Annotated in this window: 50 protein-coding genes and 11 pseudogenes (1 of these 61 running past the window's edge); 39 read left to right on the top strand and 22 right to left on the bottom strand. The window is 44.1% G+C overall.

Going from position 1 to position 57671, the window contains the following annotated elements; translation table 11 throughout:
• The coding region (locus VIB_RS00585) for a group II intron maturase-specific domain-containing protein (protein ID WP_040903630.1) at positions 1-457 on the top strand (457 nt) is incomplete at its 5' end.
• 159 nt (positions 458-616) lie between these two features.
• Here VIB_RS00585 and VIB_RS00590 read toward each other — a convergent pair.
• The 4 genes from VIB_RS00590 to VIB_RS17010 all read right to left on the bottom strand — a co-directional run bounded on the left by VIB_RS00590 (position 617) and on the right by VIB_RS17010 (position 2600).
• On the bottom strand, positions 617-937 hold the full coding sequence (locus VIB_RS00590) for a hypothetical protein (RefSeq protein ID WP_004393959.1): 321 nt from the start codon (positions 935-937) through the stop codon (positions 617-619).
• Between the two features lie 115 nt (positions 938-1052).
• The gene (gene tnpB, locus VIB_RS00595) at positions 1053-1379 is read right to left on the bottom strand and encodes an IS66 family insertion sequence element accessory protein TnpB (RefSeq protein ID WP_004393962.1); all 327 of its coding nucleotides are present in this window, start codon (positions 1377-1379) and stop codon (positions 1053-1055) included.
• Positions 1376-1750 (bottom strand): hypothetical protein, encoded by a 375-nt coding sequence (locus VIB_RS00600; protein WP_020433901.1) that lies wholly within the window; start codon positions 1748-1750, stop codon positions 1376-1378. Before VIB_RS00600 ends, tnpB begins: the two co-directional genes overlap by 4 nt.
• 433 nt (positions 1751-2183) lie before the next feature.
• Entirely contained in the window at positions 2184-2600 is a 417-nt protein-coding gene (locus tag VIB_RS17010; RefSeq protein WP_004393965.1) for a hypothetical protein, read from the bottom strand.
• Between the two features lie 151 nt (positions 2601-2751).
• Here VIB_RS17010 and VIB_RS00610 point away from each other — a divergent pair, with 151 nt between their 5' ends.
• The gene (locus VIB_RS00610; protein ID WP_004393905.1) at positions 2752-3672 is read left to right on the top strand and encodes an IS5 family transposase; all 921 of its coding nucleotides are present in this window, start codon (positions 2752-2754) and stop codon (positions 3670-3672) included.
• Positions 3673-3759: 87 nt separating this feature from the next.
• Here the strand turns inward: VIB_RS00610 and VIB_RS00615 are convergent, their stop codons facing one another.
• The 3 genes from VIB_RS00615 to VIB_RS00625 all read right to left on the bottom strand — a co-directional run bounded on the left by VIB_RS00615 (position 3760) and on the right by VIB_RS00625 (position 8941).
• Entirely contained in the window at positions 3760-6057 is a 2298-nt protein-coding gene (locus tag VIB_RS00615) for a starch-binding protein (protein ID WP_004393967.1), read from the bottom strand.
• Positions 6058-6665: 608 nt separating this feature from the next.
• The gene (locus tag VIB_RS00620) at positions 6666-7745 is read right to left on the bottom strand and encodes a ParB family protein (RefSeq protein ID WP_004393969.1); all 1080 of its coding nucleotides are present in this window, start codon (positions 7743-7745) and stop codon (positions 6666-6668) included.
• Positions 7745-8941 carry a ParA family protein gene (locus tag VIB_RS00625; protein ID WP_004393970.1) on the bottom strand — a complete coding sequence of 399 codons (1197 nt, stop codon included), beginning with the start codon at positions 8939-8941 and terminating at the stop codon, positions 7745-7747. The genes VIB_RS00620 and VIB_RS00625 overlap by 1 nt, the downstream gene beginning before the upstream one ends.
• Positions 8942-9342: 401 nt before the next feature.
• Here VIB_RS00625 and VIB_RS00630 point away from each other — a divergent pair, with 401 nt between their 5' ends.
• The 22 genes and pseudogenes from VIB_RS00630 (at position 9343) to VIB_RS17740 (ending at position 29516) form a co-directional block, all read left to right on the top strand.
• On the top strand, positions 9343-10296 hold the full coding sequence (locus tag VIB_RS00630; RefSeq protein ID WP_004393971.1) for a WYL domain-containing protein: 954 nt from the start codon (positions 9343-9345) through the stop codon (positions 10294-10296).
• 70 nt (positions 10297-10366) lie between these two features.
• The gene (locus VIB_RS00635) at positions 10367-10681 is read left to right on the top strand and encodes a type I restriction-modification system subunit M N-terminal domain-containing protein (protein ID WP_040903636.1); all 315 of its coding nucleotides are present in this window, start codon (positions 10367-10369) and stop codon (positions 10679-10681) included.
• A 50-nt stretch (positions 10682-10731) separates the two neighbouring features.
• Positions 10732-11652: an IS5-like element ISVpa3 family transposase gene (locus VIB_RS00640; RefSeq protein ID WP_004393974.1), complete on the top strand. Its 921-nt coding sequence runs from the start codon at positions 10732-10734 to the stop codon at positions 11650-11652.
• 30 nt (positions 11653-11682) lie between these two features.
• A pseudogene (locus tag VIB_RS00645) lies at positions 11683-12216 on the top strand (CatB-related O-acetyltransferase); the annotation flags it as partial.
• A 7-nt stretch (positions 12217-12223) separates the two neighbouring features.
• A pseudogene (gene tnpC / locus VIB_RS00650) lies at positions 12224-13240 on the top strand (IS66 family transposase); the annotation flags it as partial.
• Positions 13241-13283: 43 nt separating this feature from the next.
• On the top strand, positions 13284-13538 hold the full coding sequence (locus VIB_RS00655; protein ID WP_040903641.1) for a hypothetical protein: 255 nt from the start codon (positions 13284-13286) through the stop codon (positions 13536-13538).
• A gap of 386 nt (positions 13539-13924) precedes the next feature.
• The gene (locus VIB_RS00660; RefSeq protein ID WP_004393981.1) at positions 13925-14890 is read left to right on the top strand and encodes a LacI family DNA-binding transcriptional regulator; all 966 of its coding nucleotides are present in this window, start codon (positions 13925-13927) and stop codon (positions 14888-14890) included.
• A 68-nt stretch (positions 14891-14958) separates the two neighbouring features.
• Positions 14959-16692, top strand: a complete 1734-nt coding sequence (locus VIB_RS00665) for a glycoside hydrolase family 13 protein (protein WP_004393982.1) — start codon at positions 14959-14961, stop codon at positions 16690-16692.
• Positions 16693-16751: 59 nt separating this feature from the next.
• A complete protein-coding gene (locus tag VIB_RS00670; RefSeq protein ID WP_004393983.1) occupies positions 16752-18380 on the top strand; it encodes a PTS transporter subunit IIBC in 1629 nt (542 codons plus the stop codon).
• A gap of 86 nt (positions 18381-18466) precedes the next feature.
• Positions 18467-19273: an endonuclease/exonuclease/phosphatase family protein gene (locus VIB_RS00675; RefSeq protein ID WP_040903644.1), complete on the top strand. Its 807-nt coding sequence runs from the start codon at positions 18467-18469 to the stop codon at positions 19271-19273.
• A 442-nt stretch (positions 19274-19715) separates the two neighbouring features.
• On the top strand, positions 19716-20717 hold the full coding sequence (locus tag VIB_RS00680; RefSeq protein ID WP_040903647.1) for an IS110 family RNA-guided transposase: 1002 nt from the start codon (positions 19716-19718) through the stop codon (positions 20715-20717).
• A 662-nt stretch (positions 20718-21379) separates the two neighbouring features.
• Positions 21380-22852 carry a group II intron reverse transcriptase/maturase gene (ltrA, locus tag VIB_RS00685; protein ID WP_004393986.1) on the top strand — a complete coding sequence of 491 codons (1473 nt, stop codon included), beginning with the start codon at positions 21380-21382 and terminating at the stop codon, positions 22850-22852.
• Between the two features lie 339 nt (positions 22853-23191).
• Entirely contained in the window at positions 23192-23446 is a 255-nt protein-coding gene (locus VIB_RS00690; protein ID WP_244262416.1) for a hypothetical protein, read from the top strand.
• Positions 23447-23687: 241 nt separating this feature from the next.
• A pseudogene (locus tag VIB_RS00695) lies at positions 23688-24281 on the top strand (tyrosine-type recombinase/integrase).
• 188 nt (positions 24282-24469) lie between these two features.
• Complete coding sequence (locus tag VIB_RS00700) at positions 24470-24895, top strand: DUF6088 family protein (protein WP_040903653.1); 426 nt, start codon at positions 24470-24472, stop codon at positions 24893-24895.
• A gap of 105 nt (positions 24896-25000) precedes the next feature.
• The gene (locus VIB_RS00705) at positions 25001-25609 is read left to right on the top strand and encodes a TetR/AcrR family transcriptional regulator (protein WP_004393990.1); all 609 of its coding nucleotides are present in this window, start codon (positions 25001-25003) and stop codon (positions 25607-25609) included.
• Positions 25606-26757: an efflux RND transporter periplasmic adaptor subunit gene (locus tag VIB_RS00710; RefSeq protein WP_004393991.1), complete on the top strand. Its 1152-nt coding sequence runs from the start codon at positions 25606-25608 to the stop codon at positions 26755-26757. The genes VIB_RS00705 and VIB_RS00710 overlap by 4 nt, the downstream gene beginning before the upstream one ends.
• Positions 26754-27959, top strand: coding sequence for an ABC transporter permease (locus VIB_RS00715; protein ID WP_004393995.1), 1206 nt, complete (start codon positions 26754-26756; stop codon positions 27957-27959). Before VIB_RS00710 ends, VIB_RS00715 begins: the two co-directional genes overlap by 4 nt.
• Before the next feature lies 1 nt (position 27960).
• Positions 27961-28671, top strand: a complete 711-nt coding sequence (locus VIB_RS00720) for an ABC transporter ATP-binding protein (protein ID WP_004393997.1) — start codon at positions 27961-27963, stop codon at positions 28669-28671.
• A gap of 108 nt (positions 28672-28779) precedes the next feature.
• Positions 28780-29166, top strand: a complete 387-nt coding sequence (locus tag VIB_RS00725; protein ID WP_050782698.1) for a cytochrome c — start codon at positions 28780-28782, stop codon at positions 29164-29166.
• Positions 29147-29332 (top strand): annotated as a pseudogene (locus VIB_RS17155) (M48 metallopeptidase family protein); the annotation flags it as partial. The gene VIB_RS00725 and the pseudogene VIB_RS17155, both read left to right, overlap by 20 nt.
• Positions 29333-29342: 10 nt before the next feature.
• Positions 29343-29516 carry a hypothetical protein gene (locus VIB_RS17740; RefSeq protein WP_004394002.1) on the top strand — a complete coding sequence of 58 codons (174 nt, stop codon included), beginning with the start codon at positions 29343-29345 and terminating at the stop codon, positions 29514-29516.
• Positions 29517-29838: 322 nt separating this feature from the next.
• Here the strand turns inward: VIB_RS17740 and eutC are convergent, their stop codons facing one another.
• On the bottom strand, positions 29839-30681 hold the full coding sequence (gene eutC / locus VIB_RS00730) for an ethanolamine ammonia-lyase subunit EutC (RefSeq protein WP_004394004.1): 843 nt from the start codon (positions 30679-30681) through the stop codon (positions 29839-29841).
• Complete coding sequence (locus VIB_RS00735) at positions 30678-32090, bottom strand: ethanolamine ammonia-lyase subunit EutB (RefSeq protein ID WP_004394006.1); 1413 nt, start codon at positions 32088-32090, stop codon at positions 30678-30680. The genes eutC and VIB_RS00735 overlap by 4 nt, the downstream gene beginning before the upstream one ends.
• A gap of 641 nt (positions 32091-32731) precedes the next feature.
• Between VIB_RS00735 and VIB_RS00745 the strand changes: the two genes are divergently transcribed.
• Both VIB_RS00745 and VIB_RS00750 read left to right on the top strand, forming a co-directional pair.
• Positions 32732-32992 (top strand): H-NS family histone-like protein, encoded by a 261-nt coding sequence (locus tag VIB_RS00745; protein WP_040903659.1) that lies wholly within the window; start codon positions 32732-32734, stop codon positions 32990-32992.
• Positions 32993-33048: 56 nt separating this feature from the next.
• Positions 33049-33705, top strand: coding sequence for a hypothetical protein (locus VIB_RS00750; RefSeq protein ID WP_004394008.1), 657 nt, complete (start codon positions 33049-33051; stop codon positions 33703-33705).
• A 242-nt stretch (positions 33706-33947) separates the two neighbouring features.
• On the opposite strand, the pseudogene VIB_RS00755 reads toward VIB_RS00750, so the two are convergent.
• Positions 33948-34244: pseudogene (locus VIB_RS00755) on the bottom strand (IS4 family transposase); the annotation flags it as partial.
• Between the two features lie 291 nt (positions 34245-34535).
• On the opposite strand from VIB_RS00755, the gene tnpA reads away from it, so the two are divergent.
• Entirely contained in the window at positions 34536-34997 is a 462-nt protein-coding gene (gene tnpA / locus VIB_RS00760) for an IS200/IS605 family transposase (RefSeq protein ID WP_033007073.1), read from the top strand.
• Between the two features lie 86 nt (positions 34998-35083).
• Complete coding sequence (locus VIB_RS00765; protein ID WP_004394018.1) at positions 35084-36613, top strand: IS1182 family transposase; 1530 nt, start codon at positions 35084-35086, stop codon at positions 36611-36613.
• Positions 36614-36634: 21 nt separating this feature from the next.
• Here the strand turns inward: VIB_RS00765 and VIB_RS00770 are convergent.
• A pseudogene (locus VIB_RS00770) lies at positions 36635-37549 on the bottom strand (IS4 family transposase); the annotation flags it as partial.
• Positions 37550-37715: 166 nt separating this feature from the next.
• Between VIB_RS00770 and VIB_RS17160 the strand changes: the two are divergent.
• Positions 37716-38664, top strand: a pseudogene (locus VIB_RS17160) (DUF6444 domain-containing protein).
• Positions 38665-38723: 59 nt separating this feature from the next.
• On the opposite strand, the pseudogene VIB_RS18265 reads toward VIB_RS17160, so the two are convergent.
• From VIB_RS18265 to istA, 9 genes and pseudogenes are all read right to left on the bottom strand, one after another.
• Positions 38724-39096, bottom strand: a pseudogene (locus VIB_RS18265) (transposase); the annotation flags it as partial.
• A 193-nt stretch (positions 39097-39289) separates the two neighbouring features.
• The gene (locus VIB_RS18300; RefSeq protein WP_040903668.1) at positions 39290-39496 is read right to left on the bottom strand and encodes a DUF2859 domain-containing protein; all 207 of its coding nucleotides are present in this window, start codon (positions 39494-39496) and stop codon (positions 39290-39292) included.
• 220 nt (positions 39497-39716) lie between these two features.
• Positions 39717-40079 carry a hypothetical protein gene (locus VIB_RS00790; protein ID WP_040903671.1) on the bottom strand — a complete coding sequence of 121 codons (363 nt, stop codon included), beginning with the start codon at positions 40077-40079 and terminating at the stop codon, positions 39717-39719.
• 30 nt (positions 40080-40109) lie between these two features.
• Positions 40110-40382, bottom strand: coding sequence for a hypothetical protein (locus VIB_RS00795; RefSeq protein ID WP_040903674.1), 273 nt, complete (start codon positions 40380-40382; stop codon positions 40110-40112).
• 86 nt (positions 40383-40468) lie between these two features.
• Positions 40469-40750: a hypothetical protein gene (locus tag VIB_RS00800; RefSeq protein ID WP_004394024.1), complete on the bottom strand. Its 282-nt coding sequence runs from the start codon at positions 40748-40750 to the stop codon at positions 40469-40471.
• Complete coding sequence (locus VIB_RS00805) at positions 40750-41058, bottom strand: hypothetical protein (protein WP_040903677.1); 309 nt, start codon at positions 41056-41058, stop codon at positions 40750-40752. Before VIB_RS00805 ends, VIB_RS00800 begins: the two co-directional genes overlap by 1 nt.
• Before the next feature lie 769 nt (positions 41059-41827).
• Positions 41828-42544, bottom strand: a complete 717-nt coding sequence (locus VIB_RS00810; RefSeq protein ID WP_004394029.1) for an AcaB family transcriptional regulator — start codon at positions 42542-42544, stop codon at positions 41828-41830.
• 90 nt (positions 42545-42634) lie between these two features.
• A complete protein-coding gene (gene istB / locus VIB_RS00815) occupies positions 42635-43375 on the bottom strand; it encodes an IS21-like element ISVch3 family helper ATPase IstB (protein WP_004394030.1) in 741 nt (246 codons plus the stop codon).
• Between the two features lie 10 nt (positions 43376-43385).
• Positions 43386-44902: pseudogene (gene istA / locus VIB_RS00820) on the bottom strand (IS21 family transposase).
• Positions 44903-45078: 176 nt separating this feature from the next.
• On the opposite strand from istA, the pseudogene VIB_RS17165 reads away from it, so the two are divergent.
• Positions 45079-45675, top strand: a pseudogene (locus VIB_RS17165) (IS4 family transposase); the annotation flags it as partial.
• Positions 45676-45689: 14 nt separating this feature from the next.
• Here the strand turns inward: VIB_RS17165 and VIB_RS17170 are convergent.
• Positions 45690-45863, bottom strand: a pseudogene (locus VIB_RS17170) (ISAs1 family transposase); the annotation flags it as partial.
• Positions 45864-46337: 474 nt separating this feature from the next.
• Between VIB_RS17170 and VIB_RS00830 the strand changes: the two are divergent.
• Genes VIB_RS00830 through VIB_RS00840 form a run of 3 tightly spaced genes read left to right on the top strand, consistent with a single transcriptional unit; the run spans position 46338 to position 49881 of the window.
• On the top strand, positions 46338-48089 hold the full coding sequence (locus VIB_RS00830) for a MotA/TolQ/ExbB proton channel family protein (protein WP_004394033.1): 1752 nt from the start codon (positions 46338-46340) through the stop codon (positions 48087-48089).
• 2 nt (positions 48090-48091) lie between these two features.
• Positions 48092-48799 carry an OmpA family protein gene (locus VIB_RS00835; protein WP_004394034.1) on the top strand — a complete coding sequence of 236 codons (708 nt, stop codon included), beginning with the start codon at positions 48092-48094 and terminating at the stop codon, positions 48797-48799.
• Positions 48796-49881 carry an HNH endonuclease gene (locus VIB_RS00840; RefSeq protein WP_004394036.1) on the top strand — a complete coding sequence of 362 codons (1086 nt, stop codon included), beginning with the start codon at positions 48796-48798 and terminating at the stop codon, positions 49879-49881. The genes VIB_RS00835 and VIB_RS00840 overlap by 4 nt, the downstream gene beginning before the upstream one ends.
• A 155-nt stretch (positions 49882-50036) precedes the next feature.
• Here the strand turns inward: VIB_RS00840 and VIB_RS00845 are convergent, their stop codons facing one another.
• On the bottom strand, positions 50037-50897 hold the full coding sequence (locus VIB_RS00845; protein ID WP_004394037.1) for a helix-turn-helix transcriptional regulator: 861 nt from the start codon (positions 50895-50897) through the stop codon (positions 50037-50039).
• Between the two features lie 116 nt (positions 50898-51013).
• Here VIB_RS00845 and VIB_RS00850 point away from each other — a divergent pair, with 116 nt between their 5' ends.
• The 6 genes from VIB_RS00850 to VIB_RS00870 form a co-directional block, all read left to right on the top strand.
• Entirely contained in the window at positions 51014-52630 is a 1617-nt protein-coding gene (locus VIB_RS00850; protein ID WP_004394038.1) for a competence protein CoiA family protein, read from the top strand.
• Between the two features lie 162 nt (positions 52631-52792).
• Positions 52793-52969 carry a helix-turn-helix domain-containing protein gene (locus VIB_RS00855; protein WP_004394039.1) on the top strand — a complete coding sequence of 59 codons (177 nt, stop codon included), beginning with the start codon at positions 52793-52795 and terminating at the stop codon, positions 52967-52969.
• Between the two features lie 82 nt (positions 52970-53051).
• On the top strand, positions 53052-53192 hold the full coding sequence (locus VIB_RS17550; protein WP_004394040.1) for a type I restriction-modification system subunit M N-terminal domain-containing protein: 141 nt from the start codon (positions 53052-53054) through the stop codon (positions 53190-53192).
• A 206-nt stretch (positions 53193-53398) separates the two neighbouring features.
• Positions 53399-55405, top strand: a complete 2007-nt coding sequence (locus tag VIB_RS00860) for a dynamin family protein (RefSeq protein WP_004394041.1) — start codon at positions 53399-53401, stop codon at positions 55403-55405.
• Positions 55402-56058: a hypothetical protein gene (locus VIB_RS00865; RefSeq protein ID WP_115152542.1), complete on the top strand. Its 657-nt coding sequence runs from the start codon at positions 55402-55404 to the stop codon at positions 56056-56058. Before VIB_RS00860 ends, VIB_RS00865 begins: the two co-directional genes overlap by 4 nt.
• Positions 56055-57671, top strand: partial view of a helicase HerA domain-containing protein gene (locus tag VIB_RS00870; protein WP_004394043.1) — the 5' portion only. It continues 1560 nt past the right edge of the window; 1617 of the gene's 3177 nt are visible here — the first part of the coding sequence; it begins with the start codon at positions 56055-56057; its stop codon lies beyond the right edge, outside the window. The genes VIB_RS00865 and VIB_RS00870 overlap by 4 nt, the downstream gene beginning before the upstream one ends.

Genomic DNA, 57671 nt, shown 5'->3' on the forward strand with positions numbered 1-57671 from the left:
AGGTATCAGTGATGACGCCATGCATCAAATGAAGAAACGAGTGCGACAAGTCACCAAACGAAATAGAGGACGAACGTTCCCGGCAATCATCAAGGAACTATCGACGTATCTACGAGGTTGGCAGAACTACTTTAAACTGGGCTTAAGGCCGTCATCGATGAGTCACCTAGACAGTTGGATAAGACGCCGACTGCGGTGCTACCGTCTAAAACAGAAAAAGCGGAAATACAGCATAGCGATGTGGCTGATTAGTTTAGGAGTCGCCAAACCTAATGCATGGAAAGTCGCAGGTTCAGATAAAGGATGGTGGAAACTCTCACGGACGCCCCAAGTCAATCAGGCTTTACCCAACAAACGGTTGGAAGAGTTGGGGTTATACTCATTGTTGGAAGGGTATGAAACATTGAAAATCTATTCGGAACCGCCGTATGCGATCCACGCTTGTACGGTGGTGTGAGAGGACGGCGGGAGTGATCCCGCCTCCTACTCGATTATCGCCTTTAGCGGCATCGAGAGCCACCTTAGCTTTAAACTCAGGAGAGTGGTTTCTACGTTTTCTAGTCATAATCTGTCCCTGTATTGTTGGGTACTATCAAAACAGATCGACCACTTAAAGTCATGTCCGAAAATTGGGGGCCACTTCTTTTTTAGGCTTAGGACGTTTTTGACCGCGGTTTTTGTTTTTCTTATTTTTCTGGCCGAGTAGAGTGTCCATCGTTTCAGATGACTTGACCATGCCAACCAACTTACGCAATTTATGCAGGGTGATATCGTTGTCAGACAGACGCTCTTGCAAGGCAGCCAGCGTCTTTAATGCCTTCAACAAGATGTGGCAATCTTCCGCACTCAGTGCTAAGTCGTGCTCCTTTGCCTCGTGCACTCGCTGGATAAGCCTGTCCAGCTCTTCGCTGTCAATATCGGTAAAGTCTTGCGCCATTTAAGTTCCTGTCGGCTGGCTTGCAGTGCTGATGTGCTCAATTATTCCAGCATTGTGGGATCGGTCAACATGATCGTGAGGATCGATAACTTAAAGGGGAATAGTGTGCGTACGGTCATACTTTTTGCCAGCCAGGCAGCCCCACCAACAGAGCTTTAAGCTGCTTCGCGGCGACAGGGGTCACCCCATCTTGGTGATGACGGGGCCAATCTTGAAAGCGGCCTTTGCTCAGGCGTTTATTGATTAACCAGAAGCCAGAGCCGTCATAACATAATGCTCTAAGCATGGTTTGACGGCGGTTGGTAAACACAAACAGGGTTCCGCTACGAGGCGACTGTTTTAGCTGATGACGACACAGGGCGGCGAGTCCATCAATACCACAGCGAAAATCGGCTGGTTGAGTCGCAAGCAGGATTTTACTCTCAGCAGTCAGGTGGATCATTTTACTTCTCCTGCTTCTTGTATCAGAGCTCGCAATAAGTCAGGAGAGACAAGGCCGCTGATACGGATCTGACTTGAATTAGGAAGAGTGAGCTGAAGGCTCAGGTCTGATTTAGGTAGTAAATCAGGCTCTATCTGTAACGGAACAAAATCAGGAGCGGACGACTTAACGGGAAGTTGCTTGCGCCAGTCATTGAGCTGGGTGGTGCAGATCCGTAGTGCTTTGGTCACGTGACTGATCGGATATTCTTCAAGCAGCTTGAGTGCTAAGCAGCGTAGTTCATCGGGGATACTGGCATGTTTATTAATGCGGGTTTGTCGCCAGTGCTCAAAGTCAGCAGTGGCCTGAATCAGGTTTTTCTGGTTTTGCATGGTGCCTTCCTTATATTGGATAAGCACTTAGTAAACCAGAGCTGGCGAGTTAAGTTGAGCTATGCTGCCGTAAGCTCACGATAAACCCGCGCTAAAACCTATTTCTAAACAACGATACCTCTACAGTCACCGATTATGAACAACTAATTTGAATTCGATAGATAGCAAGCATATACTTCTAATGCTTGCTATAAGAAACGCGGCTTCGGCTCCACTTGTAGATAGATGAATTCAAATAGCCCTGTTCTCTTACGCTCATAGAGTATTGACCGCAGGTAGCGCGTAATAGAGCCACTTCTAGTGGCTCTTGTCGTATCTTAATGTTAGAAAAGCTAAGATATCTTCCTTCAAATTTTCTACGTTCATAGTGAGTCGCAACAAATTGCTCTAAGAAACTTTAGGGCAAAGATGAGTCAGCAGAGGGCTAACTAGCTTAAAATGGGTAGTGCTCTTCTTCATACGCTTCCACCCAGGTCACTAGCTTTTCAAGTTCGTCACCTTCGGGTGTGCCTGGTTCAGCATCGAATATGGTTTCAATCCTCTTTAAAACCATCCTGTACTCGTTTTCTGACAGTATTTCCGATTCAGTAAGTCCTTTAACTTTCATGAGAGTTTCCCTATCGACACTCCCGCTTTTGTTAAAGCGTTCAGCCATTTTTAGCATTTTTTCCATTCGGGTGTTGTTAAGAGCATCGTCTCTTTGAACAAGAAAATCGCTTTCTGCTTTATCCGTATCTTCAGAATAAGATCCCCAATCTTTTTCATTTGTAGTCGCGAGTTCATCAGCGTGTGTTGTTTTGGGTGTAATACCCTCAAGCAGTTCTTTTTCTGAAAGTGGTTTACGGCCCATGGCTCGCTCCTCGATTGAAAGTAACATTAGATGATTTATAGCATAGTGAGTTACCGGCTGTAAGGTATGAGCGGCTTTGTTGCTTAAATCGATGGAACTAAATCAAGAAGCTACGATCTGATCGGCTACATCCATTAATCGTCGTAGCCTAATGCCTAAACCTCGTTACAAAACAACCAACTGGAAGCAGTACAATAAAGCCTTAATTAATCGTGGTTCACTGACCTTTTGGGTTGATGAGGAAGCGATAGCTGAGTGGAAGCAAAGCAAACAAGGCAAGCGTGGTAGACCACGCCAATTCAGTGATTTAGCCATTACGACTGCATTAATGGTGAAACGAGTATTCTCTATGCCATTGAGAGCGCTGCAAGGATTTATAGACTCAGTATTTAAACTGGCTAATATCCCGCTATTTTGTCCGCATTACACCTGCATAAGTCGTCGAGCTAAGGAAGTTGATGTTTCATTTAAAACTAAAACCAGAGGAGCGATACAACATCTAGCCATTGATTCCACTGGTCTCAAGGTTTATGGCGAAGGTGAATGGAAGGTTAAGAAGCATGGTACTGACGGGAAGCGTAGAGTTTGGCGTAAACTGCATATTGCAGTAGATGCCAGCACTCACGAAATAGTCGCAGCAGAACTGAGTTTCTCTAACGTAACCGATGCTGAAGTGCTTCCCAACTTACTTAAGCAGACACGTCGTAAAATCATTGAAGTATCAGGTGATGGAGCTTATGACACAAGAAGCTGCCATGAAGCTATACGAATCAAGCGAGCAGTTCCGCTCATCCCGCCACGAGAAGGGGCAGCTTTCTGGGAGCAAGGACATCCTCGCAATTTGGCGGTAGGTTGTCAGAAGCTCTACGGCTCAAACAAAAAGTGGAAAAAGCGGTATGGTTATCATAAGCGCTCTCTATCAGAGACAGCCATGCATCGAGTGAAACAGTTGTTAGGTGGGAAATTAAGCCTAAGAAATTACAACGCTCAGGTTGGCGAGACTTACGCAATGATCAAAGCGCTGAACAAGCTTACGGGGCTAGGTATGCCTGAAACTCAGTATGTTGTTTAAAAATGAAGCATTATGGGCTGGTATGCCTTTTCTCTGAATTAAGCAACAAAGCCTCGGTACAGCCTCAAGACTGTACCGATAAGGTGATTAGTGCTGTGTCACACTGACGGCTTTTGTACTGCTATTGAAATGAATCTGATAGGTGGCGTAGTCGCCGACTTGATAATCCATACTTGGGTAGGATTCTGTCCACGAACCATCATCAATTTTAAACCTTGCGGGTGACTCTTCACCACTGAAGGTTTGGGTTGTTGTGTAAAGGCCAGTTTGCTCATTGTAATCCAGCAGTGTTAATCCCCACCCGTTTGCTGTACCTCGGAAGTACCAAGTTTCATTTCCACCATTCGTGTTGCTGGTGCACTGAGACAGCTCTTTCCATTCACCATTGGCATAGCAAAGGTTTGGTGCTGACACCTCCATATCGAGGGTTTGGCGGCTGCCTTGATCACTGAAAATGACTTTCAAACTATTGAGGTTAGTACCAAAGTCATAACAGTATTGACCATTTTGTTGGGTCATTGCTTGCCCAGGCCAAGTTGCGTTAGCAATGGGGGTTGCGGCCGCCACATTCCAGAAATAGAGGTAAGGCTGAGAGAATCCTTGCTCATTGCCATAACAGATTTGGGTGGCGTTACCTTCATCCTCATCGTTCTCTGTGATTAGGGTAAACCCACAGTCGGCTAAAGATTTCCAGCTACCATCGCTATAACACGTTCCAGTAGTGGTGGTGAGATCGTTACTCTTATTGGCACCTTGATTTGAAAAAATCACATTCACACTTGAAAGCTCAGTTTCAACATCATGGCAATAGAAATCACCATTTGCCGTCATGGTAACGCCAGGCCAAGTGGCGTTTGTGAGTGAGCCTGCTGGTTGTGCTCCCCAGTAGTGGAGTGTTGGTGAAGTGTGATTAGCGGCATTGTCGTAGCAGAGGTTGGTTGCCGTAACAGGCGTAGCCGGTTTTTTCTCACCATCATCACAATCGGTGCAGGTTTGTCCTACTTTTGCTCCGACATGAATGGCCGCCGCATTATGAGAAGCCACGGTGAAATGGGCATAACCTGAACTGTCTACACTGATGGTGGTGCCACTACATGTTCCCGTTTGTGAGTTAAAGTCACCACTGATGATGTCGCAATATTCACCCGCTGGCATTCCGGTAGCAAAACCTTGGTTGATGCCTTTGTTGTCGTCTCGGTTAATGACAACAAAACCTAGCCCACCACGGCCAAAGGCGACTTGGTTATAGCCATCATCCCACCAGTTGGTTACGCGCCATTCTGCTGCGGTGTGATTACGAAAAGCCACCATATTGGCTACGCCGCGCCAGCGGTGTTCACAAACCCAGTCTCCTCCATCAAAACCACAGGCGTTCCCCGTATGTATACCTGTTGCGGGAGGGCCTGCATCAAAATCATTGAAGTAGTAGCCTGACATGACTTTGGGATACCCATAAGGATAGGCCAAAGTAAAAACGTTACCGAGGAAGTAGAGGTTACCAAAGTCTTGATGGCTGAGTACTTGCCCTGGGTTATGGCGTTCTTCATCATGGTTGGTTACAAAAGTCACGGCATCGCTGCTGCTTAGCCAACCATTCCAAGAACCAATACCTTGTAAGTCTTTAATTCCCCCGTGCTTAAACTTAGGTCCTAGGGTGCGAGCAAAGAAGAACTCAGTAACATCACCAATATAGGTATATTCCGCAGGCTTAACGGGTTCATTCTCGGCACCGATCACTTCTTGGAAAATATAAGGGGTGCCATGTAACTTACTCTTTATTGCCGCGATATCTTCGGCTGGCATATGTTTCGCCGCATCAATACGAAACCCAGCGACCCCCATACTGATCGCATCATTCATGTAGTCTGCAATTTTTTGGCGAACATACTCAGAACTGGTTTTGAGATCGTTAAGTCCGACAAGATCACAATTTTGTACTGACCAGCGATTAGAATAGTTGATGTCACTGGTGCAGCTATTAAAGTCATTAACTCCATATGGAACTTCAGGGAAGTTGCGATTCCATGCCGCCATATGGTTAATGACGGCATCCACATAAATGTCTACCCCTACGTTTTTACAACGTTGCACCATATCCGCAAATTGTGCACGGTTACCACTACGGCCTTCAAAAGCATAACTAACGGGTTGGTAGCGAGACCACCAAGCCGGGTTATCGACACTTTTCTGAGGAGGGGAGACTTGTACCGCAGCAAACCCTTTAGGCCCTAGGAACTCTTCACATTCCTGAGCAATATCTTGCCAACTCCATTCAAATAAGTGGACGAATGTTGTCTTTGGAACGGTTTGAGCATAGCTTTGCGTTCCCCCGATTAAGCTCCCGAATAACATGAGTCCGGCAGACAAACTCTTGTTGAATTTCATGTTCTTCCCTTAAGTTTGAAATCTTAAAATGTAAGAAAAAATGTATTTTGTCTAAAAAGACAGCAAAACTTTAGGAGAGATAAAAAATAATACCTCCTGAAAAAAGAGGGATTGTGAGAATCGTCATTATTTGTACAAGCTTTACTTTTCTAGATTTAAATACAGTCACTAAATGCGCATATTCACGATGAAATAAGAGAATAAAATTGGAATAGAAGTTTGGTTTTGAATTAATGTATTGATTTCATTATATTTATAATGTTCATCTTAATGGTTGATTGACACATAACGTGAGGTATTAGGCAAAATGATAGGTGAAGCGGCTAGTATGTTGAATGGAGAGAGAAAGGCATTCTCTTTGCCTTATGTGATATAAGGTTATGAAAGAAGGCAGGAATATTGCTAAGGTTTTTATTCTATTTGCCGCTAAACTCAATACAGTGTCGGATTTGTTTTTCCTTTCATTCCTCGTTAATCGCCGCTTATCATTTCAACAAACTCACGAGCGATAGTCGTGCGTGAGTTTGTTGGTTGATTATTTTAAGTCAGCCAGTGAGCAATTTCTTATCAATTAGCAACGTCGTCATAAACTTTCGGGTGGTGAAAAGTCATGAATTGTCCACCGCTTCTAATACTTCAGCGATTGCTTTATCTAACTGTCTTTGTATATCGTTGGGTAAACGGCCAAATTCATAAGAGAAGTTTCGTCCTTTAACTCGTTTACGAGCGTAAACGCCTTTACTCTTGAAAGTGGCTAATGGTGTGACTGAAGCACTTTCTTTATCTTGTTTATTTTGGGCAATCTTTAGCTCAGATTTTATTTTGGATAAAAGTAGATTCTTAACGTCATCATGAGTTTGTTCAGGCTGAACATTGACAGTGATTTTTTGTATTTCTTTAATAAAATCTGATAGTTCGGATTTATCTTTCCCGATTAACTTCATCACCTTATCAAGTACCGAGTAATCGGGATGCGATAAAAGGTTTACATCTGGAAATAACGAAATAAGCGCTTGATCAATACTGGCAGCTTTTAGTGCTTTACTGACAGCAGGTCTGCTGATCCCGGTGATCTTAGCTACATCTTCTTGAGTGTAATTACCACTGTCCATAATCGCTTTACATTGCAAACCAATTTCACGCTGATTATGTTCTTTTGCTGTTTGTAATTGTTTAGCCAATGCTTTGGCATCAGCATAGGACAGGGCATCCTGTGTGACTAAGATGCGAAACTCTTTGATGTGACCTTGTTGCAATAGTACCCAAGCGCGGCGGCGTGAACCGTCAAGCACATCTATTTTGCCATCTATTTCCCGACCAACGGCAGGGTAAAATTGCTGAAACTCAAGAGAGGCGAGGTCGGATAATGAATCTTTAGTCAAAAGAGACTGATCACGGCCATTCACTTCAAAGGTGACGCAGGTTTTATCACGAACTTGTTCGTATGACAGAGTTACTTCGTTAAATATTGCCTGAGCGCCTGACTCTAATTGCCATGCTACGCTGTTACCAACAGATTCAATACCGAATATATTTTGAAGGTAATGGGCTGTATTCTCACCAGCTTTAGTTAGCTCAGAGGAAAGTTGGCGAGTAAGGCTTTCAATATTAGCTTTAGCTGCTACAGCTTGCGCTTCAGCTGAACCGGGTGTATTGCCTAGTGGACTTGCGCCTCTTTTTTTTGCCATTATTTTTGCTCCTCACGCCATACATTGACGATATCTCTTAGAATCTGACTGGTAACTTCATAACTGTTTTGTTGAGCGCTTTGGAAAGTCCCCTTACTTTTTGGATATTCACTTTTAGACATATCAAAAACCGTTGAAAGCAGTGAGGATGCTTGGCGGATAGCTTCACTGTGTTTGAACTCTTTAGAATAAAGGTAAGGTGCAAAGTGATCATACAAGCTGTTCATCAATTCACTCGTTGTTGAACCGTCTCGGTGATTAGTAAGAAGAATTTTCATAAAGTCGTAGCCGGAATGATTAGCATTAGCCAATAAAGCCCAAACTTGGGGGATATAACTAAAATAAGAGCATGTCGCATCAATATCGTTTTCCGTGATAGATAAAGGAAAAACGACACTAGTTGCTGCAAAGTAGGCATTGTAAGTGGCATAACCTAACGAGGGGGGAGTATCGATTAAAATAATATCAAACTCATCACGAACAGTATCAATCACTTCACTTAAGATAGAATACGGAGAAGGAAGTTTATGACTAAAAACTTGCTCATGAAACCAGCCTTCAATGGCTCTATCTGATTGTGATGCTGGGAGAATTCTTAAGTTTGGAATTGTCGTTTGCAAAAAGGCTTCAGAAACGACTTGAGGAAAAGTCTCACCTTCCTCTAAGTCATAGTTTTGCATGATTAAATCGCCAACAGACAAACAACCTTCTTTCTCGGCTTCTGGGGCGTAATACATAGATAGGGTAGCTTGACCATCCATATCGATTAAGCCAATACGGTATTCTTGATGAAACTCTGCAGCTAACCCAGAAGCTATTGTCGCTGCTGAAACGGTTTTCCCAACGCCACCTTTTTGATTTTGAATCACTATCACTTGTGTTTTTTGTGACGGTAAGCGATGGAACAAGGGCTCTTTTCTTAAATTTTCAGGTAGTAGTGCACGTACTATATACATTTCCTCAATGTCTATAGACCATTGAGAGTCAGCGTGGCGCCTTGGGTCTATGCCCGCATTAGCGACATATTTATCTAAGGTTTTAGAATCAATATCTAAATATGCTGTCGCTTCAGCACGCGTAAAATTACGAAGCTCTTTACGATGATTAGCCAACAACCGTTGATTTCTACGTTTAATGTAAGCATCAGCACCTAATTTCAAATCTTGAAAAGTTTGTGTGGTTTTTTCCGCGTCCATATCGTTAATCCTAGAGGGTTTTAAAATAATATATACCTTATTTTTTTAGGTGTACACTAAAAAGTGATGGACTATTTAAGGTTTTTGAGTGGTAGAAAGTTTGCTTTGGTTGCTCTCATTTCTAAGGCTTGCTAAAAAACTCATGGGAATGGGGGGCAGGGTTATTTTTTATTCTTCCCTACAAAATAATTTATGATAGGATGATACCTAATAAAATTAATTAGGTTGAAACCTATTCAATGTTTCATGGCCATCTGTCCAGCTTCAGCCATGAGAGGTTGATTAGTCATTGCGGATGAAAAGCAGTATTGAGTGATGCTTTTCAATGTGATTACGCGATGTCGGTCTTTACTTTATAAACAGAGTTTTAAGAATCTGGTGGAATTGGATAAACAAGACGCATGACAAATGATGGTCTGAAACAAACGGTAGTGGCGAGTTCACTAGCTAAAGAAGGCGCGAAAGGAAAGCCAGACAGGCTTTCGCAGATAGCGCAGTTGCCACAAGCAACCAGGGATCGCATTGCCCACATCGATTTCACCTTATTGTTTAAGGGCGAAGCGGTACGGGCGGATTTAGTCGATCGCTTCAGCATCGCCGCCACGCAGGCAACCAAAGACTTCACCCTATACCGAGAGCTTGCGCCAAGCAACATTGAGTATGACCAAAAGCTCAAGTTGCATAAACGCGGTGAAGCTTTTGAGCCCTTGTTCGACTATGACGTCGTTCGAACACTGGCGACGATTAGCCAAGGGTACGGAGATGGCTTTACTGGCAAGGTAAAACCACCTCTTGCTTGTGAAGCGCCTTATCACCTTAACAAGCCGAGTTTATCGATAGTAGCGAAGGTCACTGAGGCCATCCACAAAGGCAAAGCCTTGAGCATTACCTATGTATCGTTATCGAGCGGTGAAACCACGCGTGAAATTGTGCCGCATACGCTGGTGGATAATGGTCTACGTTGGCACATTCGTGGTTTTGACCGCAAGCATAATGAATTCCGAAATTTTGTACTGACCCGAATTAAAGCAGCGGTTGTGCTTGAAGGCTCTACATTATCTGAGACTGAACTAGAAACCCAAGACCGCCAATGGAATCGCTTTGTAGAGCTTGAATTAGTGCCGCACCCACGCATAGAGCACAGCGAAGCGATAGAGCTGGACTATGGCATGAAAGATGGCGTTTTAAGAGTTGAGATTAGAGCGGCAACCGCTGGCTATTTGCTTCGCCAATGGCATGTGGATTGTACCAAAGCGCACAGCCTGCAAGGCCCTGAATGCCAGCTTTGGTTAAAGAATACTCCGGCACTTTATGGGGTGGCAAATTTGAATTTAGTCCCAGGGTTTGAAGAATGATGTTCGACGACAGTGATCATTGCGCAACCCATAAACGAATGATGACGAATTAAAATCAGGAATTTAAATAATGACAAGTTTACAACAACGTGCCGAACTTCAACGCCAAATATGGGCAATAGCCAATGATGTTCGAGGCTCAGTGGATGGCTGGGATTTTAAACAATATGTACTGGGTACGCTGTTCTACCGCTTTATCAGTGAGAACTTTGAACTTTACATTACTGGTGGTGATGAGAGCGTTAATTATGCGGCCATGTCTGACGATGACGAAAACATTCTGGCTGCCAAAGATGATGCCGTTCGCACTAAAGGATATTTTATCCTTCCTAGCCAGTTGTTCAGCAATGTGGCGGGGCTTTGTTGCGTAATTCGAGGGAACTAAATCAGAAGGTTGCGATCTGATCGGCTAAGTAAGTTAATCATCCTAGTCTCATGCCGAAACCTCGCTACAAAACAACGAACTGGAAACAGTACAACAAAGCCTTAATCAACCGCGGTTCACTCACTTTCTGGATTGATGAAGAAGCCATTCGCCAGTGGAAGCAGAGCAAACAAAATAAACGAGGTAGACCTCGTCAGTTCAGCGACTTAGCCATTACTACTGCGCTTATGGTGAAACGAGTTTTCTCAATGCCGTTGAGAGCATTGCAAGGGTTTATCGATTCTGTTTTTTCATTGGCTAACGTCCCTATAGTCTGCCCACATTACAGTTGTATCAGTCGAAGAGCTAAGCAAGTCGAGGTTTCATTTAAACCAAAGAGTAGAGGCGCAATACAGCATCTAGCTATTGATGCAACAGGTCTCAAGGTTTATGGCGAAGGTGAATGGAAGGTCAAGAAGCATGGTACTGACGGGAAGCGTAGAGTCTGGAGAAAGTTGCATTTAGCGGTAGACACCAGCACTCACGAAATCGTCGCGGCAGAACTGAGTTTATCTAATGTTACCGATGCAGAAGTCCTCCCTAACTTGCTCAAGCAAACCCGCCGAAGAATTATCGAGATATCTGGCGATGGCGCTTATGACACAAGGGATTGCTACGATGCCATACGGTTCAAGCGAGCTGTTCCACTCATCCCTCCAAGAGAAGGGGCAGCCTTCTGGGAGAATGGTCACCCTAGGAATTTAGCGGTAGGTTGCCAGAAGCTCTACGGCTCCAACAATAAGTGGAAAAAGCGGTACGGCTATCATCAACGCTCACTATCAGAGACAGCAATGTATCGAGTGAAGCAGTTGTTAGGTGGGCGATTAAGTCTGAGAAACTACAATGCTCAGGTTGGTGAAACTTACGCGATGATTAAAGCGCTGAACAAACTTACAGGGCTTGGTATGCCAGAAACTCAGTGTATTGTATAAGAATCAACCAATTGCAGGCAGTTTGGTTCTCTGACCGAATTACGCAACAAAGCCGGTATTCCGCTCAAACAGCAAGTGACGAACCCGAATATCATTGTCGGCGAACATAGTTATTATTCCGGTTATTACCACAACCATAGCTTTGACGATTGCGCTCGCTATCTGAGTCCAGACAGAGACGATGTTGATAAACTCATCATTGGTCGGTACTGCTCTATTGGTTCTGGCGCTGTTTTTATGATGGCTGGCAACCAAGGGCATCGAAATGACTGGGTCAGTACATTTCCATTTTTTTACATAGACAATGAGAATTTCGCCGATGCTGAAGATGGCTTTCAGCGAGCGGGTGACACTATCGTGGGCAATGATGTATGGATCGGTTCTGAAGCAATGATTATGTTAGGTGTCAAAATCGGAGATGGTGCCATTATCGCTAGCAGGGCAGTAGTGACCAAAGATGTTGCGCCCTATGAGGTTGTCGGTTCAAACCCAGCTAAACATATAAAATTCCGCTTTTCAGAATCAGAAATAGCCATGTTAATTGAAATGAAATGGTGGGATTGGTCTGAATGCGCCGCAAAGCATTATCCCGAAGAGCTTCGCCACAGAAAGCTTGTTGGCCAATATCATCCTCGGCAAATACCAATACGCGATGCCACTTTATCGACAAGAGTCGTTGTTTACCCAGTCGGGTATCGAACTCTCACGAACCACGATGGCAAGGTGGATTATCCAAGTCAGTGAGAAGTTCGCCCCGCTTTACGCGGCCTTGAAAGCGCACCTACTTGAGCAAGTGGTGATTCAGGCGGATGAAACGCCGCTCAATGTCCTCAAAGAAGATAAACAGTGTTACATGTGGCTCTACTGCTCGGGCGCAGACTCGCCAGATGCCGCGCTCCCCAATGTGAAAAATATCGTCTTGTACGACTATCAAAACAGTCGCGCGAGGGCGTGCCCCGTTGCCTTCTTGGGCGACTATGATGGGTATCTGCAAACCGATGGCTATGGTGTTTATGATGGGCTTCATCTCGTCACCAATGTCGGTTGCTTCGCGCATGCTCGGCGCAAGTTCATGGAGGCGAAAAAGCTTCAAGGCAAAGGCAAGTCAGGTAAAGCGGATAAAGCGTTGGCCAAAATCCAGAAGCTTTATGGAATAGAATCACGCTTAAAAGGTGCCAGTGCCGAAAAACGGAAAGCAGAGCGCCAAGAGCATGCTAAGCCGATACTGGATGAGCTTTATGAATGGATGACAACTCAGAAAGTGCTTGAGTCTAGCCCGCTGGGTAAAGCAATAAAATACACGCTCGGTCAGTGGCCGAAGCTCACCCGCTATATCGATGACGGTCACTTATCGATAGACAACAACCGAGCTGAACGCGCAATAAAACCGCTGGTTATTGGGAGAAAGAACTGGCTCTTCTCGACCAATCCCAATGGAGCTGAAGCGAGCGCGATGCTTTACAGTATCGTCGAGACAGCGAAAGCCAACGGCCTTATCGTTTACGACTACATGGTCAAGTGCATGCAGGAGTTAGCGAAAGCGGAACCTGATATCGATGCACTCCTGCCTTGGAACTTCAAACACTAACAATATCGCCCCGTGGGTTCATGGCGCGGATACGGTAAATTTGATGGAAGAATATGATTTTTATTTTAAAAATGGCTGCGATCACTATTATTACACTGAATTGTCAGCGCGACACGCTGGAGGAAATTGCAGAGAAAATGCCCTCATTGTTGTTCAAGTGAATAACAACCAGCCCAAATCAATGGTAGTTATTGTGGACAAATGTCAAACTACCGTTGAAGCAAACAAAGAGAAAATAATTTACGAAACAGAGAGTTGTAACATGGTCACAGCGAAGAACAATTCGTATTCCAGTTAAAGGTCAAGTTACCCGGAGAGCTTGCTGAGGAATGACTGACGGTACGAGGCATCATGTAATGGTACGGCATCAAGTGAAAAATGGTAAAGGCCGTGTAGATACCTCATATTACATAAGCGCTAAGTCGTGAATTACAAATTGTTAGCCCACTATATTCTATTCGTCAGCATTGGGGATAACTTGCTCAAGGTATGCTCGCTCCCTGGTCTTGAGTTCAGGTCTAAATCTTGTGAGTGAAAATTAAACACTCATACGTCCATCCAGTTTTATTTACTGTGTTGTTAGCCAATATATTGGATACTATGCCCAAGTGACTCAACTCTGAATTCTGTATCTTGAAGTCACTTGGAGATATGGCAATAGTGCATTATTGAAGGAAATAGGTAATGAGTAAAAAAATGACCATGGCTGAGATTTCAAGGCAGCTTGGAATTTCAACAATGACTGTGTCGCGTTACTTTAATGGCGGTTATGTCTCGGAAGAGAACCGCCTTAAAATTGATGCCATCGTCAAAGATAGTCATTACACGCCTAATATATTTGCTCGCTCCATTCGTAGCCAATCCAATATTATTGGTTTCATCGCGCCTCGTATTGAGTCATATACGACCAGTTTAGTGATTAAAGGGGCGCTGGCTGCTGCCAATGAATCACAAGTACGAATGCTGTTTCATGCCACAGGGTTTAACCATGAGTCAGAATGCCAAGCTGTGAGAGAGTTTAACGGCTTAAATGCATTGGGCACGATTATTATTGCGTCAAAGCACAGTGTCGAAGAGACTTTTTATCGAACCTTAGACAATGTGGTATTTATTGGCAAAAATACCCCCCACCATTGCTGTTTATATTACCCCGATCATGCAGCGATTAAAGCCCTCGTCTCCCACACCATCACTCAGTTAAAACAGCAGCAGGCACCGCTGGCTGCCGTACATTATATTTATGATGAGCGTATGCTTTCTAGCCGCACTAAGTTGATGCAAGCCACTATTACCGACACCGTCCCTGAGTTGAATTTATCACTACAAGCCCTAGCCAACTCGGAGGACAAAGCTGGCTATCAGGCCGTTCAATTACAGCCTAATCATGTCTACTTTTGTGCCACCGATAATATTGCCATTCGTTTATATCGTCGCGCCAAAGAACAGCAACTCAAGATCGGTCATAACGTATGGATTGTAGGCATGGGTGACTATGACTACAGCGATTTGTTAGTCCCGAGCCTGACGACTGTCGCTTTTAACTACTATCAAGTGGGCTACCAAGCTGTCAAAAAATTGCTCAAGCGCGATTTCAGTTCTGTTGAAGGCACATTCGACATAAAGATGAGAGAAAGCTCACAATTCCTCTGAAATTGCGTTGAGTCCAAATCGGTTCTACTTAACTATATGTGTTAACGATAACGCATATAATATAACCGATGACACTCGCTCCTAATATGCACTCAAAACCACTCGCGTGGTGGAAGAAAGCAACCGCCTACCAAATTTATCCCCGTAGTTTTTATGATACAAACCAGGACGGTATTGGTGACATCAATGGCATCATTGCTAAGCTCGATTATCTTGCTGATTTGGGCATTGATTTAATATGGATTTGCCCATTCTATGCATCACCTAATGATGATAACGGGTACGATATTAGTGACTATCAAGCGATTCATCCTGACTTTGGAACCCTTGAGGATGTGGATGAACTAATCAGTGCTGCTCATAAACGTGGCATTCGCATTATTATGGATTTAGTGATCAACCACACTAGCGACGAGCACCCATGGTTCATTGAATCTCGAGATAACAAAAATAGCCCTAAGCGCGATTGGTATATTTGGCGTGATGGTTGTGAGCCTACCGCTGAAAAACCGACTTGCGACCCAAACAACTGGGAAAGTATTTTTCATGGCAGTGCATGGGAATATGATAAAAAAACTGCACAGTACTACTTGCACCTATTTTCAAAAAAACAACCTGATCTGAATTGGGAAAATCCTGAAGTTAAACAAGCACTATTTAAAATGATTTATTGGTGGTTGGAGCGTGGTATTGATGGCTTCCGTGTGGATGCAATTAGCCATATTCAGAAACAACCAGGTTTACCTTCTTTACCCAATCCAAAGGGTGAAAAGTATGTCTCTTCGTTTGATTATCATATGAATGTGGCAGGGATTGAAAAACATCTGCATGAGTTAAAAGAGCAGGCGTTTGATCCCTTTAACATAGTGACCGTTGGTGAGGCTAATGGGGTGACTGCCGACAATGCATTACTTTGGGTTGCCGAAGCGACCGAGCACGATCAAGGCGGTGTTTTCAACATGATTTTTCAGTTTGAACACATGAAGCTATGGTCGGAAGAACAAAGCAACGTGCCTTTAGATCTAGTGGAGTTCAAACGCATTTTATCGCGTTGGCAAGATGCATTAGAAGGTAAAGGCTGGAATGCGCTTTATTTAGAAAACCACGATCAAGCTCGTAGCATTGATACTTTTGCCGACCCTACCTCTAGGTATGCCAGTGCTACCGCGTTAGCGAGTTGTTATTTCTTGATGAAAGGAACTCCGTTTATTTATCAGGGCCAAGAGATTGGTATGGTAAATCATCAGTTTACTTCTCTTGATGAATTTAATGATGTGTCTGCTAGAAATTTAATTCAAAAGCTATCTCAACAAGGTCAAAGCGATGCAGACATCTTAGCCTTGTTAAATCAAGTATCTCGCGACCACAGTCGCTTGCCAATGCAATGGAATGCGCAGGATTTTGCCGGTTTTTCTGAGGTGCAACCTTGGTTCTCCGTCAATCAACAGTACGCAGATATCAATGTTGAGCAACAACAGAAAGATCCAAATTCGATTTTGAGTTTCTATAAGCAGCTGATTGCTCTGCGTAAGTCAAATGTAAGTTTAGTGGTTGGCCGCTATCAATTGCTGCTACCTAACGACCCTAATATCTATGCTTATCAACGTGTTGCACAAGATATGACATGGACCATTATTACCAATTTAAGTCCACAAGAGAGCATCGTTGATATCGACCGCATGCAATTAGGCGAGTTAATGCTTGATAATCAGAATATCAACAATGAACACGTTCGCTCAGATTTTATAGCGACGCAAATTGCCCCACCTTATGCTGCGTATATATTTGCAAGAAAGCACTAAATTATATTTATCGCAGGGCCTTGATAAGGCTACCCTGCATTTAAACCAAGGAATCATTTATGAGTCAGTTACTATCTTTTGATTTTTGGCAACGATTTGGGAAATCCCTTATCGTTGTTATCGCGGTGATGCCAGCCGCTGGTATCATGATATCACTCGGTAAAGTTGTCGCAATGTATGCCGGTGGTATTGGTGCCATTGAAACACTAGGCGCTATTATGGAAAACATAGGCTGGGGGATCATAGTTAATCTTCACCTATTATTTGCTGTCGCTATTGGTGGATCATGGGCTAAAGAACGTGCAGGAGGAGCATTTGCCGCGCTGATCGCCTTCATCTTAATTAACCGTATCACTGGGGTTATATTAGGCGTGGATAACGCTATGCTCAGTGATCCCGAGGCGGTTGTGATGAGCCTATTTGGTTCTGAGCTACCTGTCTCTCAATTCTTCACTAATATTTTGGGTGCTCCTGCTCTAAATATGGGTGTGTTTATCGGTATTATGTCTGGCTATTTAGGTGCCAACTTATTTAACCGTTATCATGACTTCGCTCGCTTACCTCAGGCATTAGCATTTTTCAACGGTAAGCGTTTTGTACCTTTTGTTGTTATTTTCTATTCGATGATTATTGCGTTTGCTTTATCAATCGTATGGCCTTTAATTCAAGGTGCGCTTAATGATTTTGGTCAATGGATTGCAACCTCTAAAGACACTGCGCCGATCACTGCTCCTTTCTTGTATGGTACGTTAGAGCGCTTATTACTGCCATTTGGTTTACACCACACTTTAACTATTCCAATGAATTACACCGAGTTGGGTGGTACTTATGAGCTTTTAACAGGGGTGAATGCGGGGGCAAGTGTTTATGGTCAAGATCCACTATGGCTTGCTTGGGTTAGCGATTTAAATAATCTTAAATTAAGCGATCCGACAACTTACCAACATCTATTAGATACGGTGCATCCAGCACGTTTTAAAGCGGGCCAAGTTATTATCGCAGCGTCTTCATTGATTGGTATTGGACTTGCGATGTATCACTGTGTTGATAGTGATAAGCGCGCACAATACAAGCCAATGTTTTTATCTGCGTGTCTTGCTGTGTTATTAACCGGTGTGACAGAGCCTATTGAATTCATGTTTATGTTTATTGCTCCTGTTTTGTATGTTGCGCATGCGGTATTAACAGGGATTGCATTTGCGTTGGTCGATGTGATGGACCTACGTATACATGCCTTTGGTTTGATTGAGTTACTCACTCGTATACCTATGATGGTTTCAGCGGGAATCGGTGGTGATTTGGTTCGCTTCGCATTGGTTTCTATTGTTTTCTTTGGTGTTAACTATGGATTATTCCGTGTGCTCATTGTCAAATTTAAATTGCCAACACCGGGCCGTATGGGTAACTACCTCGATGAAAGTTCAGAATCCATGTCAGAAGATGAGAAGATGGACATTATTATTCAGAATTTAGGTGGCCGTGCCAATATTGCTGAGATTGATGCTTGTATGACTCGCTTGCGCATTACAGTTAATGACCCGCAGTTGGTTGCTGAATATGCATTATGGAAGCCGACAGGAGCACTTGGTGCTGTAATTAAAGAACAGGGAGTACAAGTTATTTATGGTCCAGGAGTGGATGTCATTAAATCTAGATTAGTTGAGAAGCTTTCAGCACAACCTGCGTAATTCATTCTCTACCCTAGATAAAATAACCTCGAGAAACGCAGCCTTGAGCTGCGTTTAACTCGCTACAATGAATAAGTGAATAATAAATGAAGTTAATGACGCTAAATACCCATAGTTGGCAAGAAGAGAAACAACTAGAAAAGTTGGATGTGGTAGCGCAAGCCATTATCGAGCAAGGGTGCGATGTCGTTGCATTACAGGAAGTGAATCAACATCAAAATAGCCCGGCTGTTGATTCCAATATATTAACTAATCACACCGTGCTCGCTGATAACTATGGATATTTATTACAGAAAAAACTCATGGAATACGGCTATCACTACCAACTTACATGGGATTTCGTTCATCAAAGTTATGACGTATATCAAGAGGGACTGGCATTCTTGACGCGACTGCCGATTGTCGAGCATGAGGTCATTGACCTAAGTGATAACTATGATGTGAACTTTTGGAAACATAGGCGAGCAGTGCGTATTAAGGTCACTTCTCAACGAGGTGATTTCAATCTTTATAATTGTCATTGCGGCTGGTGGAGTGACTCAGAGAGCTCATTTGAGGACCAGTTCAACAGAATAAAGGCAACATTATCAACAGAGTTGAGCTTTCTATTAGGCGATTTCAACAACCCAAGCCATATACGCAATGAAGGTTATGATTATGTATTACAGTGCGGTTTGATAGATTGTTATGAAATAGCAGAAATAAAAGACTCCGGAACTACTGTAATTAAAAATATTGACGGTTGGGAACAAAATAGCCAAGCGCTACGCATTGATTTGGTTCTTAGTAATCAACCGATGGTGGTAAAGCAGCATCAGGTGATTTTTAATAACGATTTTTATCCGGTTGTATCGGATCACTTTGGGGTTCTGGTGGAAGTAGACATTATTTAATGTTTATTCATAGACTAAACCTTAAGCAATACTGGACTTTTAATTACGTGACTTTGCAATACCTGTAGTTATTCAGGACTTTCTAATTTAGTAAAGGCGCTGACACGTTTTTGTCCGTGCGACGTGAAGTCTCATGAAGCGCTGTTCACCGCGAAAAGAGTGAACCGTTTGTATCACCAGACGACCCTAAGGCTCTGAATAAAGCAGCGAGCCTGACAATGTAACGAAGTTTGGCATTGTGCCAAACGGGAGCAGAACCGTGAGGGGATGCTCCTCCTGATAACCACGAATTGGGTGAGTGCTAGGGAAATGATATGAACGCCTCCCCAACCTACGGAGGCTGACGATGATTCGATTGACGAGGAAGGATACTCCCTGTCACGGCATCAAAGTGCCCAATATGGTTCAATTTAGTGAACAATCGACATTGGGAGTATCCAACATGAACAGTAACGTATTTGGTGTTGACATCGCAAAACAAGTTTTTCAAATTCACTGGGTCGATCAAGAAACCGGTGAAATTCACTCTGACAAAGTGAAGCGAAAAGATTTTGTTCAGTACTTTGCCAACCAACAACCATCAATGATAGGAATGGAAGCTTGTGGTGGTGCTCACCACTGGGGAAGACTGTTTAAAGAAATGGGTCATACCGTGAAGCTGTTGCCAGCAAAGAAAGTCAAACCTTTCGTTTATGGCAATAAAAATGATGTGGTAGATGCTCGTGCGATATGGACGGCCATGCAACAACCAGACATGAAGTTTATTGCAGTAAAAACTGAAGAGCAGCAAGCGATTCTTAGCATTCATCGCATGCGAGAACTGCTGGTTAAACATAGGACGGCGCAAATAAACTCGATACGCGGTTTGTTGACCGAATTTGGCCTAGTGATGCCAAAAGGCAAGCAAGCATTTAAGGAAAAGCTACCAGATTGTTTAGCAAAACTGGAAGAGGATACGCCAAGTGCCTTTATGTGTGCCTTACAGGTTCAAGTGGAACGATTAACTCAGTTGGACGAAGATATTAAACAACTGGAAAAACAAATCCAAAGCTGGTTTAAGCACGATGAAGATTGTCAGCGTATCGCCAAAGTACCAGGTATTGGACCACTCACTGCCACGGCACTTATCGCTTCCATGGGGGATGCGTCAGCGTTTAAATCCAGTCGAGAATTTGCAGCATGGGTAGGCATGGTTTCACGACAAACAGGAACGGGAGGTCGAGTGCACTTACACGGGATCAGCAAACGAGGCGATGTGTATTTACGTACTTTGCTTATCCATGGGGCGCGAGCAGTGATGACCCATAGTAAAGAAAAAAGTGAATGGCTCGTGTCTTTGCAAGCAAGACGACCGAAAAATGTCGTGACGGTTGCGTTAGCTAACAAGATAGCTCGAACCGTTTGGGCATTAGTGGCCAACCAAACCGAATATCAGCCTTGTTAAGCAAGACTGACTACTAATTTAAACTAACACAGGATGTTCGCAGAAAATTTGCCAAGGTGTATCAAAGAGTAATGACAAACAGGTAAGACCAAGCCTTATAAAACCTGAATACTGACCAGAGCATTAAGCTCGCTAGGGAAATGAGGAATAAGGCTGCGGAAATCATTAGGGTCGGCAGAATGTCTGCCAATGTAGACCGAATATAAAACTGCCACCTAACCATGTTTGAAAATAACTCAATGATGACCTAGCAAATGGGGAAGCGTTCATATAAATCAGTATGATGAACGAAAGTGAATCCATGTAAGGTGCGTTATGCGATGAAGCAGCGGAAGTGGTTAATACGCTGTGGCCAAAACGGCGATGGGAGTAGGAAAGAGATTGGACAGTGCTCTTTCGTGATCGACAGGCTCCTCGCACTATAGTGGGCATCTAACCTGATATTGCGCGACATGCGGAACACGGTAAGCCAGTATCGTTCCTTCGGGAAAGCTGTCTGTGAAGAGAGCCGATAGCGGTGCTGGTAAAGGAGGTTGGAAAAAGCGAACGCTGCATTGTAATGATGCAGATACAGACAGATGTCTGACACGAAAGTGTGCCCACTTCCAACTGGTCTCCCATTGCAAGATGATTTGGAAAACTTTATTTAAGAAGGAACGCAGATGATCTCTTCTCATGAAGTGAGTGCCCCTTCTGGCAGCGCCCAATGGCAATCCATCGACTGGAAAGCGGTTGAGCGCCATGTGTTAAGGCTCCAGATGCGCATTGCAAAAGCAATCCGAGAAGGTAAACACGGTAAGGCGAAAGCACTACAGTGGATACTGACTCACTCGAAAGCAGCAAAGCTTCTCGCTGTTCGTCGAGTCTCACAAAACAAAGGCAGTAAAACGCCAGGAATTGACGGCGACATCTGGAACACCGATGCACGTCGAATGGCGGCAGTCAGTTTACTGAGCAGAAAAGGCTATCGGGCCAAACCGCTCAGAAGGATCTATATCCCGAAGAAAAACGGCAAACTCAGACCATTAGGTATCCCGTGCATGATAGACCGTGCGCAACAAGCGTTACATCTTCTAGCACTAGAACCAATATCTGAAACAATTGCCGACCCTAACAGCTATGGGTTTAGACCCAATCGAAGCGCAGCCGATGCAATACAACAGTGCTTCAAATGTCTATGCAAAAAGGGAGCAGCACAATGGGTTCTTGAGGGGGATATCAAAGCTTGTTTTGACAAGATAGGTCACCAATGGCTACTTGATAATATCCCGACAGACAAAAGGATGCTCAAGCAATGGCTGGAATGTGGCTATATAGACAAAGGTCTCTTCTACAAAACGGCGGAGGGAACACCACAAGGCGGGATAATTTCACCCACCCTGATGTTGCTCACTCTTGTCGGACTAGAAAAGCTAACTAAGTCTATCGCTCGCAAGACAGGCAGCAGAGTAAACTTTATAGGTTATGCTGACGACTTTGTTATCACTGGGTCTTCAAAGGAAGTTCTTGTGAATGACATCAAGCTGCAACTGATGGCTTTCCTACAAGAAAGAGGTTTAACGCTTTCTGAAGAGAAAACGCACGTAACTCATATCAATGATGGTTTTGACTTTCTTGGCTTCAACGCCAGAAAGTACAAAGGGAAACTGCTCATTAAACCGAGCAAGTCCAACGTATTATCATTCTTACGAAACATGCGTGACCTCATTAGAAAACACGCAACAATCCCAGTAGCCGATCTCATCAAGATGATAAATCCAAAGCTACGAGGATGGGCGAATTACTATCGCCATTGTGTTGCTAAACAAACCTTCGGCTATGTTGGTCATCAGATGTTTCTAGCGTTATGGCGATGGTCAGTTAGGCGTCACCCAAACAAGGGGCGCAAGTGGGTCGCACATAAGTATTTTCTGAACTTGCAAGGTCAATGGACTTTCCATGGCTGGTTCAAAAAGGCAGGAAAGTATGGCGTGTTCAGGCTGTTTGACATCGCTAAGGTGCCAATTAAGCGACATGTTAAAATCATGAGTCAAGCGAATCCGTTTGATCCTTTTTGGGAAGGTTTTCTCAATGAACGTAAGGTGAAAAATACAGGTCGCAACTCATGGTTTGATCCTGTCGCCACTGCTTTGTGAGTTGCTGGGTAACAATAACGCCTTAGTGGAGGCTTGAGCCGTATGCAGTGAAAGTTGCACGTACGGTTCTTAGGAGGGCGGCATCTGGTAACAGGTGTCGCCTATCCGACATAGACGTGTTGGGGCGACTATCGCTAACTCACTTTTTCCCCAAAATGGCTTGTGGTAAGTTGTGGTAAATCATTTACCACAACTTACCACAAATTAAGGCTTTGATTGAAAGTTCACCAAAGGCGTGTCAGGCTATCTTTTATGGCGCGTTAGTGCCCCAGTCTAATCTAGCCTAGATTTACCCTAACATTTTTATGCGATAAACCTAAAACATACCTTAGATTTAGTATGAGCATGTATTTAATGCGAGTGAAAATTGAACAAAATGAAGATGGCGAACGCTACTTCTTAATACCTGATGAATTACAAAAAGACTTGTTTTGGAACGAAGGTGATCCAATAGAATGGGTTGATAATGGTGATGGAAGTTTTACTTTAAGGAAGCTCAGTCAGCTCGAAGTATTAAAACTCAAAGCATTTGAAGATCCAGACGTGAAAGCTGAGTATGACCGACTAAAGGATGATTCTAAGTTTGATATTTAGATAAGCTATTCTGGTTGTAGTCAAACGGACCAAACAAGCTTTCTAATTATGAAACAGCCTGTTGCATAAACCACGGCTACACTCGGCATCTTCTAGCTCGAAAATGCCCCTTTATCATCTAGAGTAAAGATTCTAACCCACTTTAGTCTGCAATATTTTTCGGCCCCCTAACTGCATAGCCATTCAATTTCCTCATCTAAACTTATTAAGGCCACTTCTAAAGTTAGACTGGAGGTCAATTATGTGGACGAAGAAAGGTCACTTAACTGGGCAGAAAAAGCCCTTCAAGCTCGAAGACATCTGGCGAATTCGCACTAGACTCGAAATCGAAGGAAACATCATGGAGCTAGCGTTGCTGAATCTCGCCATCGACTGCAAGTTACGCTCATGCGATTTACTTAGGATGAAAGTTAGAGATATATCTTCTGGCGGTGTCATTCAAGATCGTGTTCTTTACAGCCAAAGCAAAACTGGTCGAGAGGTACAGTTTGAGATCACTTCCCGCACAGCACAATCCTTGACTCAATGGCTAATACTCAGCCAATTATCTGCACCAGATTATCTTTTCCCAAGCCCTCGCAAACAAGGTAAGCCAATGAGTTATAGCTGCTATGCCACCATTATTCGCCGCTGGGCAACTGAACTTGGCTACGATCCTTATCTTTATGGTACGCACTCAATGCGCCGTACCAAGGCGACGTTAATCTATGCTCGCACCAAAAACATTCGGGCTGTTCAGCTGTGACTTGGTCACGTGAAGCTAGATAATACAATTCGATATTTGGGGGTCGAGATAGAGGATGCGCTGAACATCTCTGAAGGGATAGACTCATAACAAGGTTAGACACTAAATTCAAATTATGTCGATCTTGAGTTGAATCAATATTGTATCTTTATTTCAATGCTTTATGCTAACTATCAACTGAACAAGTGTCGCATTTACTCATATGCATGTGCCGTATTTATTCCTATGGCAACAGGGTTGAGTTATAATCTGAACACTTAGGAAATTAGGAGGTTCAAATGACAGCCGTTGACCGTATTTATCAAAAGATAAAGCGTTCAAGACGCTATGTGTTTGAGCGCAAAGACTTTGATGGCTTTGCTAGCTACGATCAAATTGGTCGTGCGCTAAAACAACTAGTCAAAAAAGGTGAGTTAATCAAGCTTGGCTATGGCTTGTATACCAAGGCAAGGATTAACAGCTTAACAGGCAGACCCATGCCTACTAACCCAGGGGGAAGCGATGCCCTGATGCGTGAGATATTAAAGATGAAAGGGGTCGATTTTGAGATGGACAACCTATCTCTGCAAAGCCTCTCAGGTGAAAGCACTCAAATACCATCATCCGTTCATTATTCATGGAATCCTAAGCAGTTTAATCGCAAGCTGGTAGTCGGCAATCGAGTACTGGGGACGTCTCAGAAAACGGAAAATAAAGCACGTTAAGCCCATTGCAGACTCTAGATATTGACGAGTACGTCGGGTTTTCTCTTGTTTGAGTTGCCTCTTGTGGTAAGATAGTAATCAATTACTATCTTACCAGGAGTGCTCGTGGACACCCATCCAAAGCATCTGCCGGCCGATGAACGTCGTGCCGTAACTGTCGAGTCCGTCGTGGCGCTTGCCGGTTCACAAAACCCAAGCGAGATAACCACTGCGGCTATCGCTAAACACATGAACTTGACCCAGGGTGCGCTGTTTCGGCACTTCCCGAACAAGGAAGCCATTTGGCAGGCGGTCATGGAGTGGGTAGCAGAGCGCCTATTAGCCAGAATCGATCGATCCGCACAAGGAATCGAGTCGCCCTTGGCAGCCATGGAGGCGATGTTCATGAGTCACATCGAATTCGTAGCTGAGCACCCAGGCGTGCCAAGAATGATGTTTGGTGAGCTTCAGCGTGCCGAATCGACACCGGCCAAGCGCATGGTGCAAACCTTGATTCAGCGCTACGGCGAACGTTTGCATCGTCTCATCGAGAAAGGCAAGGCCAGCGGCGAGTTGTCTCCCTCGCTTGACAACGAGGCGGCGGCAACGCTGTTCATTGGCACGATCCAGGGCTTGGTCATGCAATCGCTGTTGGCGGGTGATGTGGGACGTATGCACCGCGATGCGCCGCGCGTCTTTGCAATTTATCGGCGTGGCATAAGGAGTGCGCAATGAAAAAGTTACCCTTGCAAGGCCGCACCCTGGCACTGCTTGCCGTCATCATTCCTTTGCTGGTGCTTTTTATTTATGTCGGTCTGCGATCAGGGCCGCTCGCCCCGGTCGCTGTGACGGTGGCAAGCGTGGAATCACGGGCTATCACACCGGCGCTGTTCGGCATCGGCACGGTGGAGGCGCGCTACACCTACAAGATCGGACCGACGTTTGCCGGGCGCGTCAAACGCCTGGAGGTGCATGTAGGCGACCAGGTCAAGGCCGGACAGGTGCTCGGCGAGATGGAGCCGGTCGACCTTGATGCTCGGGTGCGCTCACAGGAGTCTGTATTCAAGCGGGCGGAAGCGGCTTTGCGCGAGGCAGAAGCCCGGCAAGCCTACGCGCAAACCCAGGCGCGCCGCTATGAGCAATTGTTTGCGGTGCGCTCGACCAGCGAGGAAATCGTCACCACCAAGCGGCAGGAACTGCAGATCGCCGATGCCGCCCTATCCGCCGCTCGGGAAGATATTGCCCGGGCACGCTCCGACCGCGAAGCACTCGTCGCGCAGCGGAGCAATCTGCGCCTGATCGCGCCGGTCGATGGTGTAGTCACCGTGCGCGATGCCGATCCCGGCACGACCATCGTCGCGGGCCAGGCCGTGGTGGAAGTGATCGACCCCAAGAGTTTGTGGATCAATGTGCGCTTCGACCAGATCAGCGCATCGGGGCTGGCTGGGGGGCTGCCGGCTCATATCGTCCTGCGTTCGCGTGGTGGCCAGACCTTGAAAGGTCGCGTGCTGCGGGTGGAACCCAAGGCCGACGCGGTAACCGAGGAAACGCTTGCCAAGGTGACATTCGATAACAAACCAGAACCTTTGCCACCAGTGGGTGAACTGGCCGAAGTCACGGTTGACTTGCCGGCGCTCCCGGCCGCTCCACTGATCCCCAACGCTGCCGTCCAGCGTGAAGGCGATAAAGTTGGTGTCTGGCAAATCGTGGATGGTGATCTGCATTTCTCCCCGGTCAAGCTCGGCACTTCCGACCTCAATGGTTACGTGCAGGTGCGCGAAGGGCTCAAGAATGGGGACCAGGTTGTGACCTATAGCGAAAAGGCACTGACGGCGCGCAGCCGCATCCATGTGGTCGAGCATATCCCGGGAGTTTCACGATGATCAGCCTGGCCGGCCGCGACATTCTCCATGCCTGGGGGAAATTCGTCTTCACCGGCATCGGTCTGGGTCTGCTGATCGGCGTCACCCTAGTCATGGCTGGGGTGTACCGAGGTATGGTGGACGACGGCAAGGCGTTGCTCGACAACAGTGGCGCTGACCTTTGGGTGGTGCAAAAGGATACTCTGGGTCCTTATGCGGAGTCGTCCAGCCTCAACGATGACGTGTATCGCGCCATTCTCGCCATGCCGGGAGTCTCACAGGCAGCGAACGCGACCTACCTGACCATGCAGGTACGCAAGGGCGAGAGTGATGTACGCACCATGGTGGTCGGCATCGCGCCCGGTGCGTTGGGGGCTACACCCGGATGGCCTCCTTATCTCGTCGCTGGACGCCAGATCACGCGCGGTCACTACGAGGCTGTGGCCGACATCGCCACCGGCTTCAAACTGGGAGATCGTCTTGCCATTCGCCGCAATCATTACACCGTCGTGGGGCTGACACGGCGCATGGTGTCGTCCAGCGGCGACCCGATGGTATTCATTCCGCTCAAAGATGCCCAGGAGGCCCAGTTCCTCAAGGACAACGATGCCATCTGGCAAAGCCGGCGTCGCACCGAAGCCAACCCGGTCTTCAATCGACCCGGTGATCCAGGTTTGCTGGATGCCGTGATTGCTTCACAGAGCAGCAACGCGTTCGTCAATGCCGTGCTGGTCACTCTGAAACCTGGTCATGCGCCGGACGAGGTTGCCGAATCCATCCAGCGCTGGAAGCGTTTGACGGTCTACACCCGGGCACAGATGGAAGACATCCTCGTCGGCAAGCTGATCGCCACCTCAGCCAAGCAGATCGGCATGTTCCTTGTGATTCTGGCCATCGTTAGCGCGGCCATCGTTGCCTTCATCATCTATTCGCTGACGATGGACAAAATCCGTGAGATCGCGGTGTTGAAGCTCATCGGCACACGCAACCGAACCATCGCCGCGATGATCATGCAGCAGGCGCTCGCCCTGGGCGTGATTGGCTTCGTGGTCGGCAAGATCACAGCCACCTTTTCAGCACCGGCTTTTCCAAAATATGTCCTGCTCACGCCAATGGATTCTGTCGCCGGTTTTTTTGCCGTGCTCGTGATCTGCGTTCTAGCTAGCCTCGTCGCCATTCGCATGGCACTCAAGGTCGATCCGGCCGAAGCCATTGGAGGTTGAGATGAGTGGCAAAGGGATACACATCGAAAGTTTAAGCAAGCGGTATGGCGATGGTGACACCGCTGTCTTTGCCTTGAGAGACGTGAATATGCATGTTGCGCCTGGTGAAGTGGTGGGACTGATCGGCCCTTCCGGGTCCGGCAAGAGCACGCTGCTCAAGTGTCTGGGTGCGGTGATCGAACCGACCGCCGGTCGCATGACGCTGGGCGATGAAGTGATCTACGCCGATGGCTGGAAAGTCCGCGACCTGCGCGCCTTACGGCGTGACAAGATCGGTTTCGTTTTCCAGGCGCCGTACCTGATTCCGTTTCTCGATGTCACCGACAACGTGGCGCTGCTGCCGATGCTTGCAGGCGTCGCGAATGGAGAGTCGCGCGCGAAGGCACTGGAATTGCTCACAGCGCTTGATGTGCAACACCGAGCTCGCGCAATGCCCTCGCAACTCTCCGGTGGCGAGCAGCAACGGGTCGCCATCGCGCGCGGACTGGTCAATCGTCCGCCGGTGATCCTGGCCGATGAACCCACTGCGCCGCTGGATTCCGAGCGCGCCATGGCTGTAATCCGCATCCTCAACGACATGGCCCGGAAGTTCGAGACCGCCATCATCGTCGTCACCCATGACGAAAAGATCATCCCCACATTCAAGCGCATCTACCACATCCGCGACGGCGTGACCCATGAGGAAGCTGGCGAAGGGCGGGAGTTCGAATGAGAGAACGATTGAATTACAGGAGAATTTCATGACCCACCGCAAACACAGCCACGCATTTGGAACTATCACCCTGACCGTTACGGCCTGCCTGCTTTATGGGGTTTTCAGTTGCCAGCTTGGGCTGGTGACGCTACCCAGGTTGAGCCACTGGCGCTACGCAAGATCATGCAGGAACTCGGGCGCAACATGCAGGCTATTACCGGTGCGATTTCGCAGGAGGAATGGGTTCAGGTCGTTCAGCTCGCCCCAAAAGTTGCTGCACACCCCGAGCCACCGCTTACTGAAAAAATGCGCATCCTTGCTTACCTCGGCGCTGATGCGACCAAGTTCAGAAACTTTGACGCGCAGACTCACGAGGCGGCGCTGGCCATGAAGCTGGCTGCTGCGAGCAGCGACGGCAAGGCGGTGATCCAATCATTCGCCCACGTGCAGGAAAGCTGCTTGGGCTGCCACCAAGCTTTCCGTAAACCTTTCGTGGAGCATTCATCTAATTAAAGCGCCTAAAGAGTGTATTGATTACGTGATTCTGCACGAGCTTTGTCATATCGCTGAGCACAACCACAGTGAGAAATTCTGGCGCTTATTAACAAGCGTGATGCCTAATTGGAAAGCAGTAAAAGCCCGTTTAGATGGAATGGCGGAGCTGTATTTGAATGAGTAAGGATTGTTGAATGACATGCCCAACTTGTGAAAAGCATATTGGCTGGGATTGGCTCGAAGATGAGTGCATCGAGCCAAACGAAGCCTTTGACTGCCCACACTGTGATGAAACCTTGCGCTATGAAGTGGATGAAGGTACTTACCTTGGTGCTCAGCATGTAACGATTGAAGTTGTGGATGATTAGGTAAATTATTTATATCCGAGTGCCTATTCATTTAAGGTGAATAAGTATTTTCATTGTTCCATGAAGGTTTCGATGCATCGAATCTTTACTCTAACCAATAAATGTCCAGAGACGTGTTGGGGCGACTATCGCTAACTCACTTTTTCTCCAAAATGGCTTGTGGTAAGTTGTGGTAAATAATTTACCACAACTTACCACAAATTAAGGCGTTGATTGAAAATTCACCAAAGACGTGTCAGGCCATCTTTTATGGCGCGTTAATTCTCCGGTCCAATTTAGATCAGATTAGTCGTTTGATGTGGTCATATACAATTTCCTTATTTTATGACGTTGACGTTAAAGAAAAAAATTGAGTTCTTTTATGTTCGAGAATCGTATCGTCCGAGCGATCTTTCAGTCCTACACCGGTGAGTTTGAGCTGGCGCGACTTAGCCAGTAGATAAAAACATTTCATTGCGGCTGCTTCATAAGACAACCCTTGCGGACGCACATTGGAAATACAGTTACGCAGTGAATCTTCGGTGCCACGCTGTGGGTGCCAAGTAAGATACAGCCCCAAGCTATCGGGGGAGCTTAACCCCGGGCGTTCGCCCACCAGTACCAACACCTCGCGTGCGTTGATCGCTTCACCCACATCATCACCAACCGCCACGCGGCCCTGATGCACAATACAGAGAGGTGCGATGCACCATTCATGTCGTTGGTCGGCATGGATCTGCGTGAATAAGGCGTCAATAAACGGCGCCGCGTGATGACTGATGGCGTAAGAGGACAAACCATCGGCAATGACAATCACCAAGTCGTATGGATTTGGCGTGTTATCGCTGTGCTGCTTCAAACGTGCATTTGAGGTGTCATCAAGCTTGCGCCCTAAATCTGGCCGTTGCAGATACATGAGGCGATCATTGGCTTGGCTATGCAGCGAAAACGCAGGCAGATAGGGCACAATGGCCGGTTTTTTCGCTAAGGAATTAACCAGCTCCTTTTCGTTGAGCGGCACATGTACCGCATCCATTGCTTGAGCGTGTGAGAGCTGAAAACGCAATAGCTCCTCAGTTGGAATGCTGGTACCCACACGGCCAAGTCCGATGCGCGCCTGCGTAAACTGGCGCAACTTGTGCCATGGATCTTCATGGATCAACAAGGATGTCGGTGTCTTGTTCATACGGCCTCCTGAATCAGTCGCAGCGGTTGGTTAAAATGTGGCGACAAATGGTCGGCGAGTTGCTTATGTTCATCCTGATGGAAGATTTCCATTTTCTTCAGCCAGGCTTCAAATTCTGGAGCAGGACGGCATCCCAACACTTGGCGGGCATAGAGCGCGTCATGAAACGAGGTCGTCTGGTAGTTGAGCATGATGTCATCCGAGCCCGGAATGCCCATGATAAACGAGCATTCGGCGACACCGAGTAGCGTCAGCAGATTGTCCATGTCGTTTTGATCGGCGTAAGCGTGGTTGGTGTAGCAGATGTCACACCCCATCGGCAGGCCAAGCAGCTTGCCGCAGAAGTGATCTTCTAGTCCGGCACGGGTTATCTGTTTGCCGTCAAACAGGTATTCCGGGCCGATGAAGCCAACCACGGTATTAACCAGTAACGGTTTGAACTTGCGTGCCATTGCGTATGCTCGCACTTCGCAGGTTTGTTGGTCGATGTTATGATGGCCGTTGGCTGATAGTGCGCTGCCTTGGCCCGTTTCGAAATACATCACGTTGTTGCCGACCGTACCGCGATTGAGGCTCAAGGCGGCATCATAGGCCTCGGCAATCACATTCAGGTTGATACCAAATCCTTGATTGGTCGCTTCGGTGCCGCCGATTGATTGAAACACCAAATCGACGGGCGCGCCTTTCTCAATGGCTTCGATAGTGTTCGTCACATGCGTCAGCACGCACGATTGAGTCGGGATGTCATAATACTGAATCACTTCATCCATCAGCTTCATCAGCTTCATCAGCTTAATTGCCTGACTCACACTGTCGGTGGCCGGGTTGATGCCAATCACGGCATCACCGTTGCCGTACATCAGGCCATCAAAAATCGAGGCCGCGATGCCGCTCATATCATCGGTTGGGTGATTGGGTTGCAAACGGGTGGATAAGCGACCGGGCAATCCTATCGTATTGCGAAATGTGCTGGTCACCTGACACTTTTTCGCCACCAGAATCAGATCCTGGTTGCGCATGATTTTGCTGACTGCCGCGGCCATTTCGGGCGTGATGCCAGCGCAAACTCGCGTCAACTCAATATGGGTGGTGGTTTCTTGCAGCAGCCAGTTACGAAAATCGCCGACCGTGAGATGCGCGATCTCCAAGAATGCGCAGGCATCATGCTCATCGATGATCAAACGGGTAATTTCGTCGTCCTCGTACGGAATCAAGGTTTCGTTGAGGAAGGTTTTAAGGGGCAGATCTGCCAGCACCATTTGCGCGATCACACGCTCTTGCGCTGATGTTGCGGCCACCCCCGCCAATTGGTCGCCGGAGCGCAGCGGTGATGCCTTCGCCATCACTTCTTTCAAAGAAGAAAACTGATAGGTCTGACTGCCTAGTTGATATCGATAGCGTGAACTCATTGTGCCTCTCTACATCTGTACCGTTATGCTGTGTAGGTCTGCTCAGGGGTGTGCAGCCTGAACATTGCAATTGGTCTTGGAATATCACTGAAAGAATGACTGCGAAAATTGTGCCGCGAACATGACGGAAATAGGCAAGTCTAAATAAATCAATAAAAACAGTTAGATAGGGGTCTTGGCGCTTAATGCTGGAGCAAGAGGGTGAAAATGAATTTGGTTCAATTGCTTCATAAAGGGAATCCATGTGCACCAATGAGGTGCAAACAATACAGTTTTGATGTCAATCAACAGGCACAAAGCCTGAGTGCTTGGGATCAAGAGTATAATCAACACAGTACAGGACAGCTCCATGGCTATCTGGACGACATAAAGTTGCCAGGTTTGCATTTATTTGAGGAGTACACCTACTATGCCACAAACCATTTAAGCACGGGCGTGTTCATGATTTTTCCCTGTTAAGAGGTCAGCTTATGTGTCCAGCCATCGGGGTCACTTCTTTTATTAACGGAGTTATTCTTTAAATTTTCTACATGACTATCGGATTTTTTTTCAAGTTGGGTACTGTTTATTCGTTCTCCGAATATACTAGCCAAGAAACCATTTAACATTTTGTTGTTCTCCAAAAAAAACGAAGGTGAAACATGACAGATAAACCTCAAAAATCCACTGTTATCTCTTTCTCCACTAAGCCGCAACTAAAGGGTGCATTGAGTAAGCTTAGTAATTCTGAGTTCAAAAAAATTGAGAAAATCATAACCTCAACTCTTGAAAGTGAAAAAGCAAAACGTGCAGAAAGAAGACAGCAGGAAGAAGAAAAGAAACTGCTTATCGCCCAAAAAATGGAAGAGTTAAAAAATAGTGGGATACAGATCACAGATGTGAAACAGTATCTGTCAAGTTAACCTTTCTCAATCGTTAGTTTATCTGTATTGAAAAAAAATGACCCCACGGAGATAAAATGAAGGCCATTGATTATGCTAATTTGATAATTAGTAAAAAAACAGTGAATGAAAATGACATCTTATTATCTAAGCAAACTATTTATAATGTTCATACTTATATCAATTTTTTTAATGAAATTTATAGCGGTTGTTTACCTCATGAGTTTAAGTCTCTTTCTGAATTGAGAGGCTTACACCATGAATTAAAGAGTGCTCACCCTGTCTTTTATTCGACGTTTGTCGAAAAGAAACTAAGCTATGACTCATTAACAAAAAAGTTAAATTTTATGAGAAGCATCATAGGAAATGAACACATCAAATATGGGACGCTCCCAGACTTAACCCTTCCAGAAAAAGCCGATCTCCAACAGTTTACTGCGCTTATTGAGCGCTGCACTCTTATTTTTCTCTCAATAGAAATCAGCAATAGAGAGGAATATAAAAAACTGACAGGGAATGAAATTGTCAACGTAGGCATTAAAGAAGATTTTATCAATCTTGTTGCCAGCGTTACGACTCAAGCAATGATTGATGTTGAAGAAATTAACAGAGATTTGGTCCCGTACAAAAAAGAGTATGAACAACCTTATGATTCTTACAAGCTCATCATGCTGACTATGGTTTCTGGAAGCCTATTCAAAGTTATGAAAGAAAACTATGCACCTGAGTATTGAAATTAGAGACGAGATAAGCTTGAAAAAGTGTTTACTCATTTTAAGAAAAACCATACTTGAAGTCTCGTCAACAAAGCTTTAGACAACGCATGTTTTTGAGTTAGCAATTTCGCCGTAAACCCTCGCCCGATTCTAGGGCGGGGATATAAGGCGTAAAGTTCGAAGAACTTTAATCTGGTGTCGATTGGCTATCAACATAAGCTCGGAGTGTGTCAATGGTGGCTCCGCCCTGAGGGATCCCCTCATAATTTCCCCAAAGCGCAACCGTACTTGAATAGATTTTGAGCAAGTATGGTTGCAGCTACGAGCAAGTCTTTCCTCGTTATTGCGTAGCCAGAATGCCGCAGAACTTCCATACCTAAGCGCACTGTTGAGAGTACATTTCGATTACTGACAGTGTTCGCTTGAAAGTGTTTATCCCAACCTTGTTTCTGTGCATGTACGCCAACAAGCCAAAATGTCAGTTGAAGCATTAGGGCGATTAGTAGCATGATATCAAAGCGCTCTGGGTTGCTAGTTCGGCTATGGCGGAGTCCTAGAGCACCGATCAGTTTAAAAAACACACAGTGACTTTAGCCCCAAAACATGATCAAATACACAGTATTATTAACTTATCAACTGATTGATTATGTCTAATTCTAGAAACTGGGAACCACCAACTGCTCTTTCCAAAAAAGAGCAGTTTATTGTATAGAGAAAACCCCCAGCTAGGCTGGGGGTTCTGTAAAGCTTACAGCTATAAGTCAGTTATATAACCCCTTTCAATTTGATAAAAATGTCTTGTGGTCTGGCAACTGCAAGAGTTAATTAAGAATTGAAAGGGGGTCCCAATGGGGGACGAAAAGAGCTTAGCGCATACGCGATGGAACTGTAAATATCATGTGGTTTTTGCACCTAAGTATCGAAGGCAGGTGTTCTATGGTGAGAAACGAAGGGCAGTAGGCGAGATACTTAGAAAGCTATGTGAATGGAAAAACGTGAATATTATTGAAGCGGAATGCTGCGCAGATCATATTCATATGCTTTTAGAGATACCACCTAAGATGAGTGTTTCATCCTTTATGGGGTATTTGAAAGGAAAAAGTAGCCTGATGCTCTATGAGCGATTTGGTGATTTGAAGTTTAAGTACAGGAATCGGGAATTTTGGTGTCGAGGGTATTATGTCGATACGGTAGGAAAAAATACCGGCAAAATACAAAGTTACATAAAGCACCAACTAGAGCAGGATAAAATGGGAGAGCAATTGTCGATCCCGTATTCAGGTAGCCCGTTTACGGGCCGCAGGAAATAGTCATATGCAAATGTCAGATCACTATGCGCCTGCTAGGGCGCAGCCAGTAGGAGAGCCTTATAGGCGCATATGAAAAACCACCGGCTATGCCGGTGGATACTTTTTTTTGCAAAAAGTTAAAACAGACCGGAAAACTGTTTGTGTTCTTACGCACCAATCGTCATCTCATCATTAATGAAGAGATTAATCATAAGCTTATGTCGATGTATGCTGACCACCCAAGAGTAAAGCCTGCTGTTCCGGCCGCTCTTTTAGCGATGGCAACGATTCTTCAAGCATACGAGCAAAAATCGGATGCCGGAGCGACATTAGAAGCGATGTTTGACCAACGTTGGCAAATGGTACTGGACTGTCTAGGGAGCGAGGAATCGCCATTTTCACAAGGCACCTTATGTGATTTTCGTCATCGTTTAATTGCACACGATATGGATGTAGTTTTACTTGAACATACCGTAAATGTCGCTCGTGAAGTTGGAGGTTTTAGTCATGTTCAGCTCAGAGTGGCCCTAGACTCAGCGCCACTACAGGGCGCTGGTCGAGTTGAAGATACGTTCAATTTAGTGGGACATGCTCTTGAATTAGTCGTCAACTGTGCTGCACAAATAAAGATGATCTCAGAAGAAGAACTCATCGAAGAATGTGGTCTAAAACTGGTAGGAAAAAGCAGTGTCAAAGCGGCGTTAGACATTGATTGGTCAGATAAAAACGAGAAGCATCAAGCCGTTGAAACCTTGCAAAATGATGTTGAAGCTCTGAAGCAGTGGTTAGAAAAACAACCCTCCGCCTTTATTAAGCATAAAGGGCTGGAAGAGAGCCTCGCTTTACTTGCAAAAGTTTTGGAACAGAATATAGACCCTGACCCGGACGGAAATGGGCCTAAAGTAAAAGAGGGTTCGGTGCCGGATAGGCAAATCTCTATCTCAGACTCAACAATGCGCCATGGACGAAAATCAAGCTCAAGGACGATTAGCGGGTTTAAGCAACATATTGCTGTCGACTTAGACAACAAGCTGATATTAGCGACCTGTGTCCGTCCTGCCAATGAACCGGAGCACAAGGCGTCGGAGTACTTAAAACCCAAAGTCAATGCTTACGGTGAAGTTAAACAAATTCAAATAGATAGGGGTTATTTAGCTGCTCACTGGACAACGGAGCTGTACGAAGCAGGAAAAGAGGTTGTTGCAAAACCATGGACACCGCCATCCAAGAGCGCACTGAGTAAAAACGCATTCCAAATTGACTTGGTTGAAGGCAGTGTCATGTGCCCAGCAGGGAAAGTTGCCATGATAAAGTCTGGAAAAGTAACGCAAGCCCGTTTTAAATCAACGGAATGCAACGCTTGTCCGAAAAAAGCAGATTGTACGACATCAGAGAAAGGTCGAAAAATTAAAATACACGAGCAGGAAGCGATGCTGCAAAAACTTCAGAAGTACGTAAGTACGTCTCAAGGTCGGGCTGATGCTAGAGAGCGGGTCAAAGTAGAGCACTCTCTAGCATCAATCTGCAACCGCAAAGGTCCTAGAGCAAGGTACCGAGGCTTGCGGCTAAATGAATATGATTTAAACAGAACGGCAGCTATTACCAACCTGCATATAGCGATGAGTTTGGCTGCTTAAAATTTAAACTATATGGTGCTCTAGACCGTATGCTGGGCTTTTCAAATCTCGGAAGGTTTCTTCTATCTGCATACGCTTTGAGTAGATCCTAACGAGTTGCTTGGGTGTTCGGATTTCAACGGGCAAGTTAGTCGCTAAAACCCATGGTTCTTTTGTCGAAGCGGAGTAGATTTTAGGTGACGGATGATGACAATTAGTCCGTGTCGAGCGCTGATTTTTTCGGCCTTTAGGACGTGATTTATACAGTGCAATTTGACATGAAATTGGGTTGCTCTTAGTCAACCTCTTATAGCCTAAAGTCTTTGAGCGACTTGAGGATATGCTATGTAAGTTGCTGATAGGTTGCCAGTTTTCCGCACCTAAATCTGCATATTGCACTTGCCCTCTGACTCGACTTAACCAGTACCAACCCAGCTTCTCAACGGATTTATACCATGGAACTTTAAAGCCAGCATCACTGACAATGAGCGGTGTGGTGTTACTCGGTAGAATGCTTGCAAGGTCGGCTAGAAATTGGTCATGAGCTTTCTTTGAACATTGCTCTGAAAGCGGGAACGCTTTTTCATAAAGAGTAACAGAACGACCGTGTAGTGCGACTGAAGCTCGCAATACCATAAGCCGTTTTTGCTCACGAATATCAGACCAATCAACAAGTACAATGGGCATCGTATTGCCCGAACAGATAAAGCTAGCATGCCAACGGTATACAGCGAGTCGCTCTTTGTGGAGGTGACGATTACCTAACAATCGGTCGATCCGTTTGATGTTATGTTTTTTTCTCGCTTTGGTCGGCAGGTTACGGCCAAGTTCGGTAAGAGTGAGAGTTTTACAGTCAAGTAATGCGTGGCAAGCCAACGTTAAGCTGTTGAGTCGTTTTAAGTGTAATTCTGGGCAGAATTGGTAAAGAGAGTCGTGTAAAATATCGAGTTCGCACATCTTGTTGGTAACCGTTCACCAGTCCCCCCATTGACAGCCTCTAAAGTGTGACCAACAGCACTTGCACCCCTTTTTTTCTCTTGAGTGATCATTTTCATCCTTCATCATCAGAGCATGAAAAAGAAAAAAATCCAAATTTGCAGACGCGCCACCCGTCGCTTCTGATATCCATCAAGCTAACGCACTCATCGAAGAGTTGTGGGCACAGCTTCGTGAGTTTGAAGATAAACTCAAGACCAGTGGATCCAACTCGTCAAAGCCACCTTCATTCGACGGACCGAAAGAGCGAGCTGAACGAAAAAAGCTCAAAGCTCTGGTGGTCGCCATCCGAGAGGAGCTAAACCGGGTCACACAGGGCATCAACGACAACTCTCAGCACTGAAAGAAACCGACACCGTGGTTGAGTGCTGGCCTGATACCTGTTGCCCTTGCTGTGGTGAATCGAAAATGGTTTATCACAAGAAACCCTTTTATCGTCACCAAGTCCATGAAATACCGGTCCTCTGCGTAGATATTACGGAATACCAACTTTACTCAGGGCAATGCCAACATCGCAGAGAAGTGAGTAGAGCTCGATGACTAGAAGGCGCGCCGCAAGGCATCATGGATCCAAATCTGCTCAGCTATACTGCGGTCCTGGCTGGGCATTATCACCTGAGTGTCCTTAAAATACAGTCTCTGCTCAAAGAACAGTTAGGCACCACATTCTCCATCGGAGCCATCAGTGAGGCACATGGCTTCAATGCTGACGCGGCTGCATCAGGCTTCAAAAAGCGTTCGACAACTGGCTTGAAAAGGGCCGGTCGATCGTGGTTAAAAGGTATAAAGGTCGCTGCGAAAAGCTGGAGCAGCATCGGCAAAGCCTGTGGCCGTTCCTGAAGCATGAATCCATCCTGCTTACCAACAATGAAGCTGAGCGGCGCATCCGTGGTAGCGTTATTCAACGCAAAATTAGCTTTGGTATTACCTCAGATGCTGGCGACAAGTTCAGAGGCCGAATGGACACGTTGGTAGAAACCTACAAGAAACGTGGGCTATCCAGCTTGTCTGTGCTAACAGAGATCGTACAGGCGGTAACCGCATGTCAGCAATACCCAAACGTTCTTGGTCTGTAGATAAAAGTCAATTATCTACCGGTGAACGATAACGTTTAAATAACCTGCATATTTCGGAACTTTCTGATCGCAATCAACGAAATACGTGTCATGCCTCTGGCGCATAAGCTTAAAATCTTGTCGTCCATAGATTGAAATCGTGTTTGGTGTTTTCAGACTAGTTTGGGCTCGAAGGAGGCATCGCAGTCACGCGGAACATCCAATTGGATCTCACCATCATCGGTCATCAACCGTTTTGATGAATAACCTTTCCGACTGTTGTCAGTACGAGCGGGGGCGTGCTTTTCATAACCAAAACTCATCGAGTTCAGCATTGAGATCGGTTTCAACGGTCACCTTGGTGAGCATTTTTCTGAAGTCATCAAGATCGGAAGGAGTCTTGATTGATTTAGCAGCTTCGCGAGCGAAGGCTTCTAGAGCTTTCTTATCCATATTGCTTATCCTTAGCCATGACTGGCTTAATTACAAGCAGATACACAATTTAAATTACAGGCTTGAACATGCCCACAAAACGAACGTAAGAGGCAATTTAAGCACTTATAGTTAACAACTCATGGGATGGCAGGGGAGGATTATCTAACTCGCGCTCTGTGCTCACTGGTGGCTTTCCTCGCTATGATTCAAGTTAACTTTCTTGAATCATACCCTGATTTGAAATCAAGATGGGGTACACATTTACGCCTATGACTTCCAAAAAATCTCTAGCGTCCATGGGTTGGAGCATTAAATCCGGTGCTAGCGACTGCAAAACTTCCAAGTCAACAAGTGAGTCGATTTGAGACACAATCACTCCAGCACCAAGTTTGCGGAAAATATCAAGGTTACATATCACGAACCGTTATCCCTTCTTCGGTTTTTGTTATCGCAAAAGGCAGTGACCTCAATTTCAATTCCGTCCACAGCGAAAGTTACGCTACTGTTTCCCGTTTGCGTATCGACAACTTGCGTTCTTTCAACTTGCAGCGGTGCGATGTGAATCGTATTCGCTGCTAACGGATTTGTGGCGATTGAAAAAAAAGGCGATGGAAAATGCTGAGCGTCTGTATTTCATTTTAACTTCCTTTTACTTTAATTCTCATCGTCTCACCGCTAGGCGAAACCACAATAACAGAATCCGAAGTGATCTCTGTTACTCGATATTGACCTATGTTTCTACCTTCAACAATTTGTATGGCCCCTGACACGCCGTCACTAAACAAAGCGACTCTTTGTCTCCCTAATTTCTGGATGTGGGTTAACTCCAAAAAACCAATTCTGCTGCTGGCTGAGTTTTGAGTGGTAGCGTCGTTATTTGACTTTTCACTTTCCGATTTTTTTTCTTGAGCGTTGGACATGGATTCCTGAATGGCAAAATCTTCCAGCTTTGCTTTTATCGATTCAGTTTCTTTTTCTTGTTGCTCTTTGATCACTCTCATTTGATCGCTTAGCTTTTTTAGATCTTCAATTTATCCGTTTTGAGTTTCGATAACAGTTTCTAGTTCAGCTCTTATCGAGTCCAGTTGGCTTTCTCGATTTTTTGAACTTTGGTAAAAGAGTTGTACCTCTTCTTCTAGTTGCGCTCTTAACTGTTCGATTATTTCTTTCATGAGTTGGTTGCTCTGTTTGAGTTCACTGACTGCTTCTGGCAGCATTAATAGGCCACTCAACTGATCGTTTATTTTTGCTATTTCTATATTGGCTCTTAACAAAGCAGAGTCTTCGCCCGTTTCAAATGTCACGTAGTTATTTATCTGCTCACTTTTCAAGAGAAGCGTAGCGACAACGCCGATACCGACAGCGGTAGCGGATGTTAATGCAATTAACGCTATTTTTTTACAGGCGCTGATTTTAGTTTTTTTTCTTGGCCGTTGTCACCGTTTTCTAAATCTGCTATTTCTTTTTCTTCATTTTTCTCATCGTTGCGATTTCCATCATCCAAACTTTCATCTTGAGTTTTTTCATCATCAGTTTGGATTTCTTCTCCACTGTTTGCGTTTTTCTTTTCATCGCTAGTGATTAAGTTTTCTTTTTCACTCAACTCAGATTCAACAACGAAGCTTGGTTCGTCATTAGTCGCATCATGCAAGCTTGTTTTTTTTCTAGACATTAAGATTGTACCCTTGCGTTAATTTTCACTGTTCTTGTTTTCTCATCGACATGAGCAACAAACTCTGCACCAATGATCGTTTCGATAACTTGCATGGTTGTTGCTGCTGCAAACTCTCGATTGGTGAAAGGCAAATTTAACGTATATAGATTTAAAACTTTTTGCTCGGTTCTTTTCAGATCGTCAAGTTGATAACCTGAAAGCGACAAACTGTAATTCAGAGCTTGGCCAATATTTTTTATCGATGAAGGAATGTCGAAAGTCCTCACTTCTAGCAACGGAAATCTCTGCTCAAGATTTGTATCCACTTTGATTTTTGTATAACCACTTTTTTAAAGATAAAGATTTTCACTGACATCATTTGTCGTCACTGTGGACGAAAATGCTGACGTGGAAATCAACGCTAATGAATAAACGAATAATTTCATTGTTTTCTCCTTTTTTTACAATAACGATCAAACATCAAAAAAATGCGATTTTTGACACCACATTTAAGGCAAAAGCAAAACAGAGAAAAGACAAAAAACGAGAAAGCTACATACCATCGGATCGCCGATGTTATATAGCTTATCTTTATATATATATATAGTGAAAATTGGGCACAAAAAAGCGGGCTCAAAAAAGTGAATCCAAGTAAAAACTCTATCAAAACAGGGTAGATATCCCATCAAAACAGGGTAGATCTCATTAAAATAGGGTAGATACCCCGCCAGCTAGGGTAATCATTTCATTAAAATAGGGTAGTTCTCATCAAAACAGGGTAGATACCCCACCAGCTAGGGTAATTATTCCATTAAAACAGGGTAGCCCTCATTAAAATAGGGTAGATACCCTATCAGATAGGGTAAACATTCTATTAAAACAGGGTAGTTCTCATTAAAGCAGGGTAGATACCCCACCAGATAGGGTAATTATTCCATTAAAACAGGGTAGTCCTCATCAGGACAGGGGTAAACAATTTAGCTAAATAGGGTAGATTTTTTTGACCTATTTAACTCGGCTTTATGCAAAAAAAAAGCGATTTGGCTTTCTAACCAGATCGCTTTTTTGCATCTAAAAGCAGATGAATTTTAGGTTTTAGCCGTAAAGTTCATTGAGCTTTTCTTTAATTGCAGGTTCCAGTTTGTTGAAGTTTCTCGTCTTAATGTTCGGAGCGCAAGCCGCCCGTTTTTCTAGCAGAAGAACATCTTTTGTTAGCTGGATTTGCTCATTGAGTTCGAACGTTTTTGCTACTCGATGAGTGTTGTGATCCAAATCTTCACGAGTTATTGCCGATGGTTTCCAGCGGTTGATCATCTGTAAAATAACGCGATATGCTTTGCGAAGATCCTGCCTTTTTTCTGTGACTACTTGAGATGGAAGAATCGCATACTTATCGCTCAGGTAAAGATAATAGAGCGATTCATCAAGGTCTTTTAACGCCCATAGCAAATCAAATGTTAGTCGATTTTGGAAACTTATCGCGTGAGTTTCTACATGAATTTTGTCTGAAATTTCTAGCGACGCATTGAAATGATTTAACTTTGTTTCGATTGATGCCTTGAGCTCTTGGAGCTCTTCTTTGTAGAGCGCCGATAGGTTGTTAATGGCATTTTCTATATTAAAAATTAACTGGTCAGCGAACGGATCATCATCTCGAACCGCATTTAAAATGACTTTAATTTTACTGTCAAACCAGTCTGCACCACTGATGAAATTGTTTTTTTTTACCTCGTTTTCCGTCCTGCTGAACAAAAGTGCGGGAGCGTCTTTCGTTAAAAAGGTCACGTTAAGATGTGGAATTTGCGTACCCACCAAAACTTTCGTGCGTATTTCGGTGATTGCGATCGCTCGTTTCGGTTTATTCCGATCACTTGATCCTGCCGTTTTTCTCTCTTCCTATTTTTACTCTAAGTGATCGGATTGCGCCAGTTTTCTCATTGACTCACCGCCCAGTTCTATTCGGTGACTATTGTGTACCAGCCTATCCATGAGAGCGTCTGCGACGGTGGCGTTGCCGATCATGTTGTACCACTCCTTTACGGGTAGTTGACTGATGACGATTGTGCTGCTGTTTTGGTTACGGTCTTCAAGCACTTCTAACAAGTGACCAGCATGCTCTTGCGTCAGTTTTTCCATCCCCCAGTCATCGAGGATCAGTAGAGCTTTCTTAGCCAACGATTGAAGTTGCTTTTGATAGCTACCATCTAGACGACCTGCGGTCAGGTCATCGAGCAAGCGAGTTAATCGGTAGTATCTGACGGTTTGCTGTTGGTCGCAGGCGCTGGTTGCCAGAGCGCAACCAAGATACGTTTTACCCGCGCCTGTTGGGCCAGTGATCAAGATGTTCTGGTGCTTGTGCAGATAACTCCCCGTCAGAAGTTCGCTCATCTGTTTTCGGTTGAGGTTTCGCCCTTCCTTGTAGATGAGTTGGCTCGGCTGAGCATCCACTCTCAGCTTGGCTTGTTGTTTTAAGCGTTGGATTTTGCTCTGATTGCGATTCAAGATTTCACTTTCAAGAAGTAGGCTTAACCTCTCCTCGAAGTCTAGCTCTGCGTAGGTGGTCAGTTGCTCTTGTTGCTGCTCTAACGCTTTCGCCGCATGACTTAAGCGTAGGGTTTTGAGTTGGTCGTTCAGTGCGTTCATATCTTTTCTCCTAGTGATAACAGTTCGGGCCACGAACATTGCTGTGAACAAGGTTCGGTGTGCTTGAGGTGTCTTTATTCAGTTGCCCCTCACGATTGTTTTTCAGCAGATTATTGATGAAGGTGTAGTTCGGTTTTGTCAGCATCAGCGCATCTTTACAGGCCTGCTCTAAGCGCGACTCGCCATAAGTTTTACTCAGATTGAGCAGCCCAAGACAGGAACGATAGGCCTGCTCTGGATGAGGTTTGGCGTTCAGCATCTTATTAACGACTTCTCGTGTGGCTGGGCCGATATTGGCTCCCCAGTTGAGCAAGCGTCCAGGCGACCACTTTTGATGTTGATGGTTACTCGGCATGTGCTCTGGTTGAGTGCTGTTTCCACGTTCTCTTTGGCTGCGTGGATGTTGAGCGGGTAGATCTGCACCAGACGGTTGGAGGCTTCCAGCTCGACATGGTGGCCAACCAGTTGATGGGGAACCGAGTAGTAGTGACGGCGATATTCGATGTGATAATCAGGCCCAACTTTGGCTCGCTTGGTTTCGGTATAGAGATATCGCTGCTTAGGAAGTGGCTTTAACGCGGGTTTATCGAGTTTGTCGAACAGTGCTTTTCGGCTCGCACCATACTGCTTCATCTCACGTTCGTTTAAGTCATTCATAAGCTCACGGATGGCGAGGTTCAGCTCTTTGAAGGTATGGAAGGTTTGATGGCGAAGTCGCATCATGATCCAACGTTCCACTAGGAGCACGGCATTCTCTGCCTTGGCTTTGTCTTTCGGTTTGTAGGGGCGAGCTGGCATTACGGCAGTTTGATAGTGATTCGCCAGTTTCTGATAGCTGTCGTTCAGTCTCGGCTCATAACGATTCGCTTTGGTGACCGCGCTACGTAGATTATCAGGGACCAAGAGATGGGGTACGCCACCGAAGTGCTCGAAGGCATTGGCATGCGCCTCTAACCAGTAAGACTTTCCTTGGCTGGGGAAGGCTTCCACATAAGTGTAGTTGGACGCGCCTAAGCTTGCTACGAACACTTCTGCTTCGCGCACTTCGCCTGTGTCAGGATTGACTACCTGAAGCCGAGGCCCACAGTAATCGATAAACAGCTTATCACCTGCCACATGGAGCTGACGCATACTGCGCTTTTGGGTTTTGAACCAACGAGTGAAGTGTTCACAGAACTGAGTGTAAGCGTAGGCTTGCTCTTGATATTGCTCATGATATTCCTGCCAGAGCAGCATCTTCGTCATGCCTTTGCGTCTGAGTTCGACAGCGTATTGCGTAAAGTCTGGCATCACCTTATCGCGACAGGCTTTCTTGCCGTGATACAACACCTGAGTGAGATCAGCATCGCTGCAACCTTCGGGTAGAGGCCAGCCAAGTTGGCTTTGTTTAAAGCGAGTGAGGAGTTCCGAGATGGTGGAAGGGCCGAGTTTCAGGCAAGAAGCGATGCTGCGATTTGAGAGACCGCAGTCGTACTTCAGGCGTAATACCTCTTTAATTTTGTTCATTGGAGTTCTCTTTTTAGCCATGGTCGCTTCCTTACGTTCTTGTTTAAGAAGTAAAGAATAGCGAGTGATTGATTTAAAAGAGAAAAAGGAAGGATTTCGGGCATTCCGATCGCGGTTTTCGCTATTCCGATCACCGATTTCGGAGTTAGGCTAAAAGTGATCGGATAATCGCGGAATCAGTGATCGGTTTAAACCGAAATATGCACTCAAGTCGCTCAAAGACTTTAGGCTATAAGAGGTTGACTAAGAGCAACCCAATTTCATGTCAAATTGCACTGTATAAATCACGTCCTAAAGGCCGAAAAAATCAGCGCTCGACACGGACTAATTGTCATCATCCGTCACCTAAAATCTACTTCGCTTCGACAAAAGAACCATGGGTTTTAGCGACTAACTTGCCCGTTGAAATCCGAACACCCAAGCAACTCGTTAGGATCTACTCAAAGCGTATGCAGATAGAAGAAACCTTCCGAGATTTGAAAAGCCCAGCATACGGTCTAGGACTCCGCCATAGCCGAACTAGCAACCCAGAGCGCTTTGATATCATGCTACTAATCGCCCTAATGCTTCAACTGACATTTTGGCTTGTTGGCGTACATGCACAGAAACAAGGTTGGGATAAACACTTTCAAGCGAACACTGTCAGTAATCGAAATGTACTCTCAACAGTGCGCTTAGGTATGGAAGTTCTGCGGCATTCTGGCTACGCAATAACGAGGAAAGACTTGCTCGTAGCTGCAACCATACTTGCTCAAAATCTATTCAAGTACGGTTGCGCTTTGGGGAAATTATGAGGGGATCCCTCAGTGTTAAGCGCCATGTTTCTTAATCCAGCCAAGTTTTCAGCTGCGTTTTCTCGGTAAATCTGACAAGCATCTTCCCGCATGCTCACATCTAAAGTCCAATGCATGGACTCAATGCCCCAGTGGGCTCGAATAGCATTTCTAGCTTGCTCCGGAGTCAGCTCAACTGAACTGATGTAGTTTTTCAAACTCGCCCTGTTTAAGAAACTCCTCATGGTGACCAAGAACATATTCACGAATGTCGGTTAAGCCTTGGTCACCGGCTATCACGGCGCAGATTGAACCAAATAAAATATCAAAGAGAGGTAGTCAACTTTTGCGTTTTGCCGTTCGTCATGGATGATGCTGAAGTACTCTTTGATGGTAGTTTAATATTCATGGCAGCTCCTTTAAAAAGGAGCAAAAGATCACATCTTGCACGTTAGGTCAAATTTAACCTCGCATTGCGCAAAAAAAATTTCATGATCTTGCCCTGGGCTGTAGATCATCGAGTTGAAATAGATAGGGACAGTTGTCTTGTTTTCAGATATGTTCATTTTTTGACTTTTGATGGTTATTTTGAGTCTCAACATTGTATTGGAGACATTCTAAAATATCGCATAGACCATACTTTTGTTTTAGAATGACCTTTTATATGCAGTGAATTTACTAAAATGTCTGATTTTATTTCTTCCTTTATAGCCTCGTACAGCGCGGCATTAATCTCCGATGCATTTATTTATACTATAGTAATATTATTTATAGTTTCGTTGTACTTCGCTTTCAAAGGGAAGTTTCCTCGGCTTACTGCTAGTTCGACGAACATTCTCACCTCTTTGGGTATTTTAGGTACTTTTACAGGCATCGTCGTTGGCCTAATGGAGTTTGACCCTACAAATATTGATGGCAGTATAGAATCGTTATTGGCTGGTTTGAAAACTGCTTTTCTAACAAGTTTGGTTGGTATGGCTGCATCGATTATCTATAAAGCGGCCATCGGTGCTATTCCGCAAAAATCTGAAGAGACGGTTAAATCTATAGGGCCAGACGAAATTTATTCTGTTATGTCAGCACAGCTGAAAGCATCTAATGAATTGTTATCTGCCATCAAAGGTGATGAAGATTCATCTCTGACTTCGCAAATTAAAAATTTACGTATAGACATCAATGATGGCAATAGGTCACTAGTTCTGCATATGGAAAAAGCCGCAGACAGCCGTGATCAATTCCAAATTAGACTTTGGCAAAAAATGGATGAGTTCGGTGAACTCTTATCTAAATCTGCCACGGAACAAGTGATCAATGCTCTAAAGGAAGTCATTGTAGAATTTAATGATAAGCTAACAGAACAATTTGGTGAGAACTTTAAACGTCTAGATGAATCAGTGAAGAAACTCGTCGACTGGCAAGAGAATTACAAAAATCAACTGGAAGATATGAGTCTTAAATATCAACTAGGAGTTGAGGCAATAGCTTCAACAGAAAAATCAGTCGCGAGTATTAACCAACGCGCCGAAACAATTCCAGCGACTATGGAAAAGCTTCATCAAGTTATGACGCTAGGCCATGAACAAGTGACAGAGCTAGAACACAGACTTGAGGCATTTAAAGATTTAAGAGATAAGGCTGTAGAAGCCATGCCGTTAATTAAAGAGCAGATGGATTCAACTATGACCGTTATTGGTGACTCTGTGAAAGCAGCCTCTATTCATTATGAATCTATGTTGGAAGAATCACAGAAAGTTATTGATAATTTTAGTTCTACAGCGAATCAAAGTGTTGAACTAATGCGCACAAATCTTGAAAGTGGTGCAGAAACAGTATCTAAACAATTGATTGAAAGTTCGCAGACTTTAGGTGGAAAACTTGTAGAAGCATCGTCTGATATTCAAGAGCAAGTAGGCACGGCCACAGGTGGCTTGAGTAATGTGACTAGTCATTTAACCGACACCACGGAACAGATTCGTCAACATCTAGAAGATTCAATCACGGAACTTAACAGTCAGCTTCGGGTACTAGTTGCTGATATTAAAGATGATGCACGTGAAACAGGTAAAGTGCTGAAAGAGGCTAACCAAGATCTACTTAACAGTACAAAAGAGATTCAGTCAGAAACCACTTCGTCGATAGCTAAACTTCACGATCGTTTGGAAACAACACTGGAAGAAGTTTTCCAAGTTCAAGCACAAGCTGTACGTAGGACTTTCGATAGTTTAGAAGATCAAATTACCCAATCAGTCGGAAAAACTGGTAGTGCAGTTGAAAAACAGGTGGAAGTGCTCGATTTGCAAATGCAGCAGGAAATTAATCGCACTATGAATGAAATGGGTGAGGCGTTAGCGACGATAACTCAGCAGTTTACTCGTGACTATCAGATATTAACACGCGAAATGTCTAACGTTGTAAATACAAAAGTTGCTGTTTAATCATGGATAAATTATTCGGGAAAACAAAATTGACCAGTGACAGCGGTGAGCATTGGATGTCTGTATCAGATTTAATGGCTGGTCTGATGATGGTTTTTCTTTTTATATCCGTTGCTTTAATGCGTGATGCAATGCTTGAGCGTGACAAGATAAAAGATGTTGCTGAAACTTATCAGCAAACACAGCAAGCCATTTATTTATCTTTACTTGAAGCTTTTGCAAAGGATCTTGATAAGTGGGGGGCTGAAATAGATAGAGAAACGCTGAGTGTTAATTTTACGGCACCTGAAGTGCTATTTGGTAACGGTGACGCAAATTTAACTGTACAATTTCAAATGATTCTAAGTGATTTTTTCCCTCGTTATCTCAATGTTTTGGATCAGTACAGGCCAATTATTCAAGAAATCAAAATTGAAGGACATACTTCTAGCCGTTGGAACCAAGATTCTAGTGACTATGAGGCGTATTTTAATAATATGAATTTATCTCAAGCAAGGACTCGAACTGTGCTTGGTTATGTGATGAAGCTTGATTCAGTTGGTAGTGAACATTATGACTGGGTAAAAAATAATGTAGCAGCCGTTGGTTACTCTTCATCTAAAGCAGTGGTAAAAAACGGTATTGAAGATGAAAAGCGCTCTCGTCGAGTAGCATTTCGAGTCATTACGAACGCTGAACATCAGATATTGAAGATATTGGTGGCTGAATGAAACTGACGCTGAATCTCCATTCTCTGATGCAGGCGATTGAAGTGATGAAGCCAGAAAAAAAAGGGAGGTTTACTCTTGAACTTCAAGAAAGCCACATTGATAAAGTTTCTGCTGAGCTAGAAAAAGGTAAAGATGTAGAACTAAAGGATATAGAGGTTGAATCAGGTCTTTTAAGCTATAAAGGTCGTCATGTCACACTCTACATAAAAGCAAACGGAACTAGTGCTCGTTTTCATGTTTCTGATTGTTCGACATTGCAAGGGATGAGAGCAAATGGAAGATTTGAGCGTTATGTCGTGACAAACAACATTACTGGGGAGTTTTTGGTTGATACCTCCTTTGGCGAGACAAAGGCAAGATTGAAGGTGTGCCAAAATTGTTTGCGTAAGCTTAACTATAAAGGATGTAATACAACATCAAAAATTAGCACTGTAGTTCAATCCTTCGACATGGCGGAGTTTTTTTCAACTTATAGTTCTTTCTTTCCACATATGCCATCACGACAAGCTGAAACGGCAAAGAGTGGTTATACCGCTGATTGGCCAAAAATATCTTCTCATTATCGGGCAGAGAAAAATTTTGACTGTGAAGAGTGTAAAGTCAATATGCGTTCAAACAGAGCGTTGCTCCATGTACACCATATCAATGGGGTCAAGTCTGACAATCGGGTGATTAACTTAAAATCATTGTGCATAGATTGTCATAGTAAGCAGCCAATGCATCAACATATGGTTTTGAGCCACAGAGAACGTCAGACGATCAGTGATCTACGTAAAGAGCAAGGTTTGTTAGAAAATAGACTTGGTTGGCAGGAACTATTTGAACTTTCTGATCCGGGTGTCCATGGTGTATTACATGCCTGCCGTGAGGCGCATTTAAAGTTTCCAGAGATAAACTATTTTGTTGAGGATGATTTGGGCGGCTTAGCTGCTAGGCTTGAGCTTGCTTGGCCTAAAAATAAGTTTGGTATAGCGATATCAAACAATGATATTGCAGATGCACGTAGTAATGGGTGGCAGGTTGTCGGTATTAGCGACTTTTTAGATAACTATAAATTTCAAGCAACTAATTTAAGGTACTGAGAATATGTTTTGAATCACTAGAGGCTGCGCTTTAATTGCACGCTCGCCCCGCTCTTAGGTTGCAGGCTCAACATAACTACACGTGATACCGTTGCTGTGGATCCCTCCGCTAGGCTCGCGATATCTTTCATCGCGGCCACGTTTTATCTCCAAGATTAAATCATTAAATAACTTTTCAGCGCTTCAAAGTTTCCCAGCACAATCTGTTGCCCTTGCGGGTTAGATTTTTGTGTATAAACATCAATATGGTAAGTATCCAGTACATAGCGAATGAGAGACGCGTTGGTGTCGATACTGAGAGCGCCATTGCTCATGGCATAATCTTTTTCGATCACCATTTTTTGTTTTTCATTGAACCGTTGGTCGGGCACAATATCAATTGTGACTTGGGTGTTCCAAAGTTCATCCTCTTGTTTGCCATGAATGGCGTTATCGTTGATATCCGGTATGCCATGAATACGGCTTAAAACAAAGTCTCGATAATCACCAGCCTGCTCACAATAAGCACGTACATGCCAGCGCAGTGGAGTACAAACCAGAGTATGTGGGGAAATAATCCGCTCAGTTTGCTCACCATCTTTGAGCGATGTGTAGCAAATATCGACACGTTTTTTTTCTCGTATTGCTTGCACAAGAGTGCGTAAAATTTCTGGTGAAATATTACGGGTAACTGGACGTACCATCGCCGTGTTCTCAAAGCCCATATCCAGTTCAGTAAACGTCACGGCCATATCTTCAGTACGAGAAAGAATATGTAGATACTCATCGGCATGTCCGCTGGTTAGCTTAGGAACAAAGCTATCACTTGGCTTGTAGCCTTTTAGCTTTTTGTCATAAATCAGGTTACCTGGTGCAATGTCTGATAGGTAAGTATTGATATCTTTCGATGCTTGTTGCCGACCAATGCCAAAACTTTGCATTAAGTGGTTGGTATTTAATCTACCTTCCCATAAAGCAATAATCTCAATCATCCTGTATCGAAACAGCAGATCCCAACGTATCGGCCACGCACTCATTTTAATACTCCTGTCTAGTTATTCGATATGTTTATGTATTCAGTATTTACCTGTCGCTAATGACGTCATACTATTTACTGGTCACAACAACGTCAATAGCTATCTAGGAGAAGGCCATGAGTGAAATTCATATCACGCGAGCGGTCTATAAAAACACGAAAGAACCTGTTTCGATTGAAGAAGTTAATAGTGGCCTTCAAGAAAACATTGTATGCGCATGTTGTGGAGCAAAATTGGTTGCGAACAAAGGCCAGAAGAAAGCCTGGCATTTTTCTCACTATTTTGATGAAGCATGTGTATTGGCTTATGAAACCCAGCTGCATCTTACCGCTAAGGAGTTCTTTGCGAGAACAGGAAAGATTCCTGTGCCTCTTGAGGCTGGTTGGATACATCCAGATTGTTGTACGGAGTTGAAAATATCCGATGTTCAAATCGAAGTCTACATGGATGGTAGACGCCCCGATCTTATTGTCGAAGTGGGTAGTGAGCTGTATTGGGTTGAAATTGCTAATAAGCATAAGTGCGACTCTAAAAAAGTATGGGATTGTCGTAGTCACGATAGAAATGTGATTGAAATTGATGTTTCAGATTGTGGTCACTTAGATCAATTTAATTCGTTGGATCATTGCTTGGTTCGGGTTCAGTCGCTGAACGTATGCAACGATTACCTAGATGAGATTGCCAGCAATACAGCGAGCAAGCATGAAACTGTGAGAAAGCAGTTCGAAGCGTTAACACGATCTCAAAAACAGCTAGTAGAAAAAGAGTCTAAACAAGAAAAAGCAGAAAAAACACTCGAAGAACGTATCGAAGCACAACAGAAAAAGCATGAAGAACGTCTAGAGAAAATGAAGCTTCGCGAAAGCGCACAAGATGAAATTCTTGCTGAACTTGAACGTGCGATCGATGTACATAAAGAGTGTCTTAGTGAACTTGAAACGCGCAAAGCCAATCTTGAAAAAGAACTTAATGAAAGGAGCCAGTTAAAACTTACTGAGCTTGAAGAACGGAACAAAGTAACATTGCAACAACTGAAAGCCGAGTTTGAAGCACTGTGGCAGCAAGAATTGAACTCTAGGCGAGAACAATTCGAGCAGGAGCTGAGTGAAGAGTTTCAACGTAGGTTTCAGTCTGAAATAGACATAATGAACATCAGGAAATTTGAGCATAAACAGTTAGCTAACCAATTAAAGCTTTTGGCGCAAGATAAAGCTGTTTTAAAGGATGAGATTGATGCTTTGGTTATTAATCAGACTTTGATTAAAGAGCAGCAAGAGCGGGACATAAATGCACAGCTTAGATTATTGATTGACCAAAAAAACACCTTGTCTGAACAGGTTATGGGATTGTCCATTAAGATTAAAGAAAAACTCTTTGAGTCAGACCTTGCTGATACCTACATAAATAATTTTGAAGAAGTAAAGGAGTTTTATTTGGCTCGAACAGATTATGGGAATGCATTGAGTCAACGAATGCAAGAGTTTAAAAATATCGATGCTCAATGCCAAAACCTCCAGTCTGAATATGACCAAAAAATTGAACGTTTAGATGTAATTGTAAAATTAACTAATGATCTTACAGGCGCAATCAAGAGCAGCTTTAATTTGCTACAGAGAAAAGAGCTTATACAGGAATTACCGGAAGTGTTAGTTGAACGCATAAGTAAAAACTCTCTTTTACTCCCAAGAAATGCTCAGGAAGAGATTGATGATTTCGAACGGATGAAAGTTTAAATACCTTGTTGTTTATCGGTTGAGGAAGTGCTGTTGATGGTTGTTCATTAATAAAGCGTTGGGTTGCATAATGGAATACATAACATTGCCCGCTACCCAATTTCTCCATATTCTCTCACTATTAATTCTGATGAATAAAGCCAACATGAGATAACACTCTGAATGGTAGACCAAATTTCAACCTTGAAAGAGGTGGCTGTTTACCTAAAGCTGGCCAAAAAAAAAGCATATAGATTAGCAAGCGAAGGAAAGCTTCCTGGTTTCAAAGTCGGCGGTTCATGGCGCTTCAAACGTGAAGATCTTGAAGCGTGGCTAGAAGAGAAAAAAGGCACAGACTAGTAAGACTTTAAGAAATCAAAGTAATTTTACGTGCTGATGTAATGTGTTATTAGTACCGAAACAGCAAATAATAGAGCAAGCGATGAATCAACAACAAATTAAGCAACTAGAAACAAAGTTATGGGTCAGTACAAACTCACTGCGTGCTAACTCAAAACTTACCGCGGCAGAATACAAAGATCCGGTATTAGGCTTAACTTTATTGCGTTACGCACAGAATTAATATGTATAAGCATGTATATTTTAGAGCATAAATAGTGAAGTACGTTATGTCTAAGGATATAACGGCCGCTTTGTGTGTACTAAGTATGATTGGAAAAGTTGGTACCTAGATAGCCATTGAGTGTGTGCTATTGAAATTATTATTTTTTAACTGATGATGTAATTCGTGACAAGAATACTTGAGCAGAAAATAACAAGGAACAATACATGATTGGAACACAATACAAAGCTCATAAAGATAATGTAATTGACCTTTTTAACATTTATATAGATAAAAAAGGTGACATGGCTGATGGTGTCGATACCGAATTTCTTGAAAGCCGCGTGAAGTCATTAAAAAAGGGCAAGTTCACTTTGGCCGTAGCAGGGGAAGTGAAGGCGGGAAAATCGACCTTTCTTAACGCCTTACTCGGGGCAGAAATTCTTCCATCTGATGTGCTTCAAGCATCAAGCGCAATTGTTGAAATATTCAAGTCTGACACCTCATTTTTGAAGGTTAAATTTGCCGATGGAAAGGAAGAACGCCTTTATGATGATCTGTCGACTCCCGATATTGATGAAGCAAAGGAGCGGTTGCATGAAATATGTAAAATTCATGACGAGTACCGTCATATACCGACAACGTTAATAGACGACTGCATCATTAAAAGTGACGGCAATTTAGCTGTGAATGATACTTTTATAGAGCAGCTTGAACAGCAGTCTGGTGAACATCTTCAGGGGAAACAGGATGTTGTTACTCAGTATATTTCAGAAAGAACAATGGATAAAATTCCGGTTGAAATAGAGTTTGGCTACCCATTGAAGTGGGAATTTGATGAGCTTCGCATTGTTGACAGTCCAGGTGTCAATGCGACTGGAGGAGTTCAGGATGTATCATTTCGCTTCTTTGAAGAGGCCAATGCCATTCTGTTTGTACACCCAATCAAACCAATTGAGTCGGAATCATTTAGAAATTTTGTCCGTTCGGTTATATCAAATCGTAGCAAAGAAACGCTTTTTCTGGTGTTAACTCATGCAGGGTTATATTCCAATGATGAAGTAGAGCGCCTGCATGTAGAGGCTGGTCGCCTATATAAAGACATCATTCCTGAAAATCGCATTTTGGTTGTGGATAGTTTGCTTAAGCTGATCCACAGCGATCTTGACAACGGGGTTTCGGTAATAGATATCAGGAAATCTGAAAGTAAGAAAAAAATTCTCTCTAGCTACCGGGAACAAGCAGATGATGAGGGTAGAGAATTAATTGACGTTGTTTGGGAGAGCTCTCGATTTGCAAAGATGTTTGATGCAATTGATGAATTTTCCATGAAAGCGCCTAACCTTCAGCTTCAAGAGATTTTGGAGCAGATAAAAATGGCGTATGCGGAGCAGGAAATTCAATACGCAGAGAGAGTTGACCTGCTGGAGAAGAAAAAGAGAAATCCACAGGAGTTTGAAGAAGAAATAAACCGTATAAACAAGGCTCTTGAGAAATACAAGTTGCTTACGAAGAAAACCAAGGAAGAATTAAAGGCCAACTACTCGGGACGGCACTCGTCGTGGCAAAACGATATCGACTCCCTTAAAGTGAAGTATCCAGAACTCATAACAGGAAGTGATAGCATAGAAAGCACACGGAAAAATATGGTAGATGGCTTGGATGCGGTTCAGGAAAAAGTAGATGAGTTTTCAAAAGAGTTGACGCAAAAGCTCGGTGATACTCTCAAGAAAATAGGTAAAGCTTTTAGTGCTGAACACAAAATTTCGATTCCAAAAGTTGACTTAAAAGCTTTGGAGCAACAAGCAGAAAAAAGAGCTTATGAAGAGAAGGAAACTGGAGGTTACAGGAAGGCAAGCATATGGAATATATGGAATTTATTTAGTGGAAGATGGAATTTATTTGTTAAAAAAAGGAATTCTACTGGCAAAGAAAAGGTGTTTAATGACGAAAAGTTCCTTGGCGAATTCAAAACGAAGTGTAATGAGCAGTTTTACAAAATAATCAATGATCTGCCGAACAAGTCAAAAGAAGTTCTAAATAGTTATCTAGATCTTTTTGAAAAAGAGATGGGATCGGCCATTGGCGACAGACAGCATGCTCTTGAAAAAGAGAAGACTAAAAAACAGTCAAATGAAGAGACCATTGCCGAAATTGAGGTGTTGAACGGAAAAAAAAAGACTATTCAGCCAGAGAAGTCACGATGTATCGAAGTGTTGGAGGATCTAATATGATTAGCCAAAAAATCGAACTTGATGTCATAGATGAATTTTCAAGTCTTAAGGAATCACTGAAGATACATTTGCATAGCGATTTTAATGTGTCTGAAATCAAACAGTTCCTGCAGACACATATTCCCAAAGAGATTATTTACAAGTCGGAAGTTCTTCTGGATACGCTATTGAATTATTTGATGGAAGATGCTCGAAAAAAAATAGAGAGCGGCGATGTAAAATTGCAAAATGCCTTTTTTGATTCAGATTTTCGAAAACGAATTCACGAATGGTCGATACAACTTGAGAACAAGCTTTCTCTGGAACCGAATGTCGTATATTACGCGTCTGACCCTAGATTGACACAAGGGTTAATAGCATCAGGTATCACGTTTGTTGTCGGAACGGGCATTACTGTAGCCTTGGATCCTAGTATTGTGGAAACCATTGTTGCTGGTGTCGTTACCGTCCTTCTTTCCGTTTTTGCATTCAAGCTAGCCTTTGATAAAGCCTCTCTCAAAGCCCGTGAGGTTACAAAATTAGACATTGATGAGTATCTGAAGGAATCTCAAACGCAAGTCTTGGCATGGTTATCAAAAGTGGAAAAAAACTTTAATGATGATTTTCACAAGTTTTGTTCGGATAATGGTTTTGAAGTGGAGGAGGAAAAATGAGTGATATTCTTCTCGCTAGCAAACAAAACACACAGGCAATTATTAATGCATCGCAAGAACTGGTGCCTTGGTGGGTTTCAAACCCAAGAGAAGTTCTGCAAGAAAGAACAGAGGATAATCCGAGAAACTATCTGGATAGTTTTTATTTATTCGCCTTGGATGAGGTGTCAGTCAATGCAGATTGTAAAGACATTCCACAATTTATTAATGAACGCTTTCAGAATATTCTGGCGGCGGCAAATCAATCTAACTTATCAGTCGCACTTATACTAAGCTCTCAAAGGGGAGCGGTTAAGGTGTATCTTGGATTTAAGAATGAACCAGGTACTTCTCCTGAGCCTGAGCTTTTTCAATCTATTGTGAATGGCATCTTTCCGGGGAAGAATATCAAATTGGCTCAAACAGTAAGCATCTCCTCACTTGCAAGTGACAGCAAGTTCGGTGGAATGGTTACGGGTGTACCTATCGTCAAAAACGAGGATGCTAAATTTCAGTTTAACTTGTCCTCTATTGCTCGCAGCCTATATGGAAAAGACTATCTCCTTGCAATAATATCGCGACCAATTTCTGAGCAAGAAAAGCAGGAATCATTTGGTGAGTTGATTAAGATTAGAGACAAAATGCATACTCTGGCTATACAGACGGTTGGTAACGAAAAGGGTTCAGGAATATCCAGTTCTGAAACTGAAACATTAACAACGGGGAGTTCAAAAACAAGAGGGCATAGCGTTGGCTCTACAGGCGGACTTATTGGTGCTGGTATTGGTTATACTTTTGCTGGCGCTGGTGGTGCTATTGTGGGATTTATACTTGGTAATACTGTAAATTATTCTCACAATCGGTCAAAGACAGAAACAGAAAGCACATCCAAGGGTAAAACAGAAACTTCTTCAGAAAACCAATCCCGTTCAATATCCATTGAGCAGCAGAATGGCTATGCAGTGGAATTGGAAAAAATTGCAGATCAATACATTGAGCGACTGATACAAGGATTCGGCTCTGGCTACTGGGAAACCTCAATTACCTTCGCCACACAAGATAAAATATCAAGCGATATTCTTGCTGGCACATTCGCAGGTGAACTCTCAAAGCCAAATGGAAAATTGCTGCCGCCTCCACGAATATATTTGGATTCACTTGAGGATAAGGTTCTTTTTATTCCTAAACTCAGTTCTTCGAACTCTCTTTTCCCGAAGTTACTAGCTTCATATATCACCAGCGAAGAATTAGCTTTAGTTTCCTCTCCACCCGTGGAATCCATTCCCGGATATGAGATACAGAAAATGCCTACATTGGCTCTGTCAGATATAGGCAGTAAGTCAGAAATGATCTTAGGCTCTATTGCCGATCATGGAAACCCGATACGCGATTCGAAACTGTATCTATCTAAAAACGATCTGAATAAGCATCTTTTTGTTTGTGGTTTAACGGGTAGCGGAAAAACAACTACGGTTAAACACATCCTTAAAGATCTTGTTCAAAAAGAAGGAACTCCCTTTTTGGTGTTGGAGTCGGCAAAACGTGATTACCGGCAGCTCTTAGCCAATGAAGTATTTAAGGACAACTTAAACATATTTACAATTGGTGATGCAACAGTCAGCCCGATTAGGTTC

The organism is Vibrio metschnikovii CIP 69.14, assembly GCF_000176155.1.
Taxonomy (GTDB): Bacteria; Pseudomonadota; Gammaproteobacteria; order Enterobacterales; family Vibrionaceae; genus Vibrio; species Vibrio metschnikovii.

Excerpts from the sequence above, each read along its gene's own strand:
- VIB_RS00590 (WP_004393959.1), bottom strand. The coding sequence starts at position 937 with ATGGCGCAAGACTTTACCGATATTGACAGCGAAGAGCTGGACAGGCTT.
- tnpB (WP_004393962.1), bottom strand. The coding sequence starts at position 1,379 with ATGATCCACCTGACTGCTGAGAGTAAAATCCTGCTTGCGACTCAACCA.
- VIB_RS00600 (WP_020433901.1), bottom strand. The coding sequence starts at position 1,750 with ATGCAAAACCAGAAAAACCTGATTCAGGCCACTGCTGACTTTGAGCAC.
- VIB_RS17010 (WP_004393965.1), bottom strand. The coding sequence starts at position 2,600 with ATGGGCCGTAAACCACTTTCAGAAAAAGAACTGCTTGAGGGTATTACA.
- VIB_RS00610 (WP_004393905.1), top strand. The coding sequence starts at position 2,752 with ATGCCTAAACCTCGTTACAAAACAACCAACTGGAAGCAGTACAATAAA.
- VIB_RS00615 (WP_004393967.1), bottom strand. The coding sequence starts at position 6,057 with ATGAAATTCAACAAGAGTTTGTCTGCCGGACTCATGTTATTCGGGAGC.
- VIB_RS00620 (WP_004393969.1), bottom strand. The coding sequence starts at position 7,745 with ATGGCAAAAAAAAGAGGCGCAAGTCCACTAGGCAATACACCCGGTTCA.
- VIB_RS00625 (WP_004393970.1), bottom strand. The coding sequence starts at position 8,941 with ATGGACGCGGAAAAAACCACACAAACTTTTCAAGATTTGAAATTAGGT.
- VIB_RS00630 (WP_004393971.1), top strand. The coding sequence starts at position 9,343 with ATGACAAATGATGGTCTGAAACAAACGGTAGTGGCGAGTTCACTAGCT.
- VIB_RS00635 (WP_040903636.1), top strand. The coding sequence starts at position 10,367 with ATGACAAGTTTACAACAACGTGCCGAACTTCAACGCCAAATATGGGCA.
- VIB_RS00640 (WP_004393974.1), top strand. The coding sequence starts at position 10,732 with ATGCCGAAACCTCGCTACAAAACAACGAACTGGAAACAGTACAACAAA.
- VIB_RS00655 (WP_040903641.1), top strand. The coding sequence starts at position 13,284 with ATGGAAGAATATGATTTTTATTTTAAAAATGGCTGCGATCACTATTAT.
- VIB_RS00660 (WP_004393981.1), top strand. The coding sequence starts at position 13,925 with ATGAGTAAAAAAATGACCATGGCTGAGATTTCAAGGCAGCTTGGAATT.
- VIB_RS00665 (WP_004393982.1), top strand. The coding sequence starts at position 14,959 with ATGACACTCGCTCCTAATATGCACTCAAAACCACTCGCGTGGTGGAAG.
- VIB_RS00670 (WP_004393983.1), top strand. The coding sequence starts at position 16,752 with ATGAGTCAGTTACTATCTTTTGATTTTTGGCAACGATTTGGGAAATCC.
- VIB_RS00675 (WP_040903644.1), top strand. The coding sequence starts at position 18,467 with ATGAAGTTAATGACGCTAAATACCCATAGTTGGCAAGAAGAGAAACAA.
- VIB_RS00680 (WP_040903647.1), top strand. The coding sequence starts at position 19,716 with ATGAACAGTAACGTATTTGGTGTTGACATCGCAAAACAAGTTTTTCAA.
- ltrA (WP_004393986.1), top strand. The coding sequence starts at position 21,380 with ATGATCTCTTCTCATGAAGTGAGTGCCCCTTCTGGCAGCGCCCAATGG.
- VIB_RS00690 (WP_244262416.1), top strand. The coding sequence starts at position 23,192 with ATGAGCATGTATTTAATGCGAGTGAAAATTGAACAAAATGAAGATGGC.
- VIB_RS00700 (WP_040903653.1), top strand. The coding sequence starts at position 24,470 with ATGACAGCCGTTGACCGTATTTATCAAAAGATAAAGCGTTCAAGACGC.
- VIB_RS00710 (WP_004393991.1), top strand. The coding sequence starts at position 25,606 with ATGAAAAAGTTACCCTTGCAAGGCCGCACCCTGGCACTGCTTGCCGTC.
- VIB_RS00715 (WP_004393995.1), top strand. The coding sequence starts at position 26,754 with ATGATCAGCCTGGCCGGCCGCGACATTCTCCATGCCTGGGGGAAATTC.
- VIB_RS00720 (WP_004393997.1), top strand. The coding sequence starts at position 27,961 with ATGAGTGGCAAAGGGATACACATCGAAAGTTTAAGCAAGCGGTATGGC.
- VIB_RS17740 (WP_004394002.1), top strand. The coding sequence starts at position 29,343 with ATGACATGCCCAACTTGTGAAAAGCATATTGGCTGGGATTGGCTCGAA.
- eutC (WP_004394004.1), bottom strand. The coding sequence starts at position 30,681 with ATGAACAAGACACCGACATCCTTGTTGATCCATGAAGATCCATGGCAC.
- VIB_RS00735 (WP_004394006.1), bottom strand. The coding sequence starts at position 32,090 with ATGAGTTCACGCTATCGATATCAACTAGGCAGTCAGACCTATCAGTTT.
- VIB_RS00745 (WP_040903659.1), top strand. The coding sequence starts at position 32,732 with ATGACAGATAAACCTCAAAAATCCACTGTTATCTCTTTCTCCACTAAG.
- VIB_RS00750 (WP_004394008.1), top strand. The coding sequence starts at position 33,049 with ATGAAGGCCATTGATTATGCTAATTTGATAATTAGTAAAAAAACAGTG.
- tnpA (WP_033007073.1), top strand. The coding sequence starts at position 34,536 with ATGGGGGACGAAAAGAGCTTAGCGCATACGCGATGGAACTGTAAATAT.
- VIB_RS00765 (WP_004394018.1), top strand. The coding sequence starts at position 35,084 with ATGCCGGTGGATACTTTTTTTTGCAAAAAGTTAAAACAGACCGGAAAA.
- VIB_RS00790 (WP_040903671.1), bottom strand. The coding sequence starts at position 40,079 with ATGAGAGTGATCAAAGAGCAACAAGAAAAAGAAACTGAATCGATAAAA.
- VIB_RS00800 (WP_004394024.1), bottom strand. The coding sequence starts at position 40,750 with ATGTCTAGAAAAAAAACAAGCTTGCATGATGCGACTAATGACGAACCA.
- istB (WP_004394030.1), bottom strand. The coding sequence starts at position 43,375 with ATGAACGCACTGAACGACCAACTCAAAACCCTACGCTTAAGTCATGCG.
- VIB_RS00830 (WP_004394033.1), top strand. The coding sequence starts at position 46,338 with ATGTCTGATTTTATTTCTTCCTTTATAGCCTCGTACAGCGCGGCATTA.
- VIB_RS00835 (WP_004394034.1), top strand. The coding sequence starts at position 48,092 with ATGGATAAATTATTCGGGAAAACAAAATTGACCAGTGACAGCGGTGAG.
- VIB_RS00840 (WP_004394036.1), top strand. The coding sequence starts at position 48,796 with ATGAAACTGACGCTGAATCTCCATTCTCTGATGCAGGCGATTGAAGTG.
- VIB_RS00845 (WP_004394037.1), bottom strand. The coding sequence starts at position 50,897 with ATGAGTGCGTGGCCGATACGTTGGGATCTGCTGTTTCGATACAGGATG.
- VIB_RS00850 (WP_004394038.1), top strand. The coding sequence starts at position 51,014 with ATGAGTGAAATTCATATCACGCGAGCGGTCTATAAAAACACGAAAGAA.
- VIB_RS00855 (WP_004394039.1), top strand. The coding sequence starts at position 52,793 with ATGGTAGACCAAATTTCAACCTTGAAAGAGGTGGCTGTTTACCTAAAG.
- VIB_RS17550 (WP_004394040.1), top strand. The coding sequence starts at position 53,052 with ATGAATCAACAACAAATTAAGCAACTAGAAACAAAGTTATGGGTCAGT.
- VIB_RS00860 (WP_004394041.1), top strand. The coding sequence starts at position 53,399 with ATGATTGGAACACAATACAAAGCTCATAAAGATAATGTAATTGACCTT.
- VIB_RS00865 (WP_115152542.1), top strand. The coding sequence starts at position 55,402 with ATGATTAGCCAAAAAATCGAACTTGATGTCATAGATGAATTTTCAAGT.